The organism is Allobosea sp. NPDC055353 (assembly GCF_053644975.1).
Genome location: NZ_JBSHMC010000001.1, coordinates 540,313 through 597,983, shown reverse-complemented (window position 1 = coordinate 597,983; position 57,671 = coordinate 540,313). Strand labels below are relative to the sequence as shown.

General features: G+C 61.6%; 45 protein-coding genes and 5 pseudogenes. 33 read left to right on the top strand and 17 right to left on the bottom strand.

Annotation, left to right across the window (positions count from 1 at the left end; all coding sequences use genetic code 11):
• Positions 1 to 99 precede the first annotated feature (99 nt).
• Positions 100 to 888, top strand: a complete 789-nt coding sequence (locus ACWIEX_RS02675) for an ABC transporter permease (protein ID WP_454031597.1) — start codon at positions 100 to 102, stop codon at positions 886 to 888.
• A gap of 133 nt (positions 889 to 1,021) precedes the next feature.
• Here ACWIEX_RS02675 and ACWIEX_RS02670 read toward each other — a convergent pair.
• Positions 1,022 to 1,679 (bottom strand): annotated as a pseudogene (locus ACWIEX_RS02670) (IS3 family transposase); the annotation flags it as partial.
• Between the two features lie 85 nt (positions 1,680 to 1,764).
• Positions 1,765 to 2,430 carry a methyltransferase domain-containing protein gene (locus tag ACWIEX_RS02665; protein WP_454031596.1) on the bottom strand — a complete coding sequence of 222 codons (666 nt, stop codon included), beginning with the start codon at positions 2,428 to 2,430 and terminating at the stop codon, positions 1,765 to 1,767.
• Positions 2,431 to 2,635: 205 nt separating this feature from the next.
• Here ACWIEX_RS02665 and ACWIEX_RS02660 point away from each other — a divergent pair.
• Positions 2,636 to 3,825 (top strand): annotated as a pseudogene (locus ACWIEX_RS02660) (IS3 family transposase).
• 40 nt (positions 3,826 to 3,865) lie between these two features.
• On the opposite strand, the pseudogene ACWIEX_RS02655 reads toward ACWIEX_RS02660, so the two are convergent.
• Positions 3,866 to 4,633 (bottom strand): annotated as a pseudogene (locus ACWIEX_RS02655) (transposase); the annotation flags it as partial.
• A 204-nt stretch (positions 4,634 to 4,837) separates the two neighbouring features.
• Between ACWIEX_RS02655 and kdsA the strand changes: the two are divergent.
• From kdsA to ACWIEX_RS02625, 6 genes are all read left to right on the top strand, one after another.
• Positions 4,838 to 5,695 carry a 3-deoxy-8-phosphooctulonate synthase gene (gene kdsA, locus ACWIEX_RS02650; protein WP_454033446.1) on the top strand — a complete coding sequence of 286 codons (858 nt, stop codon included), beginning with the start codon at positions 4,838 to 4,840 and terminating at the stop codon, positions 5,693 to 5,695.
• Between the two features lie 140 nt (positions 5,696 to 5,835).
• A complete protein-coding gene (locus ACWIEX_RS02645) occupies positions 5,836 to 6,840 on the top strand; it encodes a KpsF/GutQ family sugar-phosphate isomerase (protein WP_454031595.1) in 1,005 nt (334 codons plus the stop codon).
• 125 nt (positions 6,841 to 6,965) lie between these two features.
• A complete protein-coding gene (locus tag ACWIEX_RS02640) occupies positions 6,966 to 7,673 on the top strand; it encodes an FkbM family methyltransferase (RefSeq protein ID WP_454031594.1) in 708 nt (235 codons plus the stop codon).
• On the top strand, positions 7,670 to 10,216 hold the full coding sequence (locus ACWIEX_RS02635) for a glycosyltransferase (protein WP_454031593.1): 2,547 nt from the start codon (positions 7,670 to 7,672) through the stop codon (positions 10,214 to 10,216). Before ACWIEX_RS02640 ends, ACWIEX_RS02635 begins: the two co-directional genes overlap by 4 nt.
• Positions 10,213 to 11,220 carry a right-handed parallel beta-helix repeat-containing protein gene (locus tag ACWIEX_RS02630; RefSeq protein ID WP_454031592.1) on the top strand — a complete coding sequence of 336 codons (1,008 nt, stop codon included), beginning with the start codon at positions 10,213 to 10,215 and terminating at the stop codon, positions 11,218 to 11,220. Before ACWIEX_RS02635 ends, ACWIEX_RS02630 begins: the two co-directional genes overlap by 4 nt.
• 451 nt (positions 11,221 to 11,671) lie before the next feature.
• Positions 11,672 to 13,618: a capsular polysaccharide export protein, LipB/KpsS family gene (locus tag ACWIEX_RS02625; protein ID WP_454031591.1), complete on the top strand. Its 1,947-nt coding sequence runs from the start codon at positions 11,672 to 11,674 to the stop codon at positions 13,616 to 13,618.
• Positions 13,619 to 13,760: 142 nt separating this feature from the next.
• Here the strand turns inward: ACWIEX_RS02625 and ACWIEX_RS02620 are convergent.
• A protein-coding gene (locus ACWIEX_RS02620; protein WP_454033445.1) for an IS3 family transposase occupies positions 13,761 to 14,863 on the bottom strand; the annotation gives its coding sequence in 2 pieces (ribosomal slippage) (positions 13,761 to 14,602 and positions 14,602 to 14,863; 1,104 coding nt in all).
• Between the two features lie 262 nt (positions 14,864 to 15,125).
• Between ACWIEX_RS02620 and ACWIEX_RS02615 the strand changes: the two genes are divergently transcribed.
• The 7 genes from ACWIEX_RS02615 (at position 15,126) to ACWIEX_RS02585 (ending at position 21,512) form a co-directional block, all read left to right on the top strand.
• The gene (locus tag ACWIEX_RS02615) at positions 15,126 to 15,866 is read left to right on the top strand and encodes a 3-deoxy-manno-octulosonate cytidylyltransferase (protein ID WP_454031590.1); all 741 of its coding nucleotides are present in this window, start codon (positions 15,126 to 15,128) and stop codon (positions 15,864 to 15,866) included.
• A 51-nt stretch (positions 15,867 to 15,917) separates the two neighbouring features.
• The gene (locus ACWIEX_RS02610) at positions 15,918 to 16,091 is read left to right on the top strand and encodes a hypothetical protein (protein WP_454031589.1); all 174 of its coding nucleotides are present in this window, start codon (positions 15,918 to 15,920) and stop codon (positions 16,089 to 16,091) included.
• Positions 16,092 to 16,651: 560 nt separating this feature from the next.
• Positions 16,652 to 17,218, top strand: a complete 567-nt coding sequence (locus tag ACWIEX_RS02605) for a glycosyltransferase family protein (protein WP_454031588.1) — start codon at positions 16,652 to 16,654, stop codon at positions 17,216 to 17,218.
• 299 nt (positions 17,219 to 17,517) lie between these two features.
• Entirely contained in the window at positions 17,518 to 18,951 is a 1,434-nt protein-coding gene (locus ACWIEX_RS02600) for a cytochrome P450 (protein WP_454031587.1), read from the top strand.
• A 13-nt stretch (positions 18,952 to 18,964) separates the two neighbouring features.
• Complete coding sequence (locus ACWIEX_RS02595) at positions 18,965 to 19,813, top strand: lysophospholipid acyltransferase family protein (protein ID WP_454031586.1); 849 nt, start codon at positions 18,965 to 18,967, stop codon at positions 19,811 to 19,813.
• Between the two features lie 36 nt (positions 19,814 to 19,849).
• Positions 19,850 to 20,665 carry an SDR family NAD(P)-dependent oxidoreductase gene (locus ACWIEX_RS02590; protein WP_454031585.1) on the top strand — a complete coding sequence of 272 codons (816 nt, stop codon included), beginning with the start codon at positions 19,850 to 19,852 and terminating at the stop codon, positions 20,663 to 20,665.
• 58 nt (positions 20,666 to 20,723) lie between these two features.
• Positions 20,724 to 21,512 (top strand): hypothetical protein, encoded by a 789-nt coding sequence (locus ACWIEX_RS02585; protein ID WP_454031584.1) that lies wholly within the window; start codon positions 20,724 to 20,726, stop codon positions 21,510 to 21,512.
• A 38-nt stretch (positions 21,513 to 21,550) separates the two neighbouring features.
• Here the strand turns inward: ACWIEX_RS02585 and ACWIEX_RS02580 are convergent, their stop codons facing one another.
• The 4 genes from ACWIEX_RS02580 to ACWIEX_RS02565 all read right to left on the bottom strand — a co-directional run bounded on the left by ACWIEX_RS02580 (position 21,551) and on the right by ACWIEX_RS02565 (position 33,189).
• Positions 21,551 to 22,876, bottom strand: a complete 1,326-nt coding sequence (locus ACWIEX_RS02580; RefSeq protein WP_454031583.1) for a glycosyltransferase family 4 protein — start codon at positions 22,874 to 22,876, stop codon at positions 21,551 to 21,553.
• A gap of 121 nt (positions 22,877 to 22,997) precedes the next feature.
• Positions 22,998 to 24,350: an aminotransferase class I/II-fold pyridoxal phosphate-dependent enzyme gene (locus ACWIEX_RS02575; RefSeq protein WP_454031582.1), complete on the bottom strand. Its 1,353-nt coding sequence runs from the start codon at positions 24,348 to 24,350 to the stop codon at positions 22,998 to 23,000.
• A complete protein-coding gene (locus ACWIEX_RS02570; protein ID WP_454031581.1) occupies positions 24,347 to 31,783 on the bottom strand; it encodes an SDR family NAD(P)-dependent oxidoreductase in 7,437 nt (2,478 codons plus the stop codon). Before ACWIEX_RS02570 ends, ACWIEX_RS02575 begins: the two co-directional genes overlap by 4 nt.
• A 116-nt stretch (positions 31,784 to 31,899) precedes the next feature.
• A complete protein-coding gene (locus ACWIEX_RS02565; RefSeq protein ID WP_454031580.1) occupies positions 31,900 to 33,189 on the bottom strand; it encodes a glycosyltransferase family 4 protein in 1,290 nt (429 codons plus the stop codon).
• Positions 33,190 to 33,370: 181 nt separating this feature from the next.
• On the opposite strand from ACWIEX_RS02565, the gene ACWIEX_RS02560 reads away from it, so the two are divergent.
• Positions 33,371 to 34,033: a CDP-alcohol phosphatidyltransferase family protein gene (locus ACWIEX_RS02560; RefSeq protein ID WP_454031579.1), complete on the top strand. Its 663-nt coding sequence runs from the start codon at positions 33,371 to 33,373 to the stop codon at positions 34,031 to 34,033.
• A 36-nt stretch (positions 34,034 to 34,069) separates the two neighbouring features.
• Here the strand turns inward: ACWIEX_RS02560 and ACWIEX_RS02555 are convergent, their stop codons facing one another.
• Positions 34,070 to 35,806 carry a WcbI family polysaccharide biosynthesis putative acetyltransferase gene (locus tag ACWIEX_RS02555; protein ID WP_454031578.1) on the bottom strand — a complete coding sequence of 579 codons (1,737 nt, stop codon included), beginning with the start codon at positions 35,804 to 35,806 and terminating at the stop codon, positions 34,070 to 34,072.
• A 283-nt stretch (positions 35,807 to 36,089) separates the two neighbouring features.
• Between ACWIEX_RS02555 and ACWIEX_RS02550 the strand changes: the two genes are divergently transcribed.
• The 4 genes from ACWIEX_RS02550 to ACWIEX_RS02535 all read left to right on the top strand — a co-directional run bounded on the left by ACWIEX_RS02550 (position 36,090) and on the right by ACWIEX_RS02535 (position 40,028).
• Positions 36,090 to 37,841 carry a fatty acyl-AMP ligase gene (locus ACWIEX_RS02550; RefSeq protein ID WP_454031577.1) on the top strand — a complete coding sequence of 584 codons (1,752 nt, stop codon included), beginning with the start codon at positions 36,090 to 36,092 and terminating at the stop codon, positions 37,839 to 37,841.
• 55 nt (positions 37,842 to 37,896) lie between these two features.
• A complete protein-coding gene (locus tag ACWIEX_RS02545) occupies positions 37,897 to 38,142 on the top strand; it encodes an acyl carrier protein (RefSeq protein ID WP_170843427.1) in 246 nt (81 codons plus the stop codon).
• Between the two features lie 153 nt (positions 38,143 to 38,295).
• Positions 38,296 to 39,192: a metal-dependent hydrolase gene (locus ACWIEX_RS02540; protein WP_454031576.1), complete on the top strand. Its 897-nt coding sequence runs from the start codon at positions 38,296 to 38,298 to the stop codon at positions 39,190 to 39,192.
• 11 nt (positions 39,193 to 39,203) lie between these two features.
• Entirely contained in the window at positions 39,204 to 40,028 is an 825-nt protein-coding gene (locus tag ACWIEX_RS02535; protein ID WP_454031575.1) for a class I SAM-dependent methyltransferase, read from the top strand.
• Between the two features lie 24 nt (positions 40,029 to 40,052).
• On the opposite strand, the gene ACWIEX_RS02530 is transcribed toward ACWIEX_RS02535, so the two are convergent.
• The 6 genes from ACWIEX_RS02530 to ACWIEX_RS02505 form a co-directional block, all read right to left on the bottom strand.
• Positions 40,053 to 40,829 carry a sterol desaturase family protein gene (locus tag ACWIEX_RS02530; protein WP_454031574.1) on the bottom strand — a complete coding sequence of 259 codons (777 nt, stop codon included), beginning with the start codon at positions 40,827 to 40,829 and terminating at the stop codon, positions 40,053 to 40,055.
• Positions 40,830 to 40,921: 92 nt separating this feature from the next.
• Positions 40,922 to 41,803 (bottom strand): FkbM family methyltransferase, encoded by an 882-nt coding sequence (locus ACWIEX_RS02525; RefSeq protein WP_454031573.1) that lies wholly within the window; start codon positions 41,801 to 41,803, stop codon positions 40,922 to 40,924.
• 323 nt (positions 41,804 to 42,126) lie between these two features.
• Positions 42,127 to 44,031, bottom strand: coding sequence for an adenylyl-sulfate kinase (cysC, locus tag ACWIEX_RS02520; protein ID WP_454031572.1), 1,905 nt, complete (start codon positions 44,029 to 44,031; stop codon positions 42,127 to 42,129).
• A complete protein-coding gene (gene cysD, locus ACWIEX_RS02515) occupies positions 44,028 to 44,921 on the bottom strand; it encodes a sulfate adenylyltransferase subunit CysD (protein WP_454031571.1) in 894 nt (297 codons plus the stop codon). The genes cysC and cysD overlap by 4 nt, the downstream gene beginning before the upstream one ends.
• A gap of 83 nt (positions 44,922 to 45,004) precedes the next feature.
• Positions 45,005 to 46,174 carry a polysaccharide biosynthesis/export family protein gene (locus ACWIEX_RS02510; protein ID WP_454031570.1) on the bottom strand — a complete coding sequence of 390 codons (1,170 nt, stop codon included), beginning with the start codon at positions 46,172 to 46,174 and terminating at the stop codon, positions 45,005 to 45,007.
• A 269-nt stretch (positions 46,175 to 46,443) separates the two neighbouring features.
• Positions 46,444 to 47,697, bottom strand: coding sequence for a KpsE/RkpR family capsule polysaccharide export protein (locus ACWIEX_RS02505; RefSeq protein WP_454031569.1), 1,254 nt, complete (start codon positions 47,695 to 47,697; stop codon positions 46,444 to 46,446).
• Between the two features lie 145 nt (positions 47,698 to 47,842).
• Here ACWIEX_RS02505 and ACWIEX_RS02500 point away from each other — a divergent pair, with 145 nt between their 5' ends.
• The 8 genes and pseudogenes from ACWIEX_RS02500 (at position 47,843) to ACWIEX_RS02465 (ending at position 53,655) form a co-directional block, all read left to right on the top strand.
• Positions 47,843 to 49,045, top strand: a complete 1,203-nt coding sequence (locus ACWIEX_RS02500; RefSeq protein ID WP_454031568.1) for a KpsE/RkpR family capsule polysaccharide export protein — start codon at positions 47,843 to 47,845, stop codon at positions 49,043 to 49,045.
• Between the two features lie 4 nt (positions 49,046 to 49,049).
• A complete protein-coding gene (locus ACWIEX_RS02495; protein ID WP_454031567.1) occupies positions 49,050 to 49,757 on the top strand; it encodes an ABC transporter ATP-binding protein in 708 nt (235 codons plus the stop codon).
• Between the two features lie 42 nt (positions 49,758 to 49,799).
• On the top strand, positions 49,800 to 50,774 hold the full coding sequence (locus tag ACWIEX_RS02490; RefSeq protein ID WP_454031566.1) for a hypothetical protein: 975 nt from the start codon (positions 49,800 to 49,802) through the stop codon (positions 50,772 to 50,774).
• 229 nt (positions 50,775 to 51,003) lie between these two features.
• Positions 51,004 to 51,303 carry an acyl carrier protein gene (locus ACWIEX_RS02485; RefSeq protein ID WP_454031565.1) on the top strand — a complete coding sequence of 100 codons (300 nt, stop codon included), beginning with the start codon at positions 51,004 to 51,006 and terminating at the stop codon, positions 51,301 to 51,303.
• Positions 51,300 to 52,493, top strand: a complete 1,194-nt coding sequence (locus ACWIEX_RS02480; protein WP_454031564.1) for a beta-ketoacyl-[acyl-carrier-protein] synthase family protein — start codon at positions 51,300 to 51,302, stop codon at positions 52,491 to 52,493. The genes ACWIEX_RS02485 and ACWIEX_RS02480 overlap by 4 nt, the downstream gene beginning before the upstream one ends.
• 75 nt (positions 52,494 to 52,568) lie before the next feature.
• A pseudogene (locus ACWIEX_RS02475) lies at positions 52,569 to 52,709 on the top strand (transposase); the annotation flags it as partial.
• 92 nt (positions 52,710 to 52,801) lie between these two features.
• A pseudogene (locus tag ACWIEX_RS02470) lies at positions 52,802 to 52,945 on the top strand (transposase); the annotation flags it as partial.
• Between the two features lie 434 nt (positions 52,946 to 53,379).
• Positions 53,380 to 53,655, top strand: coding sequence for a hypothetical protein (locus ACWIEX_RS02465; RefSeq protein WP_454031563.1), 276 nt, complete (start codon positions 53,380 to 53,382; stop codon positions 53,653 to 53,655).
• On the opposite strand, the gene ACWIEX_RS02460 is transcribed toward ACWIEX_RS02465, so the two are convergent.
• Both ACWIEX_RS02460 and ACWIEX_RS02455 read right to left on the bottom strand, forming a co-directional pair.
• Positions 53,642 to 53,899: a hypothetical protein gene (locus ACWIEX_RS02460; RefSeq protein ID WP_454031562.1), complete on the bottom strand. Its 258-nt coding sequence runs from the start codon at positions 53,897 to 53,899 to the stop codon at positions 53,642 to 53,644. The genes ACWIEX_RS02465 and ACWIEX_RS02460 overlap by 14 nt on opposite strands.
• 629 nt (positions 53,900 to 54,528) lie before the next feature.
• Positions 54,529 to 54,753, bottom strand: coding sequence for a helix-turn-helix domain-containing protein (locus ACWIEX_RS02455; protein ID WP_454031561.1), 225 nt, complete (start codon positions 54,751 to 54,753; stop codon positions 54,529 to 54,531).
• Between the two features lie 114 nt (positions 54,754 to 54,867).
• On the opposite strand from ACWIEX_RS02455, the gene ACWIEX_RS02450 reads away from it, so the two are divergent.
• From ACWIEX_RS02450 to ACWIEX_RS02430, 5 genes are all read left to right on the top strand, one after another.
• Positions 54,868 to 55,176: a hypothetical protein gene (locus ACWIEX_RS02450; protein WP_454031560.1), complete on the top strand. Its 309-nt coding sequence runs from the start codon at positions 54,868 to 54,870 to the stop codon at positions 55,174 to 55,176.
• A gap of 284 nt (positions 55,177 to 55,460) precedes the next feature.
• Positions 55,461 to 56,111 carry an ERF family protein gene (locus ACWIEX_RS02445; RefSeq protein ID WP_454031559.1) on the top strand — a complete coding sequence of 217 codons (651 nt, stop codon included), beginning with the start codon at positions 55,461 to 55,463 and terminating at the stop codon, positions 56,109 to 56,111.
• A 2-nt stretch (positions 56,112 to 56,113) separates the two neighbouring features.
• Complete coding sequence (locus ACWIEX_RS02440; protein ID WP_454031558.1) at positions 56,114 to 56,737, top strand: lambda exonuclease family protein; 624 nt, start codon at positions 56,114 to 56,116, stop codon at positions 56,735 to 56,737.
• Positions 56,737 to 57,132 (top strand): hypothetical protein, encoded by a 396-nt coding sequence (locus tag ACWIEX_RS02435; protein ID WP_454031557.1) that lies wholly within the window; start codon positions 56,737 to 56,739, stop codon positions 57,130 to 57,132. Before ACWIEX_RS02440 ends, ACWIEX_RS02435 begins: the two co-directional genes overlap by 1 nt.
• Before the next feature lie 28 nt (positions 57,133 to 57,160).
• A complete protein-coding gene (locus tag ACWIEX_RS02430; RefSeq protein ID WP_454031556.1) occupies positions 57,161 to 57,523 on the top strand; it encodes a hypothetical protein in 363 nt (120 codons plus the stop codon).
• Positions 57,524 to 57,671: the final 148 nt, after the last annotated feature.

Sequence of the window (57,671 nt, the reverse complement as noted above, 5' to 3'; positions counted from 1 at the left end):
TTAGCCTTTGGCTACACTCCGGATAAGCTTGGCTGCCCCCAAGGAAGCGTGATACCCCAAGGCACGACAGCGATCGAACAGCGGAAGGCGAGCCCCAATTTGTCCAGCCAACGCACCCTGCGCGATACGCTAGCGGTCAAACAACGAGTCTACCAGGCATTGATCGTACGCTACCTTGTCGGGCGATACGGCCGAGGGAATATAGGCTTCCTCTGGGTCATTGCCGAACCGATGCTGTTCTGCAGCGGCGTCATGATCGTCTGGTCCGTTACAAAGGGCAGCCTCACGCACGGCACCAACGTCGTCGCTCTCGCCTACACCGGATACCTGCCCCTGCTTCTGTGGCGGCATCTGTCGTCGATGCAACTCCTTCTGAGAGGGAGCAAGCACCTCGTCATTTTCCGGGATATCCATCTCCTGGATGCAATCTTCACGCGATTTATACTCGATTTCATTTCCATTTCAGCAAGCGCCCTGATTGTCTACTTGTTCCTACAGGCGACCGGCTCCCTACCCGAAGCCTATGATTGGTCCGACATGCTCCATGGGTGGTTCCTTATGGGGGCGCTCGGCTTCGGGGCCGGACTCCTGATTGCGGCGCTTAGTGAACTCTCGGAGGTCGTCGAGAAGCTCGTCGGGCCGTTCCAGTATTTCCTTCTGCCGTTTGGCGGAGCTTTTTTTATGGTGGGCTGGTTACCCGATGCCGCCAAGGATGTTATTTGGTACGTACCCCTCGTTCACAGCTATGAATTGATTCGAGGCGGATATTTCGGCCCAGAGATCCCGACCTTCGCAACGCCCGCCTATGCTTGGGCATGGGCGCTGGTGATGACAGGCCTCGGCTTCCTGACCTTCCGCATGGTCGAAGACCATGTCGGCCAGAATTAGCAGAGTACACCGCCCCCTGCGGCGTTGGAGCACTGCGATCCGGGCGGCGGCGTTCATGTTCGGGACGCGAATTACCGCAGCTATCAGCCACGCCGGAGCTATTGCGGGGCTTCTTGTCGCCGCACTCGCCTCAGCGCTGGTTCGGACGCTCGGCATGGAACTCCCGGCCGAGCCTATTCGGCGCGATGGCCGATCGCTGGCCACCGTCCTTGGGCAGGCTGCGCCGACGCGGCCTGGCACGCAAAGCTTGGGCACGCATCAGCCTCTCGATGCGATGCAGGCCGCAATCGATACCTACCGCCAGACACGCCTGGCACCATAGGTCCGATCCGAACCAAGGAAGCTTGCCCGACCCTGTTGCCGATCTCCTCGTCGTCGCGTGCTCGACGGCTCGGTGATCGGTTGAACCAGGCATGGAAGCCTGAGCGCGACACATCCAGCGCTTCGCAAAGCCGTGCCACCGGCCAGATTCCCCGGTGCTTCGCAATGAACGTGAACCTCATGTCACGTCCTTCGCGAAGTAGGCTGCGGCCTTTTTTTAGGATATCGCGCTCCGCCTTGAGCTTGGCCACCTCGCGCCGCAGCTTCTCGATCTCAAGCTGCTCCGGCTTCATCTGGCCGTGGCCGGGAAAGGCTTGCGCTGGATCGGCAGAAAAGAGCTTCACCCATTTGCGCAACTGGTTCTCATGGACATCCAGGTCCCGAGACGCCTGCGCCACACTCACTCCGCAATCCTTGATCAGGCGAACCGCCTCGATCTTGAACTCACGCCCAAACTGTCGTCGCCGCATACTCCACCTCCGGTTTCATGAAACACCCAATCTCGGTGTCCACGAAACCGGCAGCAGGCCATTCAGGACTATTCGGTGATACCTGCTAGCCCTTCTGGCGATCGGCCAACATCCGCGCTAGAGATTCCTCCCGGCTATTCGCCCAAACTACCATTGTCTCGGTCACTCCATCCAGATTGTCTCGCTTCTCAGGAGCTCTAAATGCCGCCACTGTGTCCCCCCAATATTGGCTAGGGGCAGCTTTCGTGTAGTCATAAGCTCTACCCTGTGGAACTCGAGGCGGAAAATCCGTGTGAACCTCCAGCAGATCGAGGTTGGCAAAAGCTCCCAGCGCTCTCATTGAGTCAGGGTAGAACCGCCAGCAATCAAATTCCTGCTTCGATGCATGCACATGCCCACGTGACGGCGCGGTCAAGAATATATACCCATTCGGCCTCAAGATACGCGCCATTTCCATAAATGTTACCCAAAAAAAGGGAACATGCTCGAAAACTTGCCCACTTATCACTACGTCGACCGAGGCGGTACTGAGCGGAATTCTATAGGGTTCGCGCATCACAACATCGACATTCAGACCCTCCTCAACGTCAAGCCCAATATAACTGTGCCTAAAATCACCCAATAATGTGCGATGACTCAATTTCTGCTCGTCTACAATACGAGAACCGATTTCTACAATGTCATATGGCTTTCCGGGAACGAGATATTTTTCAATCTTTGCTTTCATATGATTGTAAGCAGAGGAATGCACTGAAAATCTCCATCCATTAAGCCACTAAATGCAACCCCTCGCTCCATTTTCCAGAGTAAGGCGGCCTCGTATTAGTCCGTGACACTATACAGGCTCATTAAATTTCCAACAATACGATTTGCGCATGTTCGTCCCATGGGGTGACGTTGCCCCTCGGTTCTAATCCGGTTCGAAGTTCGTTCTGGCTCCTTGAGAGGATCAGAACATGAAGCGCAGCCGTTTCTCGGAAGAGCAGATCATCGCGATCTTGAAGGAACAGGAGGCTTGGGTCTCGGTCGCCGATCTGTGCCGCAAGCACGGTGTGAGCGACGCCAGCATCTACAAATGGAAGGCGAAGTTCGGCGGGATGGACGTGTCTGAGGCCCGGCGTCTGCAAACTCTTGAGGACGAGAACGCCAAGCTGAAGCGGATGCTGGCCGATGCGATGCTCGACAATGTCGCGCTGAAGGATCTGCTGGGAAAGAAGTGGTGACGCCCGCCGCCGAGCGGAAAGCCGTCGCGCATCTCGTACAGCATCACGCGATGAGCGAGCGGCCGGCGTGTAAAGCCATCGGCTGCTGCCGCATGACCGTCCGATACCAATCCGCGCGTCCTGACGATCGCGCTCTGCGGGATCGCATGATCGCGATCGCCCGCGAGCGGCGGCGCTTCGGCTATCGGCGCCTGCATGTGCTGCTCAAGCGCGAAGGCCATCTTGTGAACCAAAAGCGGCTCTTCCGGCTCTATCGCGAGTAGAAGCTGACGGTGCGCCGGCGCGGGGGCCGCAAACGGGCGATCGGCACCAGAGCCCCGATGCCGGTTCCCCTCGGGCCGAACGAGCGCTGGTCGCTCGACTTCGTCTCCGATCAGTTCACCGACGGCCGCCGCTTCCGGATCCTGGCCATTGTGGATGACTGCACGCGCGAGAACCTGGCGCTGGTCGCCGACACATCGCTGTCGGGCCTTCGGATCGCACGCGAACTCGACCGTGTGATCGCCGAGCGCGGCAGGCCAAAGATGATCGTCAGCGACAATGGCAGCGAGTTCACCAGCAACGCGATCCTGGCCTGGGCGGATTAGGCTCGCGTCGACTGGCACTATATCGCGCCCGGCAAGCCGATGCAGAACGGCCTCATCGAAAGCTTCAACGGCCGCCTGCGTGACGAGTTGCTGAACGAGACGCTGTTCTCATCGCTGTCGCAGCCGCGCACGGCATTGGCCAACTGGCGCACGGACTTCAACACCGCCCGGCCTCACTCCCAGCTCAGATGGCAGACGCCTAAGGCCTTCGCTTCAACCTTCACCCCGCGCCGGGCCCTGGCACCGCGCTGTGCGACAAGCACAGCGCCAGAGCTCGTCGCTGCGCCTGCCGGAACGGGCTCCACGATCGCCGGAAACGAACACAGCGCTGGATAAAAACTGGGGGGGCAACGTCAGGGGAGCTGCCTTCGAGGGAGGCATCGGCCATTGATAGGAACCTGGAGGCATCGAGGCATTCCGCACGTAAGCGGGCGTTGAACGCCTCAATGTACGCACTATCCGTAACCAACCCGGGCGAGAAAACTCGATCTCGACGAAGAGCCGGCCCCACATGAAGTCGAGGGCCCTGACCGCGTTGGGAGCGTCGATCGCCGATCACGCCTGAGGGTAGCGACAGGCCCGCTTGCGGTGCGGCAACTTCGCGCGGATCGACAATCCCTCCTCGCGATAGACGCGGTCGGTGCGCATATGGTTCACGAACCTGCCCTCCCGACGCAACAGGATGTGCAAACGCCGATAGCCGTAACTCCCCGCGCCGCGGCGGGTTCGCCAAATCTCTGGCAAAGCGCCAACTGAGGATCGGACCGCCTTCGATAGCGCTGGCTCGGCCGCTGAAATCCGGTCGCCCGACAGGCCCGCCGCTCGCTGACGCCAAAGGCCGTCCGCAGATGGCCTACGACCTTTCGCCGAGCGGCGGGCCTCACCACGTTCTCTTGAAAACATCCTGCAACATTGCTCGGTCAAGCGTCAGATCCACGACCTGCGGCTTCATCTTCACATTCTCATCTTCAAGCTGCTTGAGGCTCCGGATCGCGGGGACCTCATCCCGGAACTGCTTCTTCAAGCGATAGAAGTTCGGTTCCGAGACGCCCATCTTCCGACGAATCTCCGCCACCGGCGCGCCGCTTTCCGCCTGCCGAAGGGCAAAGGCGATTTGCTCATTCGTGCGTTGATCGCGTGGCATAGCGTCCGCCCTCGATGAGACTCAGAATGCCCAAAAATTGCACGACAACTGAACCCACTTCCAGGAGCAGGCCCCACCTCGGTTTCCGAGCATTTGACCACAATCCGGAATCCAGACTACAATAGGAAATCGACGCGGCCATGTATATACGTTTATTCTGGCCATCAATTCCATCCAAAATACTACTCGAGGGCGGCCGTGAAGATTGATACGTTGAATTCACCGGAAAGGATTCTAGAATTCGGCTCTGCTCGCTTTGGAAACAACCTCCCGATCGCCGTTATAGCGGGCCCCTGCCAAATTGAGAGTCGTCAACACGCATTAGAAGTAGCATGTGAAATTAAAACAATAGCTAATTCCCTTAAGATAGGTATCGTTTACAAGACATCTTTCGATAAAGCCAACCGAACGAGCGCTAGTGCGCACCGGGGCCTTGGATTACGCCTCTCCATTCCAATCTTCGCTGAAATTCGGGAACGCTTCGGCCTGTCGGTTCTGACAGATGTACACAGCATCGAGCAATGCAATTTATTATCCGATGTTGTCGATATAATTCAAATTCCTGCTTTTCTCTGCCGCCAGACCGACTTGTTGATTGCTGCAGCTGCGACGATGAAAGCGATTAATGTTAAGAAAGGGCAATTTCTCGCTCCGTGGGATATGAAAAACGTAGTTGATAAACTCACTGGCACTGGAAATAAGAAAGTGATGCTGACTGAGCGTGGCAGCTCATTTGGATACAATACACTCGTAACCGATTTCCGTGGCCTTCCTTTAATGGCCGAGACTGGAGCTCCGGTGATCTTCGACGCTACTCACTCAGTTCAACAACCCGGCGGGCTTGGAAAAAGCTCGGGGGGACAACGTGAATACGTGCCGGTGCTGGCACGCGCGGCTGTCGCAGTTGGCGTCGCCGGCGTCTTCATCGAAACACATCCAGATCCGGATAAGGCGCCGTCGGATGGACCTAACATGATTCCGCTGAAACAGTTTGGGGCGTTAGTTGGCTCTCTGATGGAGATCGACGCGGTTGTTAAAAAGCAGAGGCCAGACGGCGCATGATGCCGGTTGCATTAGTTCGCGTAAGACTTGACCCAACGCTCTTGCCACGAAAGCCTCTTCCAGATATCGAGCACGCCCGGACCGCCCTAACAGCGGGTACGCTTGTCCGATTCTAAATTTTATTCGGAGATTTAGGTCATATGGCACTTGCAGCGTCGCTATCCGGACGTCTCATTACGGCCGTCGATGAAGCTCGCCGGACTTTGGATCTTGAGACACAAGGCTTGATGGCGTTACGCGCTGCGTTAGACGGGCCACTTGGCGAGCGCGTCGAACTCGCCTGCGCGGCCATCCGGTTAGTTGGGCAATCACATGGCCGGGTGATCGTCACGGGCATGGGCAAATCCGGGCATGTCGGTCGTAAGATTGCGGCGACATTGGCCTCGACCGGAACCCCTGCGCATTTCGTACATCCGGGTGAAGCAAGTCATGGCGACCTCGGCATGATCAGTGCTGCGGATTTGGTGCTCGCCCTCTCCTGGTCGGGCGAGGCGCCCGAGTTGGCTGACATTATCGCTTATACACGGCGCTTCCGGGTTCAATTGGTTGGCATTACATCTCGCGCGGACAGCGCGCTCGGCTCCGCATCCGATATAACTCTTTGCCTCCCTTCCATGCCCGAAGCATGTCCGAATGGGTTAGCGCCAACCACGTCATCGTTGATGCAAATGGCGATTGGAGATGCGCTTGCCGTAGCGTTGCTCGCGATGCAGGGATTTACGGCAGGGCAGTTCAGGCAGTTCCATCCTGGAGGGAAGCTTGGCGCGCGGCTGAAGAAGGTCTCCAATCTAATGCACAGGGAGGCAGAGTTACCGCTGGTGAGCGGCGGCGTCTCTCTTTCTCAAGCGATCGTCGAGATGACGGCAAAACGGTTCGGAATTACCGGTGTGCTAAACGAAAACGATGAACTCATCGGCGTGGTGACTGATGGCGATCTTCGGCGAGCTTTCAGCAACGGCTTTGTGGATCAGCCCATCACATCGGCGATGACCGTTGCTCCGCTCCACATTGGACCAGATACACTGGTAGATGAGGCGCTTCACCTGATGAATCAGGCAAAAATAACATCCATATTTATTGTTGTCGATAGGCGACCGACCGGGATCCTCCATATTCATGATTTGTTGAGAGCAGGCGTCGCTTAGCTTCATCAAATTGTCAAATTCGAACGATGCCTTTGACGTACAAATGGGATGCAACCAAGCGCAGATCTTTCAAATATGCGCATTTTGAATTCTCGCGATTGAGCATAGCTACGGTGGATCTGCTAATGAAAACTGAGGAAGTTATTTGCAGGGGAATTCGTTTTCCTTACGATAGTGCAATTTTGAGTACCAGAGTACTCGACTCTCTGAGAGCTCAAAGATACGAGCAAAAGGAGGCGAAGCAGCTCGCATCACTTATAGCGCAGGGCGAACGAGTACTCGAACTGGGTGCTGGTTTGGGCTTCATGTCAACGTTAGCAGGCCTTAATCCGTACACGGAGCAGGTGCTATCGTTCGAAGCTGACCCGCGTCTAGTAGGATACATTCAGCGCGTCCATACATTGAATGGTGTTGAGAATGCCGAAATCAGAAATGGTGTTCTCACTGCCGAAGGAGCAGCCTCGACGATCCCGTTCTTTGTCAGACAAAATTTCTGGGGCTCTTCACTGGAAGAGAAATCTGGTGACTATGTTGACAAGGTCATGGTTCCATCGATCTCGTTGACCGAGGCCGTGATGTCATTCCGACCTACGATGATAGTTTCAGATATTGAGGGAGCCGAGGTCGCGACATTCCGAGATGCCGCACTTGCGGGGGTCAAAAAAATTATCGTTGAGCTTCATACCAATGTTGTTGGCCGGGAAGGTGTAGCTTCTTTATTTTATTCCATGATGTCTCGTGGCTTTGTATATGATGAGTATAATTCTAATGGCTCAGTTGTTACATTTATACGCGACGCTAAAAATTACGCCAAACTGGAGACGATGGCGTGAATTTAGTATTTGCAACAGATGAATTGTACGCAAAATACACATGCGTTACAATTGCATCTATTCTGCAAACCGTCGAACGCTCACGCGATATCGCAATATACTTACTTGTTGCTGAGCCAATAAGCCACGAGACGCTACGCAAAATTGAAAGACTACGAGACGTACATAATTTTTCATTACACCAGATTGTCGTTGATGCTACTAAATTTAAAAATGTAAGAACCACGCCTGGGATTTCTATTGCGACCTATTTTAGACTCCTGATGCATGAGATGCTCCCGCCCGGAATCGATCGCGCTTTATACTTAGATAGCGATTTGATTATTAAGTGCGACATTTCACCTCTTTATGACCTAGATATGGGAAATAACCTATTCTCCGGAGTCGAAGATTCGATCAGTAAATTATATAACTATAAATTTGGGATGGCCGAGAAATCTCGGCATATCAATGCCGGCGTAACGTTATTCAACCTTTCTCAGATCCGCGGAATTAATTTTTCGTGTATCATCGATAACTATATAGATAACAATTTACATAACATTAGCTTGGGTGATCAGCAAATAATTAATTGCTGCTTTTCCGACCGCATTTTGTATGCTCCGCTCAAGTGGAATGTACATGGCTCGATGTTTGATCCCGTTTGGGCAACTAAGAACGTTGGGATCAATAACTACTATAACAAGCTTGAATTTTCTAGCGCGATAGAAGCTCCCGGTATTATTCACTACACCTACAAGCGAAAGCCTTGGCAGTCTTTTGATCACCCTAAGACGGCCGATTGGCTTGCGGCGGTCGTACTAACAGAGTTTCGTGAAGAGATTGAACGGTCATTGCCTGAAGGGCCGAGGCCACAAATGAATCTTGCCCTTCCTTCTCAACGAAAATCTACGTCAAATTCCACAGCATTCGACAAACGCCCGGAGGTGCACCAAATCATGGCCGCTGTTCCAGAGAAAAACAATTCTATTCAATCACAGGTCGACGCCCTCAAAGAAGCTGTAAAAAAATCGTCTGACGAGCGTGTCCCATTTCAGGTTCTCATCGCCACTAATACAATCCAACTCCGAGATATTGGACGCCAGAGGTCCGAGCGCCGGTTCATCCCGTCTGAGTTTATTAACGGCTTGGCGGAAAATTGCAATATTTTTACGAATGGCGAAAAGCATGACTTGGAGGGCGGCTTTCATACCAATATTAAGCCGATCTTTAAAACGTCCCGCATTTCCAGAGATTTTAGCCCAAGCACTTGCGCCATTAGTCTTGTTCTCGTGCAGCGCTTGAGACAGGATTTGTATTGGCAGTGTCTCAATAGCAGCTTTTACGGGAAGGAATTGTTGTTTGCTGAGACATCTTTTTTTGGTGCCTACGCTGGTTATTATGACCAGAAAGGCCCTGGCTGGCAAAGACAGTGCTTTGGATATATTGTAGATGACATGGGATTTTATTTTGATGCACGGAATCCGTCTCGTCTTGAAACGATATTAAATTGCAAAGATTTCAAGCTAACAGAGCCGGAGTTAAAACGTTCGAGGAAGCTGATAGATCGTGTGGTCAATGAGAGCATTACTAAGTATAATGCCTATGCAGGCGGGCGAAGGAAGCACGTTCTCGAGCAAGGCGCTGTCGTGGTCATCGACCAGAAGGTCAACGACGCCAGCATAGAGTTTGGCGGGGCCGATCGCAAAACCTTTAGCGAGATGCTGCAGTGCGCAATCGATGAGAATCCTGACGCTACAATCTATTTTAAGCGCCATCCCGATAACGTTCGTGAGCCATTGCCATCAAATATAGATGAACGCTTTATATTGCTGCCTGATAATATCGATATAACTTTTGTGCTGGAGACATGCTCTAAGGTATACACTGTTTCTTCCCAGGTCGGATTCGAAGCCCTTCTACGTTCAAAAGAAGTAGTTGTATTCGGAATCCCATTCTACGCCGGCTGGGGATTGACAAATGATCGCCAAACACTACCGCGCCGGCAGCAAAAGCGAACTATCGAAGAGCTTTTTTTCGCCGCGTGCGTTCTCATGTCGGTTTATATCCATCCAATCTCGGCGCGCATGATTACGATTGAGGAGGCCTTTGATCTTATAGGAGATATGCGGAACAATCGGTTGCCAGAGGATTGGCTTCCTTTGATGCAAGTCGGAGCGTCCGGAGTGCGTGACGCCGGAGCGCCTTTTATCAAGTCTCGCCCTAGTGTTTCGGGCCATATTATGTACGGCCCTTATCGGCGCCTTGATCCTGGATCATATCATGTTGACGTGGTCATCGCTCCAGTCAGTCTGCCTCCTACTGACGCAAGCGCTTCCGCTGCACAGACCTTTGTATTGGAGGTCGTAGATGGCAGTGTTGAATTGGCACGCCATGAATTGAATGGCTGGTTAACCGATCACGCGGTCACAATTCCGATCGATTTTGCGCTACCTTCAAATACTGGAGGCGGAGCTTCGATTGAAATTCGGCTGTGGACCTCTGGAGTTCAACAAATATCGATCCAATCTTTGACGTTAAGGGGAATGAGGCCCGGCGCGTGAGTGCCGAGCTTGTACCATACCGCCCGCCGCAGCTATGGAAGGCCGTTTTAGCGTTTCCAATCATGCTGCTGCCTATTGGATCCGATACGATTGCTGAGGAACTCGAACGAAAGGAAGTGTTTTCTGAGGCTCGGGTGCATGGTGACGCGCTCCGCTTAAGGGCGCCCCTGCATCTCGATAGGAGCCTTTCAATTCAATCAAATGAAGTATTGAGTGCGGGAATATTAATTGAAGGGGCGGTAACGGGCATTGTTCTCGATTGCCACGGCGGCGCGATTCGTCGCTACGATCGGGGCACACGGAGGACCCCAGCAATCGAAATTCGATCACGCCGGCGGGAAGGTCCTGACGGCGCTGTTGTTTGGGAGCGACCGTCTGGCGTTAGCATCCGAAACTGTCGGATCGAAGGCCGAGTCCAGATCTCCGGTATGCCCGGAAACGGTGAGGATTTGCGTCAGTCTTCCCGACGCCAAGGGCATACGGTTCGGACCCAAGCTGCTGCGCCGTTCGGTATCTCTTTAGAGAGCGTTTCAATTACAACCGATGACGATATTCCTATTTATGTCGGATCAGGTGTAACACGTGTAAATATAACGAAGTCGCGAATTGATGGCTTTACGCGATCAGTTGCCATTTATCTTGATGCCGAAAGCGGAGATAACTTTATTAGCGGAAATGAAATTACAACAAAAACTGGCCGCGAGGTTATAGCAATAGATGGATCTGCCAATAATAGAATAATTGAAAATAAGATTTACATTGATGAGTTCCCTGGCATATCGTTATATCGTAACTGCGGCGAAAAAGGAGTCATTCGACATCAAACACCTTCTTTTAATATTATCGACAGAAACCATTTTGTAAATAATTCTAAGCATCGACCACGTCATGTTGTAGAAAATTCTCGAGGCGGTCGGAGCCCTTACTGCCACGAGGATGACGGCTACCCTTTCGGCAGCAGTATCGACAATACGGACGGCGGGGTTGGCAATATCATACGCTAGTAGAAATTGATTTGCATACCGATCGATTGTTCTGGCCTGGAAGGCGGGCGCCTGCCTTGGTGGGACTTGCACCAGCCGGATACCACTAACAATAATGCCGCAAAAAATCGCTTGACATGGAATCTCGGGTGCGCCGTCCGGTGCTGGGCCGCAATCGAACGCCGAAGCAGAATTTGATAGAGGCCAGGCCGCCCAGATGCCAAAGTCCATCCTAATCGTCCGAACAACTGGCGAGGAATCCCATCGGAACGCCTTAGAATTGGCGCGGACCATCGAACAAGGTGGATACCAACCCAGGATTCTCACATACTGGCTCGATAGCGAGCACAATAGTACGAGCGCGGACTGGGCCGTGCCACCATTGCTCCGAACCGAGATTGCAGACGCGCCACGGTTTTCCGATTTCGCATTCGTTTCAATCTACGGTTACCGATTGGACCTGCCGCAGCTCATGAGCCATTCCTACGGCGTCGGAGAGCTTCGCCCCGACACGCTGCTTCCGGAATCGCCTTGGGCTCAGCATTTGCGGGGGGTCGCACATTGTTTCACGCAGACGCTTGTGGCTCTTAACCCTGCATACGTTCTAGTTCCGAACGGGGCCGAAGTAATTTCAGCAATAATCGCCGATGTTTGCTCGCACAATTCCGTAAATTTTCTTTACTGGGAAAGCCCCTTTTTCTCCGGACATCATTTTGTTGACCCCTATTCTCCTCATTTTTATCGTGGACTCAGTCTATTCGACAAATCCTGGCCGCCGACAATTACGGAGAAACGGACTCTCAAAAAGGCGAGGGCGTTTGTCCGGCGCTTTATGTCCGAACGAAGATCGAAATACGACCAGACCAGCGAAATAGACGATCTCACCCGCCTTCAGAATTGGATTACAGCCGATACTCGGCCGATCGTGTTTATCCCACAGCAGGTTCCAACGGACGCAAATGTTGTCGTCAACCTCGGAGCATACGACGACTACGAAGCGTCGCTTCAGGCCGCGATTGATAGCATCCCGCCCGATTGGAGATTGCTAATGAAGAGCCATCCGAAAGGTGGGCTCCGACGCCTGCCCCGAATTCGCATGCAGGATTCGTTTGATGCCACCGGCATTGCGATTCACGATATCCTTGAAAGAGTTGCGGTCGTCGCGACTATGAGCTCCAATGTTGGATTGGAGGCACTGCTGTACGATTTGCCGGTCGCCGTATGGGGCCAGCCAATTTACTCGAGAAAGGGTTGCACGACTGAACTTAGCGATCCATCTCGCTTAGGCGCGTACCTCTCTGCTCCTCTGCCTCCTCTTGATCCAATGAAACGGGACATTCTGGTCCATCATGTACTTGAAACTGGTTTGGTGCGCCATCGAAATATTGATCAGCTAAATGAACGTTTGGGTATGGCGACGAATATCCCTCGCTCGTTCGCGAATTTTTATCCGGACCGGATACGGCGAATTTCCAAAGCGGCTCGCGCCTTAGAGGCGCAGCTCAAAATCGATCCTCGCCTTGAAACCGCTCTTACGAAGCTTGACGGTGCAGATCGCGACCTGATCGAGGCGGTGGCCGGTCCGTCCTTGTCCAAGCACTCCTATGGAGGGGCTATCTGCTCACCAAAGGCCGACATCGTCGAGCCGAATTATCGGTCGCTCTTCTCAGCGAAAGCCGCCCAGGAACTTGTTCGGTACAGGGGGAATCTGCAAAATCACCATGCCCCCGATAATTTGTTGAGAAGTTTGTGTGACAGGTGCTCAACGTCCACGCTTGTTGCCTTAGAGATACGTAATCCCGGCGTTCAAGGTGATTATGTTCAGAGATTAAATGCAGATAATATAGTTTCTATTATAAGCGAGATCGACCCCAGCATTCAGGTCGAAGTTCGGGGAAGAGCGGGAAGAGAACTAACGCAAAGTATCGATGGCGCTTCCATTGCATTTATTTTGCTCCGTAGGAGGCAGGGCTTATTAGAGCCAATCATTTCACGGCTCGTTTCCCGACGCTTGCGATCCGTGCTTCGCTATGAGCGATCCTATCTGGAAGCCGCGCTGTTTTCTACGAAATGCCAGCGCTCACGTGATGGCGCTACAATTTGGATCTCCGGGCCGATCAACCGCGGACATGTCATTTACGGTCCTTATCGAAACCTGCCTGCTGGCAACTGGCGCGTGCAACTCCTTCTATCATCGAACAGCGAGGCCGCTCAGACACAGTGGACCTTCGATGCGGTCCTGAATGGCGAGATTGTTTCTATCGTCGAGTGGTTCTGCCAAGACAATAAACCGCCGCCAGCTTTCGAGTTCGATACCGAGACCGGCGGCATAATAGAGTTTAGAATCTGGTGTCATAGCCTTGGCAAGGGCGAAACATTCGCATTTCAAGGGGTGGAGCTGCAAGATGCCACAAGCTAGCGTATCGTTACCTCCTGACCTGAGACTGATCCGAGACCGTTTGATCCGAGACCGTTTGCTGGACCGCCGGAGGCTGGAGTTTCCGGCCTTCTGATCCGAGACCATTTGCTGGATCGCCGCAGGCTTGAGTTTCCGGCCTTCATCACGGCGGCAGGCTGGGTGTTCCGCCGGGATTCTGCAGCAGGATCGGAGGCTTGTTGCCGATGGCCCCGTGCGGCCGATCCTTGTTGTAGTATCTGAGCCAAGCCTCCATCTTTTCCGTCGCATCCGCAAGCGTCAGGAACCAATGCGTGTTCAGGCATTCGCTGCGGAAGCGGCCATTGAACGCCTCGATGAAGGCGTTGTCAGTAGGTTTCCCCGGGCGCGAGAAGTCGAGCGTGACGCCCTTGGCATAGGCCCACAGGTCGAGGTCTCGGCTGACGAACTCGGAACCCTGATCGACCCGGATCGTCCTCGGATAGCCAAGTTTCGCGCAGACCCTTTCCAGCGTGGCGACGACGTCCTCGGCCCGGTAGCTGAAGCGCGGATCGATCGCCGGCGAAAAGCGCGAGAAGGTGTCGACCACCGTCAGAACCCGGATCTTGCGACCTGTGGCGAGCTGATCATGGACGAAGTCCATCGCCCAGACATCGTTGGGCCGTGTCGCCGGCGCGCGATCCTCGCGCAGCTTCGCCTTGACCCCGCGCTTGGGCGTCTTGTTCCTGAGCTGCAAGCCTAACTCATTGTAGATCCTTCGAATCCGCTTCTGATTGACATGCCAGCCCTCGCGCCGCAGCAGCACGTCCACACGGCGATAGCCATAGCGGACTCGGGTCTCGCAGATCGCCTTGATCCGGGCAGCCAAGGGGGCCTGGTCGGGCCGGAACGACTTGTAGTGGTAGCTCGACGTGTCGAACTCCAGGACCGCACAGGCCCGCCGGATCGACACCTGCCACTCGCCACACATCACGCCGACGAGCTCGCGCTTGCGACCAGGCCTCAGAGCTTTCGGCGGATGACGTCCTGCAGCATCTCACGGTCCAGCGCGAGATCGGCGACGAGCTTGCGCAGCTTCGCATTCTCGTCCTCGAGCTGCTTCAGCCGACGCATCTCGGCCGGCAGCAGACCCTCATACTTCTTCTTCCAGTTGAAGTAGGTCGCCTGGCTGATTCCGGCCCGTCGGCAGATCTCCGCCACCGGAATTCCATCCGCGCCCTGCTTCAGGATGAACGCCTTCCGCGCGTCTGAGAACTTCGAATCCTTCATTGTCTTCCGCTCCTCCCAGCCCATGGGAAACGACGCGGAAAACTCTAACCCAAAGCGATCCAGTTTTAAGGGCTCAGATCAGGCTCAGATCATAGATCAATCAGCCAGGGAAGAAGTTAAGGTTAGCGCCCACCGGTGCTCGCTGCGCGCGGCCCAGTGACCAAGTCGCCAGCGCTGCTTGATCGCTTTGCACGCTGCATTACAACTCGTATAAGCACGCACACCATTTAAACCCTTTGCCGCCAGCGAGCTTTCCGAGCCAATGTCCAACCCGCTGATCCTGATCCCGGCCCGCATGCAGGCGACGCGCCTGCCCGGCAAGCCGCTCGCCGATATCCATGGCGAGCCGATGATCGTGCATGTCTGGCGCCGGGCGGTCGAATCCGGGGCCGGCGATGTGGCGGTGGCGACCGATGCGCCGGAAATCGCGGCCGCGATCGAAGCCGCCGGGGGCAAGGCGGTGATGACCAGCGCCGAGCATCAGACCGGCTCGGACCGGATCAAGGAAGCGGCCGACATTCTCGACCCTGACAGGCATTACGACATCATCGTCAATGTGCAGGGCGACTTCCCGACGCTGGCTCCCTCGGCCATCGCCGCCGCGGTGAAACCGCTTTCTGATCCGGCTGTGGATATCGCGACGCTGGCGGGCGTGATCGACGACGAGGAGGAGAAGACGGCGCCGAGCGTCGTGAAGCTCGTCGGCAGCGAGATTGCGCCCGGCCAGCTGCGCGCGCTCTATTTCACGCGCGCCACGGCGCCTTATGGCGAGGGGCCGCTCTATCACCATGTCGGCCTCTACGCCTATCGCCGTGCCGCGCTCGACCGTTTCGTCAGCCTGCCGCAATCGCCGCTGGAACTGCGCGAGAAGCTGGAGCAGCTCCGTGCGCTGGAAGACGGCATGCGCATCGACGTCATGGTCATCGACCATGTGCCGCGCGGCGTCGACACGCCGCCCGATCTCGATCGCGCTCGTGCGTACCTAGCCGCCAAGCCATTTTGATCGGGCGTGACAGGCGTGTGAAGACCAATACGGGCTGGGCGGATTGAGCCCATGTTCATGAAGCGCAAACAAGAGCCGATGATGATGCCGATCCAACCAGGTAGCCTGCTATCGCTCGACGAGTTGCGCGGGCCGGACCGCTATCGAACCGATTGCGTTTGTCAATCGGCAAGGCAGCTCGCCCATCTCGGCAGACATGCGGTGCTTTCGCGCGTCTTGGCGTGACAAGATGTTCCTCGACACACGGGGCCGAGGTTTCGGCGCGCATGTCATGTTCGGCGGTATTGGGAAATGTGGTTGACGGAATCCATTGCCTGCCTGGTCGCCCCTGGCATGCAACCTCTCGCCATCCTGCCGCGTGGTGTTCTGGATCCGTAACTGCTTCGACGCCTTCCTGGTGACCTGAGACCCTGATCTTCCTCCAGATTTGAGTAGAGTCCGTCACTCGCTGATCCGAGACCATTTGCTGGACAGCGGGAACTGGCGGCGCGCCGACGAGAGCTGGATGTCCTCCGAGCGCGAATGCGCGCGCTTTCGCGAGCATACCGGACTACCGACCCGGCTCCTCAGGATCGCGACCAATCTGGACCTGTTCGGGGCCGCTCAGCCCGACGCCGAGCTCGCCTGCGACATCTGCTTCACCGGCTCCTACTGGGGCGTTCATCGCGAGATCGCATCAGCCTCGTGCCCGAAATACTCGATGCCACCGTACGCATCGTCGGCGCCGGCTGGGAGGCGGTGCCAGAGTTTACTGCGGCCACGCAAGATCTGGCGCCCTATAAGCAATGCCGGCGATCTACGCGAGCGCCAAACTGGTGATCGACGACGCCAACCATGTCACGGTCAATAACTGCTCGGTAAACAGCCGGGTCTACGACGCGATCGCCGCCGGCGCCCTGCCGATCACCAACGGCATCGCAGGCGCATATGAGGCTTTCGGGGACCTGTTGCCGACTTATCAGGATGCCCATGGCCTGACCGGGCAGATTCGCCGATGGCTGGCGGACGAGCCAGGTTGCCAGGCGCGCGTCGCCGCGCTTCGCCGCCTGGTCATAGAGAAGCATGGCTTCGAGCACCGCGCCCGGGATGCCGTGTGTTCTCTGTCGGAGCCGGCCGATGTGCCGTCCATCGCGGTGACGGGAGACGGGCCGTGTGCCCGAGCAGCGGACCAGGCCCCGCCCGTCGCGCTCGGCCCGCTCATGGCCGCGCTGGCCCGCGCCAGCTGGATCCCGCCATCGGATTGGAACGGGCCGCTCGCGGCGGCTGCCGATATACGCCTGCATGTCGGCGTCGCACCACCCCTGCCGTACGGCCCGGTCAGAGCTCCGTCGCTGGATTCTGTCCGATGCTGACATGTTGTCGCTCCGCACCGCCGGGCACGAGAACGCCGTCTTCGTTCCCGCCGAGACAAGGCGCGCCATGTCCGACCTGCCGGAGGCAGTCCTGACCCTGGATTGACCGGACCAAGAAGCAGGGTTCGAGGCGTTCACGGCCCGTTAAGCAACCTGCTCAGATGGAACGCACCATCCCGGAAGCGTTGAATCCGCCGCGAGGTCCCTGTAACTATGCCCGCTTGGACAGGTTTTCTGAAATCTCGGATATCGCGCAGCGCAATGACTCCCCGTCGTGGTCAGTTTCGGTCTATTGCACCATGATGTCGGCAGTATCCCTGCTTTATCGCAGCCCGCAGACGACCGAAGAGCGTGGCCTCGACGCGCTCATCCCTGCCCATCCCGAGCCCTTGCAGCATGACCCCAATCTGCTCCAGATCATCATCGGAGCCCGCCGCAATCTGATCGCGGGCTGGACCGAGGGCCACTATCGCTCCAGCATCGACAGCTTCCGGATCCTGGGCCGGCAGATCGTGTTCGTGAACAGTCCCGAACATATCCGCTACGTCGTCGTCACCCGGCACGACAATTTCGAGCGGAAGAGCCCGCAGATGCGGCGCGCGCTCGAAGCGCTTCTGGGAGACGGCCTCTTCATCAGCGAGGGCGAGACCTGGAAAAAGCGTCGGCCGCTGGTCGCGGACATCGTCCATAAGCGCCGCCTGCCCGAATTCGGCCAAACCATGGAAGATGCCGCGCTCGCCGTTGCGGCCGAATGGGCCGACCTGCCCGCCGGGGCGGAAGTCGAGCTCACCGAGGAAATGGGCCGCCTCACCGCGGCGATCATTTCGCGCGCCGTATTCGGCAAGAATATCGCACGCGAAGCCGCCCAGCAAGTCATCGACGGTTTCAGCGCCTATCAGCGCCATGCCGATTCCTTCAATCTCGGCTATTTCCTCGGCGCGGACGAAGGCTGGCCGGCCTTTGGCGGCAAGCGCCGGCGCCAGGCGATCGCGATGGTGCACGGCGTCGTCGAAAACGTCATCAACGCCCATCTTGCCGGCGAGGGCGATGCCGGCTCGATGGTCGACCTGCTAATCCGCCGCAACCAGAAGAGCGGCGGGGCGCCGCTGGACGTCGCGGCGCTCCGCAACGAGGCAGCGACGATCTTCATGGCCGGGCACGAGACCACGGCGACGACGCTGAGCTGGGCCTGGTACCTGCTGGCCAACGCCCCCTGGGTCCGCCAGAGCGTCCATGACGAGATCGCCACGGCCTGCGGCGACAGGGCGCCGGCGCTCGCCGACCTGCCGCAACTGCGCTGGTGCCGCGCGGTGATCCAGGAAACACTGCGGCTCTATCCGCCGGTTCCGTTGCTGCCGCGGCAGGCGCGCGAGGCCGACCGCATCGGCCATATCGACGTCGAGAAATCGGCGCTGGTGATGATCGCGCCCTGGCTGCTGCACCGCTCCCCCGACCTCTGGGACAAGCCGAACCATTTCCTGCCGGAGCGCTTCCTGTCCGGCGCCCGGATCGATCCCTTCGCCTATATCCCGTTCGCGGTCGGCCCGCGCATTTGCCCCGGCATGAATTTCGGCCTGGACGAGGCGACGCTGTGCCTGGCCATCCTCGCCCAGCGTTTCGAGGTTCTGCCGCGGGAAGGCTACAAGGTCGAGCCGGTCTGCCGCTTGACCCTGCGCCCCAAGGGTGGTCTGCCCGCTCGGGTGGTCGCGCGCTCGCGTCCTCCAGAGAGCTGACGAGACGATTGCCATGCAGGCCCTTGAGAGAGTGCTGCATCGTGCCCTGCGGCGCCTGCCGATCCCGCTCGTTTCCGATATTGGCGCCCGGCTGGCCTGGCTCAAGATCCGGCTCATCGATCCCAAGGTCGCCCGGAAGGCCCGCGACAATATCCGGCGCCATTTCCCGGACATGCCCGCGGCCGAGGTCGAGCGGCTCGTCTGGCGCTTTGTCGATAATGTCGGGCGTCTGATGGCCGAATTCTCCATCGTCCACCGTTTTGCGGAGTCGGGGCGACTGGAATTCGTCGGCCCCGAAGCGGCCCGGGCCCAGGTCGGCAAGGTGCCGACGATCGCGCTCTGCCTGCATCTCGGCAACTGGGAGGTGCTGGCTTCGGCCATGCAGATGATCGGCGTTCCGGTCGCCTCGATCTCGGAGGTGCCCGAGAATGCTGCCCATCGCGACATCGCCGACGCGACGCGTAGCGCCTTCGACGTCAAGGTCCTGCCGCCCGACCGGAACGGGGCACTCCGGGCCTTGTCCATCCTGAAGGGCAACGGCGTGCTGGCCCTATTCCCCGACGAGAAGCGCGTCGGCACGATGATGGCGCCCCTGTTCGGGCGGCCGCCACACGCCAAAGGCAATCTCGCGCTGGCGGCGAAGCTCGCCCGGCGTACCGGGGCGCAGCTCGTGGTGGTCTATTGCGAGCGGCTGGACGGCGTGCGCTTCCGGCTGCATTTTGAGGGGCCGTTCCACATGGATACCGGTCCGAGCGATCCGCTCGTGGATGTCGCCTTCCTCAACAGCCGGATCGAGCCTGCGATCCTGCGCTATCTCGACCAGTGGTACTATCTGGACGACTCGATCGGCCCGATCGCGTAGACCGGACGCACCGCAATCCCCCACGGAGAACGCCCCGTGCCAGCGCCCTCCCCGCCGAAAGTTGCCGTCATCTCCGGCGGCTCCAGCGGTATCGGCCTGGCCTGCGCGCGCGTGCTTCTGGGGCGCGGCTACCACGTCGCCCTGCTGGCCCGCGACCCGGGTCGACTACACGATGCCGCGGCCACACTCGGCGCCGAAGCGTGCGTCGATCTCCTGCCTGTCGATGTCGCCGATGCGACAGCCTGTCAGGCAGCCATCGCCGAAATCGCGTCCCGGCACGGGCGGATCGACTGGCTGATCACCTCGGCCGGCGTCGTCGAGCCCGGTCTGTTTCGCGATCTCGACCTCGCCGCCCATCGGGTGCAGATGGAGACCAATTATTTCGGGACACTCCATCTGATCCAGGCCGCCGTTCCGGTCATGCGCAGGCATGGCAGCCGGATCACGCTGGTCTCTTCCGGCGCAGCCTTCATCGGAATCGCCGGCTATAGCGGCTATGCGCCCGGCAAGTTCGCCGTGCGGGCCCTTGCGGAGATCCTGCGCCTCGAGCTCGCAGAGGACGGCATCGTCGTCAGTTTCGTCGCACCGCCCGATACCGAGACGCCGCAGCTGGAAGACGAGAGACCGAAGCGCCCCGCCGTGACCCGTCTGATCTCCGAACAGGGAGGCACGATTAGCGCAGGACAGGTCGCCGAACGGATGATCGCCCAAGCCGAAGCCGGAGCGTTCTTTCTCGCTCCCTCGCGTACGATGGCGTGGCTGGCCCAGTTCCATAGCCTGTACAGGCCGGTCCTCGCATGGCAACAACGGCGCATTCTCAAGCGGAACCGGATCAACGATCCCCAATCATGAGCGCCTCGACATCCGACCGGATCCCGGTGCAGCACAGGTGTTACCCGCGGTACAACGCATGATCTATATCTGCTACGGCATCACCAAATCCGCGAGCACCTTTCTCTATCAATTGACCGAGGAGGTCTTTCGCGCGGCCGGCAGGCCGATCGTTCGGCTTGGCAAGCCCTTCCGGAAGCCCGACTCGATCGAAAACTATTTCAACTTCATCGATCATGAACTTCTGGCCGAGATCGAGAGCCATGCTGCCCCCAAGGATGTCGTCCTCAAGACCCATGGCCCGCCCTGCGGCAACGTCGCTCAGATGGTGGCGGAGGGCCGGATTCTGGCGAATGCTTCGATCCGCGATCCGCGCGAGGTGGCGCTCTCGATGATCGATCACGGCGACCGTTCACGGCGCTGGCGGGTTTTCTCATTCTCGGAGTTTGCAACGGTATCGGACACGCTGAACGCGATCGATATCCAGCTCGGCGTCTTCAGGGACTGGGCTGCCGCCGGCCCGGTCGAGGTCTTCACCTACAACGAGATCTGCTATGATAGCGCCAGCGTCGTGCAGGCCATTGCGCGCCAGATCGGGGCGACGGTGGACAGCGCCAGCGTTCTCGACCGGTTCCGCCACAAGGGCAGCATCGGACAGTTCAGCAAAGGCAAGGCACTGCGCTATTCGGAGATGGCCGTCACCGATCAGGCGATCTTCCTAGAGCGTTACGCCGAGCTCTACGCCGCGTTCACCTTCGATACCGATGCCGCGCGCCGGGTGGCGGCCGAGCAGGCCTCGCTCACGCTGCGCCCCACCGGCGAGCTCGCCCAGAGGATCACCAATATCCGGCGCCGTTTCCGCATCTGAGCGTGGACGCCGACAGGCTCGCGCCAGCCGAGCCTGTCTCAGCCGAGGACGCGGTCATAGACCGCCTTGACCCGCTCGGCATGCCGCGCCGGCGAGAAGAACTCGGCACGTTTGCGCCCTCGGGAGACCAATTCAGCGCGCAGGTCCGCATCGGCATCAAGGGTCCGGATCGCATCGCGGATCTCCTCGATATGGTAGGGATTGACCAGCATCGCCGCATCCCCGGCCACCTCCGGCAGGGAGCTGGTGTTGGAGGTGATCACCGGCGTCCCCAGTAGCATAGCCTCAAGGATCGGCAATCCAAACCCTTCATAGAGCGAGGGGAAGAGGACGCCGCGAGCGCCGCGGATCAGGGACAGGAGCGAACCCAGCGGCACGTAGGGCAGGCGCTGGACGCGCCGCTCCGGCCGGATATGCGAACCGTCGAAGCGCCAGCTCAGCAGGCGCTCGTCCTTGAGCATTTCGACATCCTGCTCGTAGAGCCAGCCCAGGCCGCCGACCAGGACCAGTGGTCGCGTCGACCCCGAAGCGGCATAGGCCTCGACCAACCGCGAGATGTTCTTCTTAGGTTCGACGGCGCCAAGGAACAGGAAATACTCCTTGAACGTCAGCCCGTATCGATTGTCGACATCGCGCGCCGCCTCCTCGTCCGAAACGGACAGCGCCGCCTCGCTCATCGAAACGGATTGCCAGGTATTGGTGATGCGATCGTCCGGTATCTTGAAGAATTCCTGGACGTCCTTTCGCGTGAACTCCGAGACCGTGACGATATGGTCCGCTTTCTCCGCGAGATGCTTGATCATCGTGTAGAAGTATTTCTTCTTGTCCAGCGTCGCGTAGGGCAGGCGTAGCGGCACGATATCATGGATCGTGTAGATATTCGCCGCGCCCTTGACGAAGGCCGGCGTCGGGCGCGTCACATGGAACAGGTCATGCCGCCCTTCGGGCCGTACCGGCATGCGATGCCCGAAGCGGTTGAAATGCATAGAGGCGCGCTCCCAGAGGCGCACCGCGCCATAGGTCGGATGGCTACGCTCCGTGGAGACGCCGGAGCTCCGGTCGACAACGATCCGCGGGGCCGGCAGGCGCTGCGCCTTGACGCCGCCCAGGACGCCGGTCGTCCAGTCGATCGCGCGGGCGACCTGCTTCAGCGGATCGATGGCCTTCGGATCGACGGCATCGTTGAGGACGACTTCCGACAGAAGCGGGTCCCGGCGGTTGATGCGCTGCTCGGTACCGATCAGCAATTCCACATCGTAGCCCAGCCCGGTCGCCGTGCTCGCGAGGTTGCGGGCATAGGTCGCGATGCCAGTGCCCTGCTTGAGCTGGGTCGCGTGGGCTTCGAGGAGGATATTCTTCGGCACCGGCTCTGGTCCCTTCTCTGACGGTCTCGTTTCAAGCGGTCGCCCGCAGAATGATGCGGCCAGGCACGCTTCATCAAGCTCCGATCCGGACAGACCGATCGAGCGCCGATCGATGTCCGGCTCAGCCTTGCAGGATCTGTTTCAGCGACGCATCGCCGAGATTGCGGATTTCCCGGACAAGACTATCGACGGCATCGTCGATCTGGCTGTCGGTATGGCTCGCGTTGATGAAGAAGCGCAGGCGCGCCGCCTTCTCGGGCACGCCCGGCGGAACGATCGGAAAGGCGTTGATGCGCTGATCGAGCAGGCTCTGCGCCAATATGACGGTCGGCACGGTCTCGCCGATGACAATCGGCACGACGCCGAAACCCCAGCTTTCGCCGGTATCGAGCCCGGCATTCCGCGCCCGCGTCCGAAACCGCTGTGATTGCTGCTGGAGCCGCGCAATGCGATCCGGCTCGCGCACCATCAGATCGAGCGCGACAGTGGCAGCAACCGCATTCGATGCGGGCATGCCGACGCTGTAGACGAAGCCCGGCGCCTGATGCTTCAGCAGATCGACCACGACGGCGCAGCCGGCGACATAGCCGCCGCAACTGACGAGCGACTTCGACAGCGTCCCGAGCCAGAGGTCGACGCTATCCGGCGCGACGCCCTGATGCTCGAAAATGCCGCGCCCGGTGGCGCCGAGCACGCCCAGGCCATGGGCGTCGTCGATCATCAGCCACGCGGAGAAATCCTGCTTGATCGCGACGAGGCGCGCCAGATCGGGGCCGTCGCCATCCATCGAGAACAGGCCTTCGCTGACGATCAGCACGCGCTCGAAACGATGCCGGTCCGCCGCCAGCATGGCTTCGAGCGCATCGAGATCGTTATGCGGGAAGAACCGCCGCGTCGCGCCGGACAACTGGGCGCCGACCACGACGCAGTTATGGATCAGGGCATCATGGAGGATCAGATCCTTCGGGCCGAGCAGCGTCGCGATTGAGGAGACCGCGCCGGCATGGCCGGAGACGAAGGCGATACAGTCCTCCGTCTCGTAGTTGCGGGCCAGCGCCTGTTCGAGATCGCGATGGACGCGGCGCTCGCCGGCCGTGATCCGGCTGGCCGAGACCGAGGTCCCGAACGCCGCCACGGCCTCGCCCACGGCATCGGCGATCTCGCGGTGGCCGTTCAGACCGAGATAGTCGTAGGAGGCGAAATTGACGACGGGTTTGCCAGCGATCACCGAGGTCGCGCCGGCCTGGGCATCATGCAGGCGGTAATAGGGATTCTGCAGTTTGGCGAAATCGGCAAAGCCGCGCTGGAACTTCATCTGCTGGTAGAGCGGATGATCCTCGAAGGCCATGCTGACGCGCGCTCGCGGCCGGGCGTTTCGCGCGGCCGCAGGCATCGCGCTGCGCGGCGCCTCGTTCATCTGCGCCAGCAGATCGGAAAGGGCGCCGTCGGACAGGGGCTTGTTCTCGTCACTCATTCTGCGGCGCCGCGGCTGGGCCGGCGAACCATCTCCTCGATCTTACTCGCCTGTTCCGGGGAGATGTCCATCTTCGAATGGACATTGGCGAGCCGGATGATGGTCGCCTGCATGTTCTCCGAAGAGGCAGGCTCGGCCGCTTCCTCTCCCTCGGTTTGATCGAGCTGGTCGACGATCGTGCCGGCCATGTCGAGCAGGCTGCGGTCGCCGGTGCCGACCACGGCGATCTGGACGCCGATGGCGGCTTCCAGGGCCATGTGAAGCTCCAGCGCCATCAGCGAGTCGAGGCCGAGATCGGCAAGCGGACGCGAGAGATCGACCTTGCCCTCCGCCATGCGCAGGATTTCGGCAACCTCGCGGCGCAGCACACCGGTGACGATCCCGACGGCCTCCTCGCGACTCTTGCCGCGCAAGGTTGAGCCGAGATCCTCGGCATGCATCGTTCGTGCCTCGCCTCCGGGCTGGGCCAGTTCGAGGAAGGCCGCGCTCTTGAGCAGGCCGAGCTTATCCGCTCCGGAGCTGGACGAGAGACCGGCATAGAACTGCACGGGATCGGCAGCGTTGCCGAGGCTGAGCAGCCGGCCGAGATGCGCCAGCGCCTCGAACGCGCGCATCGGCACCACGCCCGTCGCCCGGCGCAGGCGCTGTCCGAGCTGCTTGTCGCGCGCGATCAGGCCGACATCGGAGATCGCACCCCAGCCGATGGCGAGACCGGGCTTGCCCCGGCTCCGGCGGCCGCGCATGAAGCCTTCGAGGAAACCATTGGCGGCGACATAGGCCCCCTGTCCCGGGCTGCCGATCAGCGTCGTCGCCGAGGAATAGGCGACGAAGACGTCGAGCGGGTGTTCTTCGGTAGCATCAGCCAGGCTGATGATGCCGTCCACCTTGGTCCGCAGCACGGCCCGCAGGCGCTCCGGCGACAGATTGGCGATCAGCCCGTCATCGAGATGCACCGCCGCATGGACGACCCCCCTGAGCGGGCCATGCTTCCCGGCCAGGCGGCCGATCGTTTCCGCGACAGCGGACTTGTCGCAGACATCGAGTGCCTCGACGACGACTTCGACGCCGCTCGCGCGCATCTCGGCGAGCTGGGGAGCGAGATCGTCATCGACGGCGCCGCGGCGGGACAGAAGAGCGACCTGCGAGGCTCCCTTCCGCGCCAGCCATTGCGCCGTCGCGAAGCCGAAGCCGGTCGTGCCGCCGACCACGACATAGAGACCGGGGCGAGCGGCATAGTTCAGCGAGGCCAGGTCGGTCCGCGCGGCACGGGGCGGGCGGATCACGATCTTGCCGACATGTTCGGAGGCCTGCATGGTCCGGAAAGCGGCCCCGACCTCATAGGCCTCGAAGCTGCGATAGGTCAGCGGCCGCAGGCCCTCCTTGCCGAAAGCCTCGGATAGTTTCGCCATCATCTCGCGCACGAGAGCAGGGTCGGCAGCCAGCAATTCGTCGAGATCGACACCGCTATAGGCGATGTTGCGCAGGAACGGCCGCAGGGCGAGCTGCGTATTGTCGAGGAAGTCGCGCTTGCCGAGCTCGAGGAAGCGCCCGAAGGGCTTGAGCAGGCGGAAACTCGCCAGCATCGCCGGCCCCGCCAGCGAATTGAGCACGATATCGACATTGCCGATCTGCCTGCGAATCTCGTCAGCGAAGCGCTCCCGCCGCGAATCGAAGACGGCATCGGCTCCGGCAGCCATGGCGATGGCGCGCCGCGCATCGTTGCTTGCGGTGCCCAGGACCTCAGCGCCGTGCAGCTTGGCGATCTGGATCGCGGCAAGTCCGACGCCTCCGGCCGCACCATGCACCAGCACCTTCTCGCCGGCGCGGACATGGCCGCGCTCGACCAGAGCATACCAGGCCGTGGAGAAGGCGACGGGGATCGTCGCAGCGGCCTCGAGGTCGAGGCCTTCGGGGACCGGGAAAAAATGCCAATCGGGGCAGATGATGTGGGAAGCGAAGGCGCCGGCGGCGAAGCCCATCACGGGATCGCCCGGCTGCAGGCGCGTCACGTCGGGCCCGACCCGGCTCACCCGTCCAGCGCATTCGAAGCCGAGCGCCGCGCGCGTCAATCCAGCGCCGAGCAGGTCGTCGTCGAGGAGACCAAGGCCGACCATGAGGTCGCGATAGTTCAGACCGGCGGCAACGACCTCGACCTCGATCTCACCCTCTCCCGGCTCATGGCGTGCTTGCCGCAGCCATTCGAAGCCGTCGAGGCCGACGCCGTCGGCAAAGTGCAGGACGGCACGCTCGTCGGAGCCGAGTGGCGCATCGCGCTCCATGCCGCGCCGGACACGGCTAACCTCGATCCCGGAAGCGGTGATCCGCAATTCCCGCTCGGCGTTTTCTGCCTCAAGAATGTCGGCGAGCCCCGCCGCCGGCGAAGACGAGGCGATATCGACGAAGCGCAAGTCGATCTCGGGGTACTCGTTGATCGCCACCCGCATGAAGGCGTGGATACCGGCCTCCTCTCCCGCACGGATGTCGTCACCGGCCGAGGCAGCCTCGGCCAACACCAGCATCCGGCAAGGACGCTGGGCGGCGGCCAGCAGCTTCAGGACGACGATGAGCGTATCGATGCGCCCGGACAACCGGTCGAGCGATGTCGGATTCGCGGCTTCAGGCGCCACGACGACCGTCGCACGCGCGCCTTCCGGCAAAGCTTCGAGCCATGCGGCAAGCTGCCCGCCCCCGTCATCCATGAAGAGCGGAGCCGCCATCAGGCCGTAGCGGCCGCGCGGATCGGCAGCCCCCTGCCCGGTCATCACGGCGACCGCGTTCGGAGCATGATGGGGCGCTTCGACCGAAGCGCCCCGCGCGCTGATCAAGGCCAGCGCCCCATCCTGACTCTGCCCCGACTCCACTGCGGTGGCGCCGGCCTCCTCAAGCTGGCGGCACATGCCAGCCAGCCCACCATGAGGCAAACTGCCATGCCCCTGCCAGATGGCAGGCGTTGCCGCGCCGAGCAGGAATGAAAGGTGAAGGTCGTCGCCGGGCTGGGCGAGCAGGATCGGCGCATCACCGGCGAGCAGCCCCAGGGCACCGCGGATCGCCAGCGCATTCGTCTCGAGGAACGGAGACAACGGCATGTCGAAGCCGATCAGCGCATCGAAACGACTCGGGGCGGATTTCTCGATACCGTCAATCACGAGCATGTCGAAGACACTGCCCATTCCCGGCCCATGCCTCTGCTCGTCGGCCCTCTCGACATTCGCCACTGCGAAGGTCGCCTGGATGCGCCCGGCCTGGACGGCCTCCGCCAACGCCTCGGTCAACCCGCCATTCCAGCCGCCGGCGACGAGCACGCGCAAGGGCCGTGAGGCCGCCGCGGTCCAGCCGTCGAGTACCTGCTTTGCCACGTCGCGCATCGACGCGCAGATGCCGCGCAGATCCCACTGGTCATAAGCGAAACCGGCGGAGCGGGCGTCGATCTCGCCCCGCCGCAGAAAGGGGCCGGCTTGGACCAGCGCCTGTGCGGCCAGGCGCAATTCACGGTTTGCCGCCGAGAAACGCTGCTGGAGCGTGCCGAGCAGGGCCTGAGGCGACGGCATGGCGAATGTCGCGGAGAGCCGCGTGCCATCCTCCGTGCTGTCCAGACCACCGGCCCTCGCGAGAATGTCCCTGGCCATGCCGAACAGCGGCTCGGCAACGGCTGCGACCTTGCCCTCGATGACGACACTTTCGAAACTATCGCCACGCTCCGATGAGAGCAGATCGCGGCCGAGGCTCCGCGCCAGGGAAATGGCGAAGGCCTTCAGCAGCAGCGACAGCTGCTGCGCCTCCTCGGACGGGCCGCCAGCTTCATCAAAAGCGGGAGCCGGCAAGGCGACCGGTGCGATCGCGAGACGGTCCTCGCGGAAGGTCCGCTCGATCATGAAAGGCTTGACGAGATGCACGGAGCGCAGGACCGCGGCCTCGATCGAGGCGACGCGCCCGCCATCCTCGTCCATCAACGCGACGGAAAGCGTCTTGAAGCGGTCGGTCTCGGTCTCGAGCTTCGTCACCGAACGGGCGACACCCACGCCCGGCTTCCAGACGCGGATATGCCGGAAGCGGATCGGAAGATGCGCCTTGCGCTCGCCATCCCGGTTGGGGCGGGCCAGGAAGAGTCCGTGGAAGCTGGCATCCAGAGAGACCGGGTGCAGCACATGCCGGTCGTCATAAGCGCCGGTTCCGCCCTCGGGAACCCGGAGACGGCTCTCGCCGACGGTCTCGTCCCTGAGAGTCGAGATCACCGACCGGAAGTGCGGTCCGTAATCGAGCCCGGCACGCTCGGCCGCGGCATAGATTTCCGCCGCCTCGCTCAGAATAGGCTCATGGACGGTGGGAAGCGGGAGCAACGGCAACGCCGCCGCATTCTGCAAGGGAGCGAGCGCGCCCCGCGCGTGCATGATCCAGTCGCCGGTGGCGAAGCGGCGCCGACTCCAGATCTCAACGGTGCCGGTATGCTCGAAATAGCGGGTCGAAACCTCGCGGGTCTCGTCATCGCCGAAGGTCATCGCCTTGGTAATGTCGAATTCCGCGATCTCGAGCGACACCTCTCCAAACAATTCGCGGCCGGCGGCCAGCGCGAATTCGATCAGCGCTGCGGCCGGCATCACCACGCCACCATCGACGCGGTGATCGTCGAGATAGGGCAGCAGCACGGGATCGAGCAGATTGCGCCATTCCGCCGAGCCGTCCGAAACGCGCGGCCCGAGCAGCGGATGCAGCGGCAGGCTCGCGATCAGGCGGCCATGGACGCTGATCGCCTCGACCGTTTCGTCGAAGCGATATTCCTCCGGCTGGAAAGGGTACGGCGGCAGAGATTCGACCATCGTCGGGGCAGACCCGAAAGCCGCCTCCCGGTCATGGGCGACACCGTTGACCACCAGGCGCACGACAACGCCGCGGATCGGGTCGCGGTCGGCAAGATCATTGGCCGCCAATGTCGGCAACACCGGATTCTGCGCCTCTCCTGCTCGCAGGATGTCCGAGATCGGCCCGACCAGGAGCGAGCGCGGCGCGATTTCGACAAAAGCCGCATCCGGGTGAGCAGCCAGTACGGCCGCAACCGCATCGGCGAAGCGGACGGGCCAGCGGATATTATGCCACCAGTAATCCGCATCGAGCTCATCGGGGACCAGTAGTTGCCCCGTCACCGTCGAATAGAACGGCACGCGCGGCGCCTGAACAGCTATAGTGCCGAGATCGGCGACAAGCGCCTCCTGAATCTCGTCGAGCGCCCGCGAATGGAAGGGATAGTCGACATGCACCGGGACACCGGCGATGCGGCTCTTGCGCGCTAGCCGCGCCAGCGCCTCAAGCTGGCCGGCAGGGCCGGAAACGGTCGTCGAGGTCGCGCTGTTATAGGCGGCGATATCGACATCCTGCATGCCGGCTTCAGCCAGCAATTCCTCCACTTTCAGTGCCGGGCAAGCCAGGACCAGCATGCGCCCCTTGCCACGCACCGTTTCCTGATGATGACTGCGCTTGTGCATGATCCGCAGCGCGTCACGCCGGGAGATCAGGCCGGAACATTCCACCGCCGCGATTTCCCCGACGCTATGGCCGAGGCTGCCGACGGGACGAATGCCGTATTCGATCAAAGCGAGGGCGAGCGCGGACTGAACCGCGAAAATCAGGGGTTGTGCGATCGAGGTCTGTTCGAGCTGCTCGTCCGAAACCCCGTCGCGCAAGCGATTGGCGATCGACCAGCCGGCAATCTCCGCATAGATGCGGTCGATATCGTCGATCTCCCGCCGGAAGATGGCATTGGTGCGATAGGCTGCGCGCCCCATCCCCACGAATTGCGCACCATTGCCGCTGAATACGAAGACCGCAGGCCGCTCGGCGCCATGGACCACGGCGGCAGAACTGTCCTTGCGGGAAGCGGAACCTTGAGCGAATGCCCGCAGGCTTGCCGCCACATCCGCTGCGGCGGGCGGTTTCTCCTGGATGGGAACGGCGAGCCGATGCGGCAGCAGCTCGCATTGATAGGCGAGCGCACTTGCAACGCGCGCGACAGACAGATCGCCCGAAACCGCCCCTGCAATCTGCAGCGCGCGCTCTTTCAGCGCATCGGCAGTGCTTGCTGAGACCAGCAGCACCTCGGCCGGACGGGGAGCCGCGCCATTCGCTCTGCCCCGCTCTCCACCACGCGCCGAGCGCAGGATCGCATGGCCATTGGTGCCGCCGAAGCCGTAATTGCAGATACCGGCGAAGAGGTCGCGCCCATCGGACGGCAAGGCGAGAGGCTGGGCGAGAGGCTGTAGATTGAGATCGCGGAAAGGAATCGCCGTATTGGGAGCTTCGGAAAACAGCGATCGGGGAACGAGACGCTGTTCCAGTGACAAGCTCGCCTTCAGCAAGCTCGCGAGCCCGGAGGCCGCCTCCAGGTGACCGAGATTAGACTTGATCGACCCGATCGGCAGTGGCGCCGTGCGATGTCGGCCGAGCGCCTCGCCGATGGCGGCCGCCTCGATGGGATCGCCAATCTTCGTTCCGGTCCCGTGCGCTTCCACAAAGGCAAGGGCCTCGGGATCAAACCCGGCATTCCGATAGATCGTCTCGATCAGATGCTGCTGGGTTTCCTGCGACGGCAGCGAGATGCCGTTGGTGCGGCCATCTGCATTCGTGCTGGCGGCGACGACGACGCTGCGAACGCGGCGGCCGGCTGCGATCGCTTCGGTCTCCCGCTGCAGCACCAGCACGACCGCGCCCTCGGAGCGCACATAACCGTCGGCGGCCTCGGAGAACGGCCGGCACAGCCCCGTCGCAGACAGCATGCGCGCCTGCGAAAAGCCGATAAAAGGCACCGGCGAGAGTAGCATGTTCACGCCGCCGACGATCGCGAAATCGACTTCGCCGGCACGAAGCGCCGCCACGGCCTGCGCGAGCGCGATGAAGGAAGAGGAACAGGCCGCATCGACCGTGAAGCTCGGCCCCTTCAGGTCGAACACGTAGGATAGCCGGTTTGCCAGAATCGACAGGGCGTTGCCGGTCATGAAGTGGCTGCCGATGACGGCCGGATCGAAGGCGCCGGCACTCTGGTAGTCGGCGAGCGAGGCGCCGACATAGACGCCGACATTCCCGCCGGCCAGCGTCGAGGGCGGCAGGCCGGCATCCTCGAAAGCGCGCCAGGCAGTCGTCAGCAGCAGGCGCTGCTGCGGATCCATCTGCTGGGCCTCGCGCGGGGAGATGTTGAACGGCGTCGGGTCGAATCCGAACGCATCGTCGAGATAGCCGCCGGCGAAACTATAGGAGAATCCGGGAGCGGGATCGCCCGGCCGCAGGAAGCGCTCGACATTCCAGCGCCCGCGAGGCCGCTCGGAAACAACGTTGCGACCTTCCAGCAGCAGCTTCCACAGCGCTTCCAGGCTATTCGCGCCGGGTAGAATGCAGCCGGCGCCGATAATGGCTGCCTCTACGGCAGTTGATTGCTTGTGAAACGACATAGACTTCGACAATCCCAGTGCTCTCACGCAATCACGGCCGATATTTTACGGCACACTAGTCTCGCTCCGATCCTTGCTCGCTGATACGGGGCATTGCGAAAAAAAACAATCCAAACTCAGTCTAAACCTGCTTCACAGTCTTCGATCCTCCGAATGAACGACGACAGCGCGGCGAAGTACTCGGTCCAAGTCAGGCTGGCATACCCCGAAGAGGGCGCCAAACGACGCGGCCCGACCGGCAGGAACGAGGCAATCGCCGCCTCCCAGCCGAGACCGTCGATGGGGTCGACAAAAACGGTCTCGGGATGGCCGACTTCACGATGAGCCGGAATATCGGAGGCGACGACCGGCGTACCAAGCGCCGCCGCCTCCACAACCGGCAAGCCGAACCCCTCGATGAAGGACGGCATCAGCAATGCACGCGCGCCGCTGATCACCCGCTTCAGCGCTGGCGTGGAAAGGCCTTGGACCGCATGGATATAGGTGCTCACACCGCCGGAACGCCGCAGGCGATCGAGAATCAGATCGCCCTGCCAGCCCTTGGCGCCGGCGATCACCAGATGCGGGGTTGCCGCGCCAAGTCGGCGGTGCAGCCGCTTCCAGACCTCCAGCAGCAGGAGATGGTTCTTCCTGAGTTCGATCGCGCCGCACACGACGAAATACGGGATCGCAGCGAGCGTTGGATCGGGGTCAGATGGCTCTCGGAAGATGGAGGGAACAGGAAGAGGCAGCGCCAGCGTCGGCAGCGTCCTCGCACCGCGACGCTCGAGTTCAAGTTCGATCGCCAGCTGGGCAGTGCGGGTCGTGACGATCAACCCGGCGGCATAACGCGCCGTCTGATCGACCATCGCCGCGTGAGCCTTGACCGCACCGGGCGAGACATATTCCGGCATCTCCAGCGGGATGACGTCATGCAGCATGAAGAGTGGGCGCACGTCGGGGCGCTTGTTTAGCCAGCGCAGCAGGTAGGGGACCGCGAGGCCGATCTGGCCGACATTGACGTAGACCGTCCCAGGTTTGAGGGTTTTCACGACGTCTTTACCGAATCCGATGCCCGTTGCCTTGAGTAGCGAGGTCATTCGGGTGGACACGGCGAGACCGCCGTTCCGCGGAAGATGCCAGGACGACTTACCTGCCTGCATCGTCGGCGCTAGTGACATCCAGGCGCCGTCGGCCGCCGGCTGCCTGTTCTCGGCCCAAAGCTCTTCGAGCCGCGTCAGCCCACGTAGAGCTCTCTCCCGAGGGAACGCGCGCGTGCCCCAAGCCGTGGGCAGGATCGCCCAGCAGTCATCGTTCGAATGCTCGAAAAAATGGCGTGCATAGGCGAGATCGACCCGATCGATCCCGCGAGGCGTCAGGGATAGTGGCCCCAAGAATAGCCGTGTCGCATCATAGGCGATCGGCACAACAAGACCCTGGCACAGTCAGCTGAAATCGGTTGCCGATCGTCACAATCTTTACACAGCACAACGAGCCGGAATGCCCAACAGTCGCATGGCATACGTTTCTCGCAATCGCAACACTTGAAACGCATTGCTAGCTCGGCAATAGCTAGCCGACCTCTTCCGCACCGAGCAGTCGACTTCATTGATACGCATCAATAACAGCCTCGTCGGCGCCATCGAGCGTAGGGCCTTGGCCTGGCTCGTCCGGCGGATGCCGCGGAGCGTCACCCCCGACAAGCTGACCGCCTTCGGCATCTTCGGCGCGGCACTCACGCTGGCGGGCTATGGCCTGACGGTCTGGTCGCCAAGCTTCCTGTGGCTGGCCTCGCTTGGCCTCGTCTTCCACTGGCTGGGCGATTCGCTCGACGGCAGCCTCGCACGCTTCAGAATGATCGAGCGGCCCAAATACGGCTATTTCCTCGACCAGACCATCGATGTCGTTGGCAACCTGCTGATCTGTGCGGGCATGGGTCTGTCCGCCTACGTGCGCATGGACGTCGCCCTGCTGGCGCTCGCCGGCTATCATGCCTTGTCGATCTATTCGCTGGTCAAGGCCTGCGTTTCCGGCGAGTTCCATATCTCGCTGGTCGGCTGGGGTCCCACAGAAATGCGTCTGCTCATCATCCTGATGAACACGACAATCTTCTTCTTCGGCGCACCACCCTTCACAGTCGTCGGCCTGACCATGACCTGGTGCGACGTCACCATCCTGCTCATGGCAGCCGGTCTGTTCACGACCTTCGTCTGCCTGCTCGCGGGCTATGCGGCCCAGCTTGCGCACGAGGAAGCCGCCAGCCACAAATAGGGACGAAACGGCCGGAAGAGGCCGTTTTCGCCCCTCTTATCCGTAATAGGCGATATATTTCCGGAAATAATCTTCCCAGGTCAGCCATTCGCCGCGCACGAGATATTTGCGCCTGGCATCCGCCCAGCCGATCCCCAGCGCCGCCGCGACCTTCGGATGGATTGGCACCTGCAGCCGGCGCAGCGAATTGAGCGATCCCGGCAGCCAGAAATTCAGCGACAGCCCCAGTTCCTTCGTGACCTGCCTGACCAGCATCTTCATGATCCGGCCATTGGGATGGGCCGTCGTGTAGAAGGTCTGCTTCGTCCTGAAATTATCGAGGATATAGGCGCCGATTCCCGCGGGGAACTTCCGATCCATCTCCTCAAGCCTTGTCTGCTCGAACTGATGCAGGCGCTTGAAATCGATGACCCGCTCGATCGCGAGCGATTCATAGGTGCGAAAGCGCTGCTCCGGATCGGGGATCTGGCGCCGCAGCCGCCCGAGCAGTCCGTCGAAATAGGTGAACTCGAAATTGGGGAGGTCGCGGTTGCGGGCGAGCCTGTCGTCCGGCCCGTTGAAGGCGTCGAAAGGCCAGGGTGAGGCGAAGCGCACGCAAGGGTAGCGCAGCGTCGGCAGGTCGCTCGGAACATCGGCGCGCAATGGATATTGCTCCCATTCCCGGATGTCCTGGATCAGGAGAAGGTCGCATTCCTGCAGGTCGCGCCGGCCTTGCTCATGCAGGTTCACCGGCAATTCCATGTAGTGATGCTTGACCGAGAAATGTCGCGTGAAGCCGGAATGATAGCGCAGCGCCTCGGCCAGGAGATTGCCCTGGCAATTGCCGAAGATGACGATCTGCTTCTTTCGGCTCCCGGAGAAAGCGGTCACCCCGGACGGCGCCGGCGACGCCACGGCCGGGGCATCGGCCGAGACGCGACGCAGATCGAGTGAGCGCAACAACAGGCTCGCATTGCGGAAATGGCGCAGGCGGATATCGATCGTGCGCGGCACGCCGGCATCGAGCCCGATATCCTGAGGCACGGTGAATTCGAACGAAACACGGCCTGTTTCCAGCTCGCTCGCCAGGAAGCGGCCCTTTCCGAGCCGAATGCCGTCCCGGGTTTCGACCTCAACCGCCAGAGCAGCCTCCGACGGACGCCGGGCTCGCTTCAGTTCGCAACCGATCTCGGCGCGATAGAGGCCGACCGGTAGCCGCAGGATCGCCGAACTGCGCCACAGTTTCAGGGGCGTGATGGAAAGCGGCGACAGACGAACCGCGCCGGGCAACGGCAAGGTCCGCAGCCGGCCGAGCAGGCGCCAGGGTTCGAGCTCGGCCGCAACGTTGTCGAGCTCCGTCGCTGCCGGTTCTCTATGCAACGTCACCGCGACCATGGTCAGCAGGGCGTTGCCGAAATGCGTGAAGCGGAACTCGAAGGGAACATCGGCACCGCCTTCGATACCCAGCTCACGCGGCACCTCGAAGGCCAAGCTCTGCTCGCCACCGCGCAGCTCCGCCGCGCTGTAGTCGCGCCAGGCGCGCAGGATGCGGTTCTGCGCGACGATTTCGAGTCCCATGACCGGGTGGTCGCCCTGAAGGGGCATGCGCACCCGGCAATGGAAGGACAGGCGATAGCGCCCCTCCGGCAAACGCAGGAAGGGGCCGTAGAGAAAGGCCTGGGCCGGGACCAGCAGGACGACGGAGACCGAACCATCCGCCCAGCGCCTCGCCGGCTCGCGCACCTCCATGACGGGCAGCAGCGAGCGGGAAGCGCCGTCATCCGGTTTCGGCATCGGTTCCAGCGGCGTTTCCGCTTGAGCTAGCGTATCCATCCTCGGTTCCAGCGAGTCGCTTTCGGCTTTCATGCGTCCATGACGAAGCTGATCGGCGCATGGTCTAGCATCACTCGCGCGAACATGCAGCCGGCAGCTTCGCACGGATGCGGGTTGATCTCGCCGGAAGTGCACTCCATAGAAGGGAACACGCTTTCTCGACCTCATCCCGGCACGGAAGAGCAAGCGACAGTTGCAATATACTCCCGGCCACTGGCGATGCTTGTTCCGTAGATCGATTGCGATGAGCCATTTTTCGTCACTGGCCGAGGTTCTGCAGCACCAGGCTATGTCTCGGCCGGATATCGCCGCCGTGACGGTCTATTCCGATCGCCCCGGCGAACGGCCGAGCCTGACCTTCGCCGCGCTTCACGCACAGGCCGCGCATCTCGCGCGCCAGCTCGCGGCCGAAACCGCACCGGGCGATCGCGCGCTGCTGATCTTCCCCTCCAGCGTCGAATTCGTCGTCGCCTATTTCGCCTGCCTGATGGCGGGCGTGGTCGCGGTGCCGATGATGCAGCCGCGCCGCAACGCAAATCACGACGCCAGCGCGGCGATCATCGCCGATTGCGCGCCGCGCCTCGCGCTGAGCCCGGCTTCCGATCCCGATCCGCGCGGCCTGCTGCGCGAGCGCCTGGCCGCGCATGGCATCCGTCACCTCCCGGTCGCGCTGGCGTCGGAGCCTGCGCCCCTCGACGCCTTCCGACCCAATGCCGACGGCCTCGCTTTCCTGCAATACACCTCCGGCTCGACCTCATCGCCCAAGGGCGTGATGGTGAGCCACCGTAACCTGATCGACAATCTCGCGATGATGCGGGAGCGTCTGGGGAACCACGCGGCTTCGGCGCATGTGAGCTGGATTCCGCTCTATCATGATCTCGGCCTGATCATGAACCTGCTGCAGCCGATCTATCTTGGCGCGCCCTGCGTCCTGCTGACGCCGTCAGGGTTCATGCATCGCCCGCTGAACTGGCTTCGCGCCATCCACGAGCATCGCGCCGAGGTCGGCGCCGCCCCGAACTTCGCCTTCGATCTCTGCGTCGACCGCTTCCGGCCGGAGCAGATGGAAGGCATCGATCTCAGCAGCTGGAAGATCGCCCTCAACGGCGCCGAACCGGTGCGGGCCGCAACGCTGGAACGTTTCGCCGCGACCTTCGCCCCCTACGGCTTCGCGCCGGAGACGATGCGCCCGGCCTATGGGCTGGCCGAGGCAACGCTGCTCGTGACCGCCGCCAAGCGGGGCTCCCTGCCCCGCACGCTCGACGTCAGCGGGAAGGCGCTCAAGGCCGCCCGCATCGCGCCGCCCGAGGACGCCGCCGATCGGCATGTCAGTGCCAGCTGTGGCGCGCCCATGACCGGGCTGACGATCGCCATCGCCGACCCGGAGACGCGGCGCCCGCTGCCGCAAGGGGCGATCGGCGAGATCTGGATACAGGCCTCCAGCATCGCCGGCGGCTACTGGCAACGCCCCGAGGAGAGCGAACAGACCTTTCGAGCCAGGCTGGAGACAGATGCCCCTGGCTCCGGCGGCTCCTGGCTGCGAACCGGCGATCTCGGGCATCTCGACGAAGCCGGCGAGCTCCATGTCGTCGGCCGCATCAAGGACGTGATGATCATCCGCGGCGTCAATCACTACCCGCAGGATATCGAAGCGACGGTCGCAGCCAGCCATCCCTCGCTGCGACGCGACCACGGCGCAGCCTTCACGATCATCGACGAGCACGACATCGAGCGCATCATCGTCGTCCAGGAGGTCGAGCGCACGCAGCGCCGTAACATCGCCGAGGCGGAAGTCGTCGCGGCCGTGCAGGCGGCGGTGGTCAACAATCACGATGTCGCCCTGCACAAGGTCGTGCTGATCCGGACGGGCTCCCTGCCGAAGACGACCAGCGGAAAGGTCCAGCGCAGCCTGACCAGGCTCCGGTGGCTGGAGGGAACGCTCGAGCCCTGGAACCTGTCGGGAGATGCCGAACACCGCAGCACGGCCTCCGCTTGACGGAAGTCCGCCAGCGCGGCAAGCGAAAGCCCCGCGCCCAATCCCAGGGATCATCATGCCGCCCGCTTCCGAGATCGAACGCTTCTGCCGGTCCAGTCTGGCCGCGATGCTCGACATCGACGAGGCCGGGATCGTGCCGGCAACGACCTTCGCCGGCCTCGGCCTCGACTCGGCCGCCGCCGTCCATTTCGTCCTGGAAGTCGAGCAGGAATACCGCGTTGAGCTCTATCCCGGCGTCACGCAGGACTACCCGACCGTCGCCCAGTTCGTGGACTATCTCGGCACCTTGAAACCACTCTAAGCTACGGGCGTTTCAATCGAATTTTGCAGGACAATCCTGCATCAACTGCCCTTTTCTGCGCGATCCGACCTCGACGGCACCGATGATCGGCGGTAGGTAGGCCCGGCCGACAGACCGATGCGGCAGGACGCTCCACCGGATGGACCAGCGCTGATGGCACATGCTTCAAACACGGCAGGCAGCCAGCACATGGGCAATGCCGAGGACATCATCCCGCGCGATATCCGCTTCGGCATCCTGGAGAACGCCCAGCGTCACTGGCTGGAAGACGACATCATCAAGACCGTGCTGATCGACGGGCTGTCGATCTTCCTGCCCGAGGGCGAGCGCTTCTTCATCCGCTCGCTGAAGCATTACGGCCCCAAGCTGCAGGACAAGGAACTCGCGACCGAGATCAACGGCTATTCCGTGCAGGAAGCCTATCACACGCGCGAGCACGAGGAATACAATCGCGCGATGATGAAGCTCGGCTACGATGTCGAGAAGATGGAGAAGCCGATCCGGCAGGGCTTCGAGATCGTCAAGAATCCGCTGCACCGGCTCTCGATTACCTGCGCGATCGAGCACATGACGGCGACCCTGTCGACGCTGACGCTGCGTCATCCAGAACTGATGGAGAAGGCCGCGCCGGCCTATCGCCGGCTGTGGATGTGGCATGCGCTCGAAGAGCTGGAGCACAAGGCCGTCGCGCTCGACGTGCTCAAGGCGGCAACGCCGGGGATGTCGAGCTGGAAGCGCTATTTCGTCCGCGTCCTCGGCATGAACGGCACGTTGTTCCCCTTCCTCGTGCTCTTCCTGCGGAATGTGCCGATCTATGCGACGAACGACGGGGTCAAGACGGGCCTGCGCTTCTGGCTGCGCTTCTTCTGGGTGACCATGGTCTATCCCGGCTATTGGCGGCGCTGCCTGCCAAACACGCTGCGCTACTACCTGCCGGGCTTCGACCCCCGCAACAGCGACGACCAAGAGCTGATGCGCAAGGGGCGCGACTGGCTGGCGGCCAATCTGCCGCCGCCGCCCGCCACGGCGGCCCCCAAGCCCGGCGTCTGAGGCGCAGCACGGTGGCAAGCCAAGCCTTCTCCCGCCTGCTGGAGGCCATCGACAGAGGCGCCTTTCCGCGAACCCGGAAATGGCTCTGGCGCGGCCTCTACAACGTCCTGTCGCGGCGCTGGCACGACGATGACTGGCGCTTCATGAATTACGGCTTCCTGCCGCCGGGAGCAGCCTTTCCGCTTGAGGCAGGCGACGAAGCCGACCGCCCTTTCATCGGTCTCTATGCCCAGGCCGTCGCGGGCCTGCCAATGGAAGGCGCGCGGGTTCTTGAGATCGGCTCGGGCCGCGGCGGCGGCGCGCGCTACATCGCCCGCTATCACGGCTCCGCGGCTGTCATCGGGCTGGATTATTCGCCGGCAACGGTGCGGCTGGCGCGCCGCCTCAACCAGGACACGGCGAGCCTGACCTTCGAGATCGGGGATGCGGAGAAGCTGCCGCTCGCCGATGGCTCGGTCGATATCGTCGTTAATATCGAATCCTCGCATTGCTATGGCGATGTGCCGGCCTTTGCACGCGAGGTCGCGCGTGTCCTCGCTCCCGGCGGCTGGTTCACCTTCGCCGACATGCGCGGCAAGAGCGCGCTTCCCCTGCTGCGCCAGCATCTGGCGGTTCCCGGCCTCACGCTGCACACCGAGACCGATCTGTCGCAAGGCGTCATCGCCGCGCTTGACGCGGCCGAGCAGCGCAAGCGGGCGCGCATCTCCAGGATCCGCTTCATGCGCGGCTTCATCAGCGAATTCGCCGGCGCGAAAGGGTCGGTGCTTTATCGCGAGCTGAGCGAGGGGGGTGTCGTCTATCTCGCCCAGCGCTATCAGAAGAACGGCGGCGCCTGAACGCAGACCTCCAGCCGTGATGCTTCACGGACGCTCCGGAGCACGCGACTCGGGCGCATCCGGCTCATTCCCGCTCGGCTCGAAGCTTTTCAGCGTGTTGTCGTAGCGCGGATGCAACGTGCCCATCCAGCGATCCCAGAGCGAGAAGGTATGGCCGTAATTGAACCTGAACGTGCCGTGATGCTGGTCGTGGAACACCGTGCTGGCGAGCGGCCAGGGCGAACGGCCGGCCGGTGAGGCGAAATGCTCGAAGCCGGCATGGCCGAGCATCCCGCTGATCTGATCGTAGAGCTTCTGCAGCACGAGCATCTGCCACGGGATCGGCAGGACGAAGACGATGATCGCGTAATAAGCCTGATTGAGAAGCGCCTCGACAAAGCTCTCGTGATGGTTGCTCCAGACTGTCGGCGCCACGCTCTTATGGTGAAGCGCGTGGAAGCGATAGAAGACGCGGCTGTGAAGTAGGCGGTGCACCCAGTAGAACCAGGCATCGTAGAGCACGACCGAGATCAGCAGCATCAACGGTCCGGACCACCAGGAAAGTTCCAGCGGTACCAGAGACCAGCCCTGCTGCTGCGCGAACAGCCCGAAGGCGAAGCAGACCGAGAGCGTGAGGATCGAGATCGGCGCCTGCCGCAATTCCTTCCATTTACGCCGGTTGACCCGGTCCTTCTGGATGCGGCGCTCGGGATGGCGGGCATTCATGATCTCGAAGAACAGCCCAGTCAGCAGCATGACCGCAACGACTGCCCCGACCACGAGGCCGAGAAGGCGAAGAAAATCGAGCAGCAGCGCCACCATCAAACCCTATTCCGATCACCAGCCGCAGGCACCCTTACGTCCACACTTGACGAACCTGCCCGCGTTGCAGCGCCGCCGGTCGAGGACCGCGCCTATGCAACACCATCCAGGTAAAGCAGGCGATCCTCGCGATTGGTCGGATCGAGCAGCTCCTGGTCCGAAACCGGAGCAACCTGCGCATAATAGTCGAGGCTCCTCAGCACGGGGTAGGAGGCCCGCAGCCTGACGAGCAGCGCCTGGGGATCACGACACCGCCCGGGGTTGAACTCAAGCACGATCCGCGGCCGCCAACGCTCGATGACCTGGCTCAATCCGATGATGATGTCCTCTTCCGCCCCCTCGGCGTCGATCTTGAGGAAATCGACGCGGGGAAAGGCGCGGAGGAGCGAGTCGAGGCTATGGATAGGGACAGCGACCGCTTCCGCCTCGTCGTTCGGCAAGGCCTTGCTGACCAACGTCGCATTCTTCGGCTCTCCCGCCGGGATCATGAGACGTCCCTCGCCTTCCCCCGAGCCTGCCGCAGCCGCCACAATGGCGCTGCGGGTAGCAAAGCCGTTGAGCTCCAGGGTGCGCTTCAGCGTATCGGCAACGGGGGGGTTGGGCTCGACAGCCAGCAAGCGGCCATCGGGGCCAACGAGATCGGCCAGCAACAACGAATAATAACCGAAGTTAGCGCCGATATCGGCGACATGCATACCGGGCGCGACGAGGCGGGCAATGAATTGCGTCAGCCACATCTCCCAGTAGCCGTCGAGCATGACATGCGCACCGAAGCCTCGGTCCCGCGTGTCAAGGAACATCTTGTAGCGCCCCAGAACGCGGGCGAGGACCGCATGCTCGCCAAGATAGACGGTCTGGCTAGCCGCCCGGCAAATACACTCGGCGCGGTAGCGATCCGGCCCGCGCAACTCCTCCAGCGACAGGAGGCCTCCGGGTTGGATCGGCAATGGTGCCGGGATGTGCTTGTTCTTCATAAACCTGCCTACTCCGGCCAGACATCCCGGCACATGAAGGGCTTCGACGGGTAGCCCCATCAGATCATCTTCTTCATGTGGGCGGACCCCTCTTCGCTCGACGCCGCCCCGGAATCCACCAGGGACCATCGGATGATCCGACGCCGACGTCTGGTGCTAATCCAAGGTGCCAAAGGACGCAAACCTTCCGGAGTGTGACGAAGAGCGATACGGCAGCCGCGCAAAGGCGCAAGCCCTGCCGACAAGCTCAAATTGCTTCCATGGCCTTAACAGCCTCTGGAGCCGGATTCGAAAAACCGGTTCCGGCTTTTTCGAGTCAGACTCTAGGTGGCGATACCCTGCTCCATCAGGAGGCGCACGATGCGATCGGCCAGCTCGTCCGCTCCGTATCGGCCGGTATCGAGGTGAAGGTCCGGCGCGCCCGGCTGCTCGTAGGCGGAATCGAGGCCTGTGAAGTTCCGAATCTCGCCACGCCGGGCCTTGGCGTAGAGGCCCTTGGGATCGCGCTGCTCGCAGATGTCGAGCGGCGCATCGACGAATATCTCGAAGAACGGCGTGCCGGCCAGACGCTCGCGCACCATGGCGCGATCGGCTGCGAAGGGCGAGATGAAGCTGCACAGCACGATCAGCCCCGCATCCACCATCAAACGCGCGACTTCTGCGACCCGGCGCAAGTTCTCGACACGGTCGCCCTCGGTGAAGCCGAGATCGCGGTTGAGCCCGAGGCGGACATTGTCGCCGTCGAGCAGGATTGTCAGCTTGCGCTTCGCATGCAGCCTGCGTTCCAGACCGTCCGCAATGGTCGATTTCCCCGCCCCGGACAGGCCGGTGAACCAGAGCACCGCACCCTTCTGCCCGAGCAGATCCTCGCGCGCCTTGCGATCGATCGTCAGAGCCTGCGCAAAGAGGTTGCTGCCGCGGTCGAGGGCGTTGCGCACCATGCCTGCCGCGACGGTCTCGCCCGTCGCCCGGTTGATCAGCAGGAACCCGCCGGTGGCCGGGCATTGGGCATAGCTGTCGAAGGCGATCATCCCGGGCGTCGCCAGGTGGCAGATCGCGATCTCGTCGCGCGTGATCTCGGTGGCCGCGATGCGAGCTCCGCCGATGATGTCGAGCTTGCCCCGGATCGCGGTCACCGTCACCGGACTCGTCACGGTTCCAAGACGCAACTCGTAATCCCGCCCGGCGAACAGGGACTGCTCGGCGAACCAGACCACATGGGCCGAAAAATGACTGGAGCAAGCGGGGGCGCCCGGTCCGGACCAGAGGAGGTCGCCACGGCCGAGATCGATCTCCGGCGTCAGGGTCACGGCCACGGCCGTTCCCGCTTCGGCGCGCTCGACAGGGCCTTCGCTGCCGATCAGGCGCTGGATGACAGCCTCGGCGCCACCGACGGCAACCTTGACGCGGTCGCCCAGGGACAGCCCCCCCGCCGCGATCGTGCCGGTATAGAGCCGCTCGCCCTCCGGCGTACGGCTCATGCCCTGGATCGGCAGGCGCAGGCTCGCTTCGCCCTCGCTCTGGGGGACCTCGAGCTGTTCGAGATACTGCAGGAGCGTGACGCCCTGGTACCAGGGCATCGCGGCACTGATGCTCACGACATTGTCGCCGCGGCGGGCGGATATCGGAATCGCGACCATATCGAGCTGCAGATGCCTCGCTGCCGGAGCGAACGCCTCGACGATCTGGCCCAGGCGCTCTTGCGAGAAGCCGACGCCGTCCATCTTGTTGACGGCCAGGACGACGTGCCGGATGCCGAGAATGCTGCAGATCGCAGCATGCCTGAAGGTCTGCGGCCGGAGGCCGCGAACGGCATCGACCAGGATGATCGCGACCTCGCATTGGGAGGCTCCGGTAGCCATGTTGGCGGTATATTGCTCGTGGCCGGGCGTGTCGGCGATGATGAAATCGCGCCTCGCGGTCGACATGTAGCGATAGGCGACGTCGATCGTGATGCTGCGCTCGCGCTCGGCTTCCAGGCCATCCGTCAGCAGGGCGAAGTCGATCTCGCCATCGGCGGCACCGTAGCGGCGGGAATCCGCCACAAGAGCCACGCTCTGATCGTCGGGAACGGCACCCGCTTCGTATAGCAGGCGCCCGATCAGGGTCGACTTGCCATCATCGACCGCGCCGCAGGCCAGAATGCGCAGCGCCGGCGGGCGGGCGGTGGGCAAACCGTGTTCGGTCTCACCGAAGACGGCGTGGTAGGCCGCGGAAACGGGGTTCAAAAATAGCCCTCCCGCTTCTTGGCTTCCATCGAGGCGGCACCCGCGCCGTCGATCAGCCGGCCCTGTCGCTCGGAGGTCGTGGCCGCGTCCAGCTCCGCGACCACCTCGGCGACAGTCGCGGCCGGCGATTCGACGGCTCCACAGAGCGGATAGCAGCCGAGAGAGCGGAAGCGGACGGATCGCATCTCGGGGATCTCGTCCGGCTCCAACGGCAGGCGCTGGTCATCCACCACGATCAACGAGCCGCCCCGCCGCACCACGGGGCGCGAGCGCGCCAGATAAAGCGGTACGATCGGAAGGCCTTCGGCGAGCGTGTAACGCCAGATGTCGCGCTCGCTCCAGTTCGACAGCGGAAAGACCCGCATGGTTTCGCCGGGGCGCAGATGCGGATTCGCCAGCCGCCAGAATTCCGGGCGTTGGCTGCGTGGCTCCCAGCCATGCTGCGGGCTGCGCAATGAGAACATGCGCTCCTTCGCGCGGCTCTTCTCCTCGTCACGCCGGGCACCGCCGATCGCCGCGTCGAAACCGCCCTGCTCCATCGCCTGCTTGAGTGCATCGGTCTTCATGATGCGCGTATAGGTATTCGCGTCGACGGAAAACGGCGTGACGTCGCGCGCGATCCCGTCCCGATTGATGTGCACCCTCAGGTCGAAACCCAAGGCCGCGGCGAACCGATCGCGAAACGCGATCATCTCGCGGAACTTCCATGTCGTATCGATGTGGAGCAGCGGAAACGGTGGCTTCGCGGGCCAGAACGCCTTGGCAGCCAGATGGGCGAGGACCGTCGAATCCTTGCCTATCGAATAGAGCATGACCGGGTTCCGAAACAGGGCGGCCGTCTCCCGCAGCAGGAATACCGCCTCCTCCTCGAGCCTCTGGAGCTGGTTCACGTTCCGCTTCTTCGTCCAAACACCGCGCTGTCTTCGACGAGCGTCGCGCAGTGGCGACGCTCGTATGTTTCGCCTCGTCTCGCCTATGAGAACCTGGCGGCGACGCTGGTCCCCTGCACGATGGGCGAGGTCAGGCTCTGGAAGATGGAGAAGGCCTTCTGAACATCGGTCAGAGGTGCGTTCGAGACGTAGAGGATATCGCCCCGCTGCATCCGCAACCCCTGCGCCACGAAGAGCCCGTTGGGATCCCGCAGATTCACGCGATAGACGACCGGAATCAGGCGGCGGCCCTGGCCGAGAAGCGGACTATCCGGCTTGATCCGCCGCAGCGTCTCTGCGTTTTCGAACCGGTACAGGAACACGCCCTGCGGGTCCGCCCGGAAGTCGAGCAGACCGCCTGCCTTCGCGATTGCCTGCGCCAGGTTCATGGCGTCGGCGTTGAAAGGAATCTCGGTATTCTGACCGGTTGCACCGGCCGCGATGAAAGTCTGCGGGTTGCGCACCAGCGTCAACGTATCGCCGCCGCGCAGGTAGATGTTCTCCCGCGGGTTGTTGACAATCGTGATCATCGGCACCGCGAGTGTGCGCGAGCCGCGCGTCAACCGGACTTCCGTCTCGTTGACGGGCGCGCGGATACCGCCGGCGGCAGCGATCACCTCGAGGACACGGTCGCCCTTGTTGGACAGAGGAATGCGGCCGCCCGATGCCACCTCGCCAGTGACGGCGACCGAGCTGCTGATCGCCCGGCTCAGCGTCACCAGAACCTGCGGCTGGATCGCCTTGCCGGCAAGCCGTTCCTGGATCGCGGCCTCAACCTGAGCGCTCGTCTTGCCGGCCACGCTGACGCGCCCGGCATAGGGCACGGAAATCGTACCGTCACGGGCGACGGCCTGTTCGGGAATCGTCGCCGTACGCGATCCAGGCGTGAAGCGATCTGTCGTCAGCGGCGCGGAGAAGAGGCCGCCGGCGCCGGCTTCCCAAATCGTCACCGCGAGAAAGTCGCCGATTCCAATGCGGGTCTCGGTCGCTCCGCTCCGGTCGCCAAAGCTTCCGCTGAAACTGTGATCCGAGCGGCCATTGATCGCGACCAGCGAAGTCGGCGCCAGATCGACCAGCTCGAAACCGGGGTTTACGTCCTCCCCCTGCGGGGAGACGATATCGGCGGTGGACGGACCACTGGCGGGCAAATTAGAACAACCCGCCAGCGCCATGGCGGACAAAATCGCGACTATCCCAACCCACACCGATCCCATCTCCTACACTCCCCGCCGACTACCATTGATCGCCCGATTTGAAAACCAAGCCAGGGCGACGGGGGGCCGTTCGCCGAGGAGTGTGGTCTCCTCGCATCGCCGACCGGTTACGAAGGCCGCGACTTCGGTAAACATGATTACTAAAATGCCAAGGAACCGGCCGAGTGTCGGCCGCCCGCATCGGACGCAGTGTCCCTACCGACGAATGCTGGATACCTGCAGGGGGCCAGACGCCGCGCCCAGCCGCCCCCGTGCGGCAAACCCGCAGCCTATTTCATCTTGATCGCGTGCTCGCGAACACCGGCGAAGAGCAGCCAGCCCACGAAGAACAGGAGCAAGCTCCCGGCGAAGGTCAACAACACGCCTCGCAACCGACGCGGCCGCTCGGCGAAGTCGGCGATATGGGGTTCCACCACCCGCTCGAGATAGAGCTGCTGGCGACGCGCCTCGTTTCGAGCGACTTCGAGGCTGCTCATGGCGGAAGCGAGAGCCTTGACCGCAAATTCACGCTGAAGGTTGAGCCTTTCATAGCCGGCGACCTTCTCCGCCAAGCCGTCCGAAGCATTGGACACGCGCCGGCGCTCCAGCGTGATCTGACCTTCGAGAGCTCCTATCCGGCGTTGCAGGCCGGAAATCTGAGGAGAATTCGGGGACGAAGCCTCGATTTCCCTGAGTTGCGCCGTCACGGCGGCGAGCTCGCTCGACAGGCGGCCGATGAGCTCGGCAACGAAGAGCGAATTTTGCGACGGGTCGAACATCAACTCGCGATTCCGGAATTCCGTAATCGCGATCTGAGTCTCGACCAGTCGTTCCTCGCCCCGCTTGACCTCCGTCTCCGCGAAGCGGATGGCATCGGCGCGAATCCGTTCGTTCATCCGATTGACCACCGCTTCACCCAAGCCGAGCAACGTCCGGTTGATCTCGACCGAATCTTCAGGGCGAAATGTCTCCACGCTCAGGGCCGTCAGACCGGTCGTCGCGCCGTGGACGACGGCCACGCGCGACTTGTAGTATTGGAACAGTTCTTCCTCGCTGGGTCCGCGAATCAGATTGGGATATCGTGCGACAAAATCCGCGCCCGGGCGGTTGAACATCTCTCGCAACGGCAAGCGTTGCGAGAGCGCAGTCACCGCGTCACGCGACAGAAGATATTCCTGCACGGAATAGCTGTCGTCCTGTGACCGGGTGATGCCAACGATCTGCAAGAGCCCACCGAGCCCGCCGGACAAAGGCGCCTTGGCCGAGCGAACCACAAATGTGGATTCGGACACAAACCGATCCGTGGCGATCAGGCCGAAATAAAGCGCCGAGACCAGCGTCGGCAACGCGACAAGCAACAGAAACGCGGCGTGGCTCCAACTGAGGCGAATGATGCGGCGGGGTCGCGGCGCGGCATCCGGCACCGTCTCCAGGTCGTCAGCCGCTCCGGGCAGCGGCAGGCGAAAGCGTTTGGCGGCGAGCGGCCGCGCTACATGGACGACCGGGCGCAACCGGCGAGAGAGCTTCTCAAAGCGCTGCCTCATGCCGGTACCATATCATCCTGGACGATTCTCGAAGGTGAACTCATCGCACATATATACCCATGGCCGCGGCAACTCCCGGTTCGCCATTCCTATCGAGTGGCCAGCCTGCTATCTAGCATCCAAGTGTCGAGATCAGAAGACGACGATGTCCCAAGGTATAATAGAGGAAAATGTCACCGATTATGTTGAACTCGTTCCCCTGCGAGTCAACGAAACCGGTGTCGACTTGCCTTTGCGGAAGCCTCTACCGGGCTGGCTGGTCGCACTGCGCCGGCATGCGCTGATCCTCGTCACATTTGCCCTGCCATGCCTTCTGGCCGTTCTCTATTTCGGATTGATCGTAGCGGACCGCTACACGTCCGAGGCGCAGTTCGTGGTTCGAAGCCCCAGCCGGTCGGGCCTCGGTCAGTTGGCAGGTATGATGCCGGCGACGGGAACGGAGCGCGCGCCCGACGAGGCCAGTGCCGTCCATCAGTTCGTACAGTCTCGCGACGCCGTCGAACTGCTCGTGCAGAAGGCGGATCTGCGCGCCATTCTGTCAAGACCGGAAGGCGACCCGTTCTGGCGCTTCCCCGGATGGCTCTCCAGGGACCTGCGGGAAAAGCTCTTCGACCGCTATCTGGATTTCGTTTCGATCAAGCCGGACAGCAGCACCGGCATCAGCACCTTGATGGTACAGAGTTTCAGGCCCGACGATTCCGTGAAGATGGCTCAGGTCCTCCTCGAAGGGGCGGAGGCGCTGATCAACCGGCTGAACGAGCGCGCCCGAACCGACACGATAAGCGCCGCCGAACGCGAAGTGGAAATAGCCAAAGCCCGCGCCTTCGACAGGCGTGAGGAACTTACAGCCTTTCGGATGAAAGCCGGAACGGTCGATCCGGCGAAATCCTCCCAGAACCTCCTGGAGACGATCGGAAAGCTTTCTTTCGAGGTCGCGCAGCTCAACGCCCAACTCGCCGAAGCGCAACGGAATTCGCCTCAGGGGCCACAGATCGCGAATCTTCGCAATCGCATCCAGGCAATTGAACAGCAGATCATCGAGGAGAAGCGGCAGATCGGCGGCTCGGCTCAGGCCTTGGCCCCGATCATCGCGGATTACGAACGCCTGGTTCTCGAGCGCGAATTCGCGGACCGGACGCTGGCCTCTGCTCTCGTCTCCCTCGAAAATGCCCGCATCGAATCCCAGCGCCAGCAACTCTATCTCGAACGCGTCGTGGAACCGCACGCCGCCGACTACCCGAGCCAGCCGAAACGCCTGCTCTGGATCGGCATCGTTTTCCTGCTCAGCTTTTCAGTCTATTCGATTGGACGCTCGCTGGGCAATTACCTCCGCCAGCGCGAGGATTGAGGCGATGCCGCCCACCGCCGCTCCGTCTCGGCCCGATGCCGCCCCGCAGGCACGCATCGAGCGCGCAGTGCGCGCCGACAACATCGTCAAGGAATTTCATACCGAACACGGCCCCCGGCGCGTGCTGGACGGCATATCGTTCAACGTCGGCGTCGGCGAGCGGATGGCGATCTTGGGCCGCAACGGCGCCGGCAAGTCGACGCTGATCAAGATCCTCGCGGGTGTCGAGCGGCCGACCCATGGCACGATCCATCGCGGCTTGAACATGTCGTGGCCGCTGGCCATCGGGGGCGGTTTCGAAGGACAGATGACCGGCTACGACGCCTGCCGCTTCATCTCCGCGCTTTACGGCGCGCCCCTCAAAGACACCATCGAATACGTCGCCGATTTCACCGAACTTGGCAGCCAGCTCTTCACCCAGGTCCGCTTCTATTCGGACGGGATGAGGGCGCGCCTGGCTTTCGCTCTCTCGCTGGCGATCGACTTCGAATGCTACCTCATCGACGAGGTCATCCTGGTCGGCGATCGACGCTTCCAGCAACGCTGCCACGACGAACTCCTCGTCAAGCGAAAGAGCCGGGCCATGCTGATGGCGATCCATTCCATGGAGTTCGCCAAGGAATTTTGCAGCTCCGCATTGGTTCTGAAGCAGGGGCGCGGCCGCGTCTTCTACGATCTCGACCTTGCCTGTTCGATTTATGCGACCTTGTGAATCGACAAGCGGCGCGCTCCGTCTCCCGGTGAGTTTCCCGATATGACCGTCATCGTTCTCGGCGTCCCGAGCGCATTCTCCGCCTGGGGCTTCGATGTCATGCGCCGGCTGGCGAAGGCAGCCCGGCCCACAGCAAAACTGCGCTGGATCGATCGCGGCGATGTGTTCGAAGACGATCCGGACGCCAACGAGATCATCTGTTCGCAATTCCCTTCACGCTCACTGCGCGAAGCGGCGCGGCGGCCGCAAACGCGCCTCATCGTCTTCACCGCCGACAGCCTGGAAGCCGTCAGCTTTCAGCGCCAGCGGCAGCCGAAACTGCTCGACGCCGTGCGGACGGTCGGCGCCAGCGTCGCCATGATCGGTGACTGCCAACCGCAGCAGCGGGCGCTCTTCCTCAGCGCTGCCGGGCTACCTTCGGCCGAACTGGCGACGCAGCTCATCGCCAGCCACATCGATTGGCCCCTGCCTGCCAATTTTGCAGGCGTTTTGGCATCCGCGGGTCCGATACCGACCAGCTCCGCGCCGGCCTCCTCTCTGACCGAAGCAGAGGAAGGCATCGTCACGCTCGTCCTGGAGAATGGCATCGCGCATCTGCGTGACGCCAGCATTCCCCTGAAGTCGATCTGGCCGCACCGCGTCTTCTTCGCGGGGGACCGGCCGAACGAAGAGGCTCCGCTCGTGACCGACGCCACCGGCGGATCACGCATCCTGTACTACGGTCCCTATTTCCACCTCGCCGAGGGCAGGTGGCGAGCCAAACTGACCCTCGGCTTCACCAAGGAGGCCGTCGGGTTGCCGCTCAAGATGTCGGCATACGGGCCGAATGCTCTAGGCGAGGCACGGCTGCGGCCGCGCAAGGAAGGGATTTTTGCGGCCCATTTCACCTTCTCCGTCACGAAACCGGAAAACCCCGTGGAATTCCACGTTCGCACCGAGGAAGGTGCGATCGAAGGGCGGATAGCGCTCGGCCAGGCGGAACTCAGCTATCTCGGCCCTGAGCCTGCCCTGCCATAAGCGCCTGCGCGCCGGTCCACCCGCTTGCCGGCTATACTCTGAAACTTTGGCCCGCTGCCGGTTTCCGTGGGCACCGAGATCAGGTGATTCATGAAACCGGAGATGTCATATGGAGCAGAGACGACGATATTGTCGTCAAGCGGCCGGCATCGCTATGAGTTGGTTTACGGTCTCGGCAAAGCTAAGCAAGGGTGCGGCAGCTCATGCCCGATGAGGAGACCGTTCAGCCATGACAGGCGAGACACCCAGGCTCACGCTCGATTTTTTGATAGGGATGCTGAAGCAGGTTATCGATCAAAATTCATCGCGCGATTCCGGAAAAATCACGAGCGCGACGTGGGGACCGGAGACCTTGCTGGAGGACACCGGCTTCAACTCTTATGATTTCGTCGAGATGATATTCAAACTCGAAGATCATTTCGACATCGAGATCGACTACAATGCCAATAACAACATCAACGACGTGAAGACAATCGGCGAGCTTTACAACGAAGTCCTAAAGCTGCTGGCAAATAAGCAGGCGGCATGACGCGTATCGTCGTTTCAGGCCTCGGCATCGCCTCCCCGATCGGCAATGACACCGGCAGCTTCTGGGGGACTCTGCTAACCGGAAGCGGAAATTTCAGGGAAGCCTCGGCCTTGCCAGGCAAGGGCATTCGCGTCGCGGACGTCCAAGACGAAAGCTTCATGGAAGGGCTGGGCCTTTCTCCATCGGCTTGTGACCGCAACGCGCTGTTCGCCGTCGCAGCGGCGCGCCAGGCCCTGACAAGCGCCGGCCTCGGCACCGGCTTGCCGCACCCCGAGCGCGTTGGCGTCATCCTCGGGAATTCCGCCGGTGGGCAATGCAGCACCGATGAGCAGTATGCCCGGCTCCTTACCCAGAACAAGCGACCGCACCCGATGACCGTGGCCAAGGTGATGGTGAGTTCTTCCGCCAGCTGGGTATCGATGACATCGGGCGCAACCGGCCCCTGCTTTGTGACGTCAAGCGCCTGCGCCTCGTCCAGCCACGCTATCGGCACCGCCATGCAATTCCTGCGCACGGGCCTTGTCGATATTGTCATTGCGGGGGGTACGGAAGCCCCCCTCTCGGCAGGGACCCTGCACGCTTGGGACGCTATGAAAATCATGTCGCGCACCGCCTGCCGGCCGTTTGCCCTCGGTCGCGACGGCCTCATGCTCGGCGAAGGCGCCGGTATCATCGTGTTGGAGACAGAGACACATGCCCGCGCCCGCGGGCTCAATCCTACGATTGAGGTCGCTGGCTTCGGCTTCAGCGCCGATGCAGGCGATATTGTCGCGCCCAATCTCAATGGCATGACGCGCGCCATGTCCCTTGCGCTGGCCGACGCGGGGATCCAAGCTAGCCAAATTGCCTATATCAATGCCCACGGTACCGGTACCCGTGCGAATGACCGCACCGAGGCGCGGGCGCTGAAGCGCCTGTTCGGGGATCGGCTCGTCCCCCCGACATCCTCTATCAAAGGCGTGACCGGCCATGCGCTTGGCGCCGCCGGTGCCTTCGAAGCGATCGCGACAATCATGGCAATCGAGATGGGCGTAGCTCCGCCAACAGCCAACTTCGATGTACCTGACCCTGAATGCGATATCGACTGCATCCCTAATCAGGGCCGTGTGATGCCAATACCGATCGCCATGTCCAACTCCTTCGCGTTCGGCGGCCTTAATACGGCGCTGATCTTCAGGGATATACGTTAGGTAGGGCGCGCAACCAAAACATTGTCAAGATTGAGAGATTCTCTGCTGGTGTGGTCGCGGGGGCATGGGGACGGCATGCCTGATCTCTATTGGTTGTCGGGCGATGCCTGGGCGCGTCTTGGACCCCATTTAGCTCACAACCAGCCGGGCCGGCCCCGCGTCGACGACCGGCGCGCGATCAGCGACATCATCCACATCCTGAAGATAGGGGCGTGCTGGCGTAACGTGCCGGCCCAATACGGCCCGGCGAAGACGATCTATAATCGTTATATCCGCGGGCGCATCGCGGTGTCTGGCAGCGTCGCACGGCCTATCGGCATCGAAATGTCATCGAGCGCATGTTCGGCAAACTCAAAAAAGGGAACCGCATCGCCACCCGATACGACAGGCTCGCCGTAAACTTTCTCGCCACCATCGCCCTCGTCGCTCTTGCGACGCAGTGGCGCGAATGAATCTCCAACTGAATTCTTACGCTGCGTTAACATTCTCTGCGCTAACGGTATGCTGATGATTGAGTCGTTTGGTTGCTTTTGCTTGAGCGCAGATTGCTAACCACTGTTCTTGAGCTTCCAAAAGGGAACCTTCGGATGGACGACCTCTCCTACGAAATCCCTGAGATGCTCGAGCGGATCAAGCGTCGCTCTCTCCTTGCCGTCGCCTGGGTCGCGTCTGCGACGACTTTTGTGCTTCTGAATTGGATGATTTGAAAATTTACTTTGGGCTCGTCTTCTTTGGCCGGATCAACCCCAACTCAACCGTTAGCTCGACATAGAGACATTCAAGACGCTCATCTTCTGATTTCTTAGGTGTTGAATTCAGAGCCGTAGCCGCCGGCTGCTGAGGTAGGTGCAGCGGGGCGGCGGCAGGCAGGCGCAGTTCGGCCGACATGACCGACACCCAGATCGAGCGCTATTCCTCAGCGTCAAGTCAATCAATCCGTTCGATCCGCGCCAAAATCAAACCTGCCTTTTCAGAGCCCCACATTGCCGCTTCCGGGTGGCTTTTTCACTTCCACATCAGCGCAATCGTGAGTGCTCCGGCGAGATTGATCAACGTCAGCAACCATTGCGGTACCGCTTCTATGGCGGCGTCGAAGTTTGGGCCGCTGCCGGCAGGCGTGGGTTCGTCGGAATGGAAGGACCGGCTGATCACAGCGATATAATCATCGGCAGCGCAATAATGACCGCCAGCGCGATGACAATCCCGGTGCGCATCCACACCCCGGCATTACGGCTACTCAACAGCACAGCACGCCTCCCGGCCTTTGAATAACGTAGCGGAACATAAGCAGAGCTCTGTCGCAACATTTTTTCACATTCGGAAACATCGACGGCGAGCAGGCGTGAGACCATCCAGCGGGCGGCGAAGCGCGCGCCGAATCCCGCCAATGTCCATTCCGCGGTCATCGCGTTCGATCGCTACGGCGCGCTGTTCGGCCTAGATCAGCCGCGCCGGCTGGCGCAGTTCCTGCCGCGCTTCATGCATGAGAGCGCGGACTTCCGCTACGATCGCGAGATCTCGGGCCGGCCTCGGCACAGGAGCACTACGACACCCGGACGATATCGGCAACACGCCGGTCTGTCGTCTCCGCTGGATCGATCAGGTGGCCCATTCGTAGAGCTTGAGCGCTCCAACGCAGAGCGTCATGACCCATGCTGCCTCTAGTACAAGCGCGGACAGAAGAAACACGGTCCGCATCGGCTTGTCGCCAAGCCGTTGCCGGAGCATCTGTCTCAATCTGATCCTTGGTCGCCTCAACGTGGGTCACCCGAAATGCTGTTTGGCATCTCGGGACAATTTCTGAGCCGCGATTGGACGAACCTATAGGTAGCAGCATGGTCTGATTAATGCTTTCCTAATGCCATACCAACATATCGGTAGGTGTGATGACGCTCACGATCCTTTGGCTTGCCGCACTGTACGTGTTTCTGGAGTTGGCAGAGCGCGCGCCGACGCTTGACTAGCGCCCCGTGCGCACTTTCGTCGGACCACTCAACAAAGGCCAAACTCGAAGATCCGCTCTCTGGATTCCGCGTCAGCGTTCGCTTTTCATCGCGACGCTCGACCTCTCTGCTCCGATCTCGACACCCGCCTCCTCCAGCGCGAGTTTGATCCCGCGCAGGTTGTTATGTGTTGGCACGCGCCTGCTTTTCTCGAAGTCGCGGATGGTTGAGAGGCCAAGATGAGCGGCCTTGGCGAGGTCTTGCTGGCTCCAATCGAGGAGCGCACGGGCAGCGCGACACTGGGCTGGTGTGATCATGCCTCCGACATAGCTTGATCAGCGTTTTTCGTCGAGTGTCGACCTTTCCAGTTGACTGATAGCCCCATAGGAAGGGAACCGTCCGTTACCGACGATTTTCGTCGCTGGAGGACGATGATGACTCTGATCCTGGAGTTCGAGCGCAAGCTCATTTTCTACAAGCCCGGCATCCTGCGCTACGCCATGCGGCAAGCAGGGCCAGAGTTTTCTGCTGCGCAAAACCAGGCGCAACGACGCCGGTTGCTCTCGCAATACCTCAAGCGCGGATGGGCCGAGGCTCGAGCTGAGCTGGCGGCCTTCCAGCGGGTGCAGGCGCTCGTACCAGAACGCCATGCCGGGCCGTCTCCCCATCACACGGGCTTCGTGGCCGCTTCGCCGCACGCAGCCTCCCCGATCACCTCCGGCTATCGCCAGCTTCACTGAGGAATGGCCATGATCTCCACATTGCCACCCCGTTTCCTTGTGACCCCACAGTCGCCGCCGAGCGAGATAACGGTTGAGCCCCTGCCCTCAACCGCTCGTCTCAGCCCAGCCGATCTCGCCCAATCCTACCGAACCTGGTGGTTCGGCGTGGCGCGCACCGTATCCCGCGATCGCCACACCGCGAGGGCCAGGCTATGACGAGCACAGCGCGCCATCGGCGCTCCTCCGCAGGTGTTCGACTGACCGAGTTGCGCCCTGCCCCTGCGATCACCCCGTTGAGCCTATTGAGCTCCGCGCTCGACCGCGGTGTCGACGAACACGTCCTGGCACATTTGATCGGTCTGCATGAACGTAGCCGTGCGGATGATGCGCGCTGCGCCTTTGAGGCAGCGCTCGCGGCAGCCAAGGCCGAGCTCCCGGTGATTGCCAAGACCCAAATCGCCAGCATCGGCACCAAACACTATCGGCATGAGGATCTGGCCGAGATCGCCCGCACAATCGGACCGATCCTGGCACGACACGGGTTGGCCTATCGCTTCCGCTCGAACAGCGACGGCGACAAGGTGACCATCGCTTGCGTGATCTCGCATCGCGAGGGTTACAGTGAAGACAACAGCCTCTCGGCCGCAGCCGATCATAGCGGTGAGAAGAACGCGATCCAGGCGATCGGCTCGACGCTGACCTATCTGCAGCGGATGACGCTGAAGGCGGCGCTCGGTCTCGCTGCCGCCGATGACGATGACGGCAAGACCGCTGGAACCGGCCAGACCATCACCCGTCAGCAGGTTCGCGAACTGCTTGGTCTGATCGACGAGGTCGGAGCCGAAGCGGACGCCTTGCTGCGCTTCTTCAAGATCAAAGCCTTTGCCGAACTACCAGCACGCCGCTTCCGGCAGGCGCTGGTGATGCTCAACGCCAGGAAGGGACGGGCCTGACCATGCTCGAGATTATCAACTGCACCCAAGGCTCACCGGAATGGGCGCAAGCGCGCCTAGGCATCCCAACCGCATCCGAGTTCGCCTCGATCCTAACCAAGGGCCGAGGTGGCGCTGAGAGCCGAACCCGGCAGACCTACCTCTACAAGCTCGCCGGCGAACGCCTGACCGGTGAGGTGATGGAGAGCTTCACCTCAGCGCATATGGAACGCGGCAAGCTGATGGAGGAGGAAGCCCGCAGAGCCTACAGCTTCGTCACCGGGCTGGACTGCGAGAGCGTCGGATTCTTGCGCCGGGGGCGCGCTGGCGCTTCACCTGACGCGCTGATCGGGCAAGACGGCCTGCTCGAGATCAAGACCAAGCTACCACATCTCCTGATCGAAGCTCTGCTCAAGGGCGAGTTCCCGCCCGAGCACAAGGCGCAGTGCCAGGGGCAGCTCTGGATCGCCGAGCGCGAGTGGCTCGATCTCGCGATCTATTGGCCGGGTTTGCCGATCATGATCACGCGCACTCATCGCGACGAGAGCTTCATCGCCGAGCTCAGCGCCGCCGTCGTAACCTTCAATGATGAGCTCGACCGGATCGTGACGCAGGTTGCCGCCCACGGTCAGATGGAGGCGGCTTGATGGCTGGGCGTCGCGAGTTCACCCGCAGCCAGAAGGTCGCCATGCTCAAGCGCGCCATGGACACGCGCGGCTGCATCCGCTGCGAAGGCTGCGGGCTCAACGTCTCCGGCAAGGTCGTCGAGTTCGACCATGTCATCGCGGAAGCTCTCATCCTCGACAAGACGCGCGAGCTTTCGATCGACGATGGTCGTGTTCTCGGCCGTGACTGCTGTCATCGCGCACCAGGTGCCAAGACCGCTCGCGACCTGGCCGCAATCGCCGAAGCCAAGCGTCGCGAAGCCCGCCATCTCGGGATCAAGCCAATGGCTTCGCGCGGGTTCAACCGAGCGCCGCCGCAGATGAAGGCCTCCCGCCCGCTCGCCAAGCCAGCGATCTGGCGCCGCGACGATCATTGATCCCGATATTTCCAAGGAGCTCGCTTCCGTGTTCTCTCCTGCTCTCGCTCGACATCCCGGCCGCCGTCGCTGGTCTTCCCTCGTCATCGCCATCATGCTGGCCAATGCCGTCAGCGCCTGTACCTCTCGCACCATCATGCGCTTCGACCGTTACGACGGACGTAGCGATGCCGGTGCGGCCGCGCAGTTCCAGCAGGATGATGCCATCTGCAAGGGCGAGGTCGCCAAGGCGCAGGCCATGGCGGCCCCGATCTATTCCGGCCGAAGCCTCGCCGATGCAATGGAAGCCGGCATGCTCGAAGGTCAGCGGAATCAAGCGCTCAGCCGGATCATGGTCGGCTGCATGGCCGGCCGCGGCTACAGCATGACGCCTGTGACGGTTAAGCCCTAAGCTACGACAGGGCCGTGCCCGCCGGGCGGGCGGGGCCCGCCCCGGGGGGGCCCCACGCGCGGCGGGCGCGCCCCCCCCGCCCGCCGTCTCGCGGGGAGGGGTTGTGTGTCTTATAAAAAAAAACCAGCCCCCCAGAACCAAAAAAAAA

Excerpts from the sequence above, each read along its gene's own strand:
- ACWIEX_RS02645 (WP_454031595.1), top strand. The coding sequence starts at position 5,836 with ATGGCACTTGCAGCGTCGCTATCCGGACGTCTCATTACGGCCGTCGAT.
- ACWIEX_RS02640 (WP_454031594.1), top strand. The coding sequence starts at position 6,966 with ATGAAAACTGAGGAAGTTATTTGCAGGGGAATTCGTTTTCCTTACGAT.
- ACWIEX_RS02625 (WP_454031591.1), top strand. The coding sequence starts at position 11,672 with ATGAGCCATTCCTACGGCGTCGGAGAGCTTCGCCCCGACACGCTGCTT.
- ACWIEX_RS02615 (WP_454031590.1), top strand. The coding sequence starts at position 15,126 with ATGTCCAACCCGCTGATCCTGATCCCGGCCCGCATGCAGGCGACGCGC.
- ACWIEX_RS02610 (WP_454031589.1), top strand. The coding sequence starts at position 15,918 with ATGTTCATGAAGCGCAAACAAGAGCCGATGATGATGCCGATCCAACCA.
- ACWIEX_RS02605 (WP_454031588.1), top strand. The coding sequence starts at position 16,652 with ATGCCGGCGATCTACGCGAGCGCCAAACTGGTGATCGACGACGCCAAC.
- ACWIEX_RS02600 (WP_454031587.1), top strand. The coding sequence starts at position 17,518 with ATGATGTCGGCAGTATCCCTGCTTTATCGCAGCCCGCAGACGACCGAA.
- ACWIEX_RS02595 (WP_454031586.1), top strand. The coding sequence starts at position 18,965 with ATGCAGGCCCTTGAGAGAGTGCTGCATCGTGCCCTGCGGCGCCTGCCG.
- ACWIEX_RS02585 (WP_454031584.1), top strand. The coding sequence starts at position 20,724 with ATGATCTATATCTGCTACGGCATCACCAAATCCGCGAGCACCTTTCTC.
- ACWIEX_RS02575 (WP_454031582.1), bottom strand. The coding sequence starts at position 24,350 with ATGAGTGACGAGAACAAGCCCCTGTCCGACGGCGCCCTTTCCGATCTG.
- ACWIEX_RS02570 (WP_454031581.1), bottom strand. The coding sequence starts at position 31,783 with ATGTCGTTTCACAAGCAATCAACTGCCGTAGAGGCAGCCATTATCGGC.
- ACWIEX_RS02555 (WP_454031578.1), bottom strand. The coding sequence starts at position 35,806 with ATGCCGAAACCGGATGACGGCGCTTCCCGCTCGCTGCTGCCCGTCATG.
- ACWIEX_RS02550 (WP_454031577.1), top strand. The coding sequence starts at position 36,090 with ATGAGCCATTTTTCGTCACTGGCCGAGGTTCTGCAGCACCAGGCTATG.
- ACWIEX_RS02545 (WP_170843427.1), top strand. The coding sequence starts at position 37,897 with ATGCCGCCCGCTTCCGAGATCGAACGCTTCTGCCGGTCCAGTCTGGCC.
- ACWIEX_RS02540 (WP_454031576.1), top strand. The coding sequence starts at position 38,296 with ATGGCACATGCTTCAAACACGGCAGGCAGCCAGCACATGGGCAATGCC.
- ACWIEX_RS02530 (WP_454031574.1), bottom strand. The coding sequence starts at position 40,829 with ATGGTGGCGCTGCTGCTCGATTTTCTTCGCCTTCTCGGCCTCGTGGTC.
- ACWIEX_RS02525 (WP_454031573.1), bottom strand. The coding sequence starts at position 41,803 with ATGAAGAACAAGCACATCCCGGCACCATTGCCGATCCAACCCGGAGGC.
- ACWIEX_RS02510 (WP_454031570.1), bottom strand. The coding sequence starts at position 46,174 with ATGGGATCGGTGTGGGTTGGGATAGTCGCGATTTTGTCCGCCATGGCG.
- ACWIEX_RS02505 (WP_454031569.1), bottom strand. The coding sequence starts at position 47,697 with ATGAGGCAGCGCTTTGAGAAGCTCTCTCGCCGGTTGCGCCCGGTCGTC.
- ACWIEX_RS02500 (WP_454031568.1), top strand. The coding sequence starts at position 47,843 with ATGTCCCAAGGTATAATAGAGGAAAATGTCACCGATTATGTTGAACTC.
- ACWIEX_RS02495 (WP_454031567.1), top strand. The coding sequence starts at position 49,050 with ATGCCGCCCACCGCCGCTCCGTCTCGGCCCGATGCCGCCCCGCAGGCA.
- ACWIEX_RS02490 (WP_454031566.1), top strand. The coding sequence starts at position 49,800 with ATGACCGTCATCGTTCTCGGCGTCCCGAGCGCATTCTCCGCCTGGGGC.
- ACWIEX_RS02485 (WP_454031565.1), top strand. The coding sequence starts at position 51,004 with ATGACAGGCGAGACACCCAGGCTCACGCTCGATTTTTTGATAGGGATG.
- ACWIEX_RS02480 (WP_454031564.1), top strand. The coding sequence starts at position 51,300 with ATGACGCGTATCGTCGTTTCAGGCCTCGGCATCGCCTCCCCGATCGGC.
- ACWIEX_RS02465 (WP_454031563.1), top strand. The coding sequence starts at position 53,380 with ATGACCGACACCCAGATCGAGCGCTATTCCTCAGCGTCAAGTCAATCA.
- ACWIEX_RS02460 (WP_454031562.1), bottom strand. The coding sequence starts at position 53,899 with ATGACCGCGGAATGGACATTGGCGGGATTCGGCGCGCGCTTCGCCGCC.
- ACWIEX_RS02455 (WP_454031561.1), bottom strand. The coding sequence starts at position 54,753 with ATGATCACACCAGCCCAGTGTCGCGCTGCCCGTGCGCTCCTCGATTGG.
- ACWIEX_RS02450 (WP_454031560.1), top strand. The coding sequence starts at position 54,868 with ATGATGACTCTGATCCTGGAGTTCGAGCGCAAGCTCATTTTCTACAAG.
- ACWIEX_RS02440 (WP_454031558.1), top strand. The coding sequence starts at position 56,114 with ATGCTCGAGATTATCAACTGCACCCAAGGCTCACCGGAATGGGCGCAA.
- ACWIEX_RS02435 (WP_454031557.1), top strand. The coding sequence starts at position 56,737 with ATGGCTGGGCGTCGCGAGTTCACCCGCAGCCAGAAGGTCGCCATGCTC.